Annotated in this window: 58 protein-coding genes and 2 tRNA genes (2 of these 60 only partly in view); 32 read left to right on the forward strand and 28 right to left on the reverse strand. The window is 60.2% G+C overall.

From position 1 onward, the window contains the following. A protein-coding gene (gene gap / locus GSQ80_RS10810) for a type I glyceraldehyde-3-phosphate dehydrogenase (RefSeq protein WP_158787655.1) crosses the window boundary here: on the reverse strand, positions 1-720 show its 5' portion. It extends 285 nt beyond the left edge of the window; the window shows 720 of its 1,005 coding nt (coding positions 1-720); its start codon is at positions 718-720; its stop codon lies off the left edge, out of view. Between the two features lie 231 nt (positions 721-951). On the opposite strand from gap, the gene GSQ80_RS10815 reads away from it, so the two are divergent. Continuing rightward, positions 952-1,779: an ATP-binding protein gene (locus GSQ80_RS10815; RefSeq protein WP_158787656.1), complete on the forward strand. Its 828-nt coding sequence runs from the start codon at positions 952-954 to the stop codon at positions 1,777-1,779. A gap of 9 nt (positions 1,780-1,788) precedes the next feature. Here the strand turns inward: GSQ80_RS10815 and GSQ80_RS10820 are convergent, their stop codons facing one another. Further along, complete coding sequence (locus tag GSQ80_RS10820) at positions 1,789-2,160, reverse strand: hypothetical protein (RefSeq protein WP_158787657.1); 372 nt, start codon at positions 2,158-2,160, stop codon at positions 1,789-1,791. A gap of 148 nt (positions 2,161-2,308) precedes the next feature. Between GSQ80_RS10820 and GSQ80_RS23640 the strand changes: the two genes are divergently transcribed. The 6 genes from GSQ80_RS23640 to GSQ80_RS10850 all read left to right on the forward strand — a co-directional run bounded on the left by GSQ80_RS23640 (position 2,309) and on the right by GSQ80_RS10850 (position 6,337). Continuing rightward, on the forward strand, positions 2,309-3,250 hold the full coding sequence (locus GSQ80_RS23640) for an ATP-binding cassette domain-containing protein (RefSeq protein WP_158787658.1): 942 nt from the start codon (positions 2,309-2,311) through the stop codon (positions 3,248-3,250). Then, positions 3,250-3,483 (forward strand): hypothetical protein, encoded by a 234-nt coding sequence (locus GSQ80_RS10830; RefSeq protein WP_158787659.1) that lies wholly within the window; start codon positions 3,250-3,252, stop codon positions 3,481-3,483. The genes GSQ80_RS23640 and GSQ80_RS10830 overlap by 1 nt, the downstream gene beginning before the upstream one ends. Further along, on the forward strand, positions 3,480-4,109 hold the full coding sequence (locus GSQ80_RS10835) for an ABC transporter permease (protein ID WP_158787660.1): 630 nt from the start codon (positions 3,480-3,482) through the stop codon (positions 4,107-4,109). The genes GSQ80_RS10830 and GSQ80_RS10835 overlap by 4 nt, the downstream gene beginning before the upstream one ends. A gap of 35 nt (positions 4,110-4,144) precedes the next feature. Beyond that, positions 4,145-5,098 carry a glycine betaine ABC transporter substrate-binding protein gene (locus GSQ80_RS10840; protein WP_371315705.1) on the forward strand — a complete coding sequence of 318 codons (954 nt, stop codon included), beginning with the start codon at positions 4,145-4,147 and terminating at the stop codon, positions 5,096-5,098. 233 nt (positions 5,099-5,331) lie between these two features. Further along, complete coding sequence (locus GSQ80_RS10845) at positions 5,332-5,796, forward strand: DUF1203 domain-containing protein (RefSeq protein ID WP_158787662.1); 465 nt, start codon at positions 5,332-5,334, stop codon at positions 5,794-5,796. Between the two features lie 19 nt (positions 5,797-5,815). Then, on the forward strand, positions 5,816-6,337 hold the full coding sequence (locus GSQ80_RS10850) for a DinB family protein (RefSeq protein ID WP_158787663.1): 522 nt from the start codon (positions 5,816-5,818) through the stop codon (positions 6,335-6,337). A gap of 105 nt (positions 6,338-6,442) precedes the next feature. On the opposite strand, the gene GSQ80_RS10855 is transcribed toward GSQ80_RS10850, so the two are convergent. The 4 genes from GSQ80_RS10855 to GSQ80_RS10870 form a co-directional block, all read right to left on the reverse strand. After that, the gene (locus GSQ80_RS10855) at positions 6,443-7,051 is read right to left on the reverse strand and encodes a nitroreductase family protein (RefSeq protein WP_158787664.1); all 609 of its coding nucleotides are present in this window, start codon (positions 7,049-7,051) and stop codon (positions 6,443-6,445) included. A gap of 58 nt (positions 7,052-7,109) precedes the next feature. Further along, a complete protein-coding gene (gene ribA / locus GSQ80_RS10860) occupies positions 7,110-7,727 on the reverse strand; it encodes a GTP cyclohydrolase II (RefSeq protein ID WP_158787665.1) in 618 nt (205 codons plus the stop codon). 90 nt (positions 7,728-7,817) lie between these two features. Beyond that, complete coding sequence (locus GSQ80_RS10865) at positions 7,818-8,258, reverse strand: MarR family winged helix-turn-helix transcriptional regulator (protein WP_158787666.1); 441 nt, start codon at positions 8,256-8,258, stop codon at positions 7,818-7,820. Continuing rightward, positions 8,255-8,965 carry a nitroreductase family protein gene (locus tag GSQ80_RS10870; protein WP_158787667.1) on the reverse strand — a complete coding sequence of 237 codons (711 nt, stop codon included), beginning with the start codon at positions 8,963-8,965 and terminating at the stop codon, positions 8,255-8,257. Before GSQ80_RS10870 ends, GSQ80_RS10865 begins: the two co-directional genes overlap by 4 nt. 185 nt (positions 8,966-9,150) lie before the next feature. Between GSQ80_RS10870 and GSQ80_RS10875 the strand changes: the two genes are divergently transcribed. Together GSQ80_RS10875 and GSQ80_RS10880 are read left to right on the forward strand one after the other, a co-directional pair. Then, positions 9,151-9,729, forward strand: coding sequence for an isoprenylcysteine carboxylmethyltransferase family protein (locus GSQ80_RS10875; RefSeq protein ID WP_158787668.1), 579 nt, complete (start codon positions 9,151-9,153; stop codon positions 9,727-9,729). A 93-nt stretch (positions 9,730-9,822) separates the two neighbouring features. Further along, entirely contained in the window at positions 9,823-10,218 is a 396-nt protein-coding gene (locus GSQ80_RS10880) for a nuclear transport factor 2 family protein (RefSeq protein ID WP_158787669.1), read from the forward strand. A gap of 49 nt (positions 10,219-10,267) precedes the next feature. Here GSQ80_RS10880 and GSQ80_RS10885 read toward each other — a convergent pair whose 3' ends face one another. Beyond that, on the reverse strand, positions 10,268-13,060 hold the full coding sequence (locus GSQ80_RS10885; protein WP_158787670.1) for a protein kinase: 2,793 nt from the start codon (positions 13,058-13,060) through the stop codon (positions 10,268-10,270). Positions 13,061-13,219: 159 nt separating this feature from the next. On the opposite strand from GSQ80_RS10885, the gene GSQ80_RS10890 reads away from it, so the two are divergent. From GSQ80_RS10890 to GSQ80_RS10905, 4 genes are all read left to right on the forward strand, one after another. Next, the gene (locus tag GSQ80_RS10890) at positions 13,220-14,647 is read left to right on the forward strand and encodes a sensor histidine kinase (RefSeq protein ID WP_158787671.1); all 1,428 of its coding nucleotides are present in this window, start codon (positions 13,220-13,222) and stop codon (positions 14,645-14,647) included. Positions 14,648-14,827: 180 nt separating this feature from the next. Continuing rightward, positions 14,828-16,120 (forward strand): phosphopyruvate hydratase, encoded by a 1,293-nt coding sequence (gene eno / locus GSQ80_RS10895; RefSeq protein WP_158788657.1) that lies wholly within the window; start codon positions 14,828-14,830, stop codon positions 16,118-16,120. A gap of 165 nt (positions 16,121-16,285) precedes the next feature. After that, a complete protein-coding gene (locus GSQ80_RS23740; protein WP_158787672.1) occupies positions 16,286-16,753 on the forward strand; it encodes a response regulator transcription factor in 468 nt (155 codons plus the stop codon). Between the two features lie 117 nt (positions 16,754-16,870). Continuing rightward, on the forward strand, positions 16,871-17,410 hold the full coding sequence (locus GSQ80_RS10905; protein ID WP_158787673.1) for a DUF4199 domain-containing protein: 540 nt from the start codon (positions 16,871-16,873) through the stop codon (positions 17,408-17,410). 103 nt (positions 17,411-17,513) lie between these two features. On the opposite strand, the gene GSQ80_RS23050 is transcribed toward GSQ80_RS10905, so the two are convergent. After that, a complete protein-coding gene (locus GSQ80_RS23050; protein ID WP_216850274.1) occupies positions 17,514-18,146 on the reverse strand; it encodes a hypothetical protein in 633 nt (210 codons plus the stop codon). Between the two features lie 355 nt (positions 18,147-18,501). Here GSQ80_RS23050 and GSQ80_RS10915 point away from each other — a divergent pair, with 355 nt between their 5' ends. Continuing rightward, positions 18,502-19,110, forward strand: a complete 609-nt coding sequence (locus tag GSQ80_RS10915; protein WP_158787674.1) for a PEP-CTERM sorting domain-containing protein — start codon at positions 18,502-18,504, stop codon at positions 19,108-19,110. Here GSQ80_RS10915 and GSQ80_RS10920 read toward each other — a convergent pair. Together GSQ80_RS10920 and GSQ80_RS10925 are read right to left on the reverse strand one after the other, a co-directional pair. Next, entirely contained in the window at positions 19,064-19,942 is an 879-nt protein-coding gene (locus tag GSQ80_RS10920) for a class I SAM-dependent methyltransferase (RefSeq protein ID WP_216850276.1), read from the reverse strand. The two genes, GSQ80_RS10915 and GSQ80_RS10920, sit on opposite strands and share 47 nt — an antisense overlap. Positions 19,943-20,186: 244 nt before the next feature. Further along, on the reverse strand, positions 20,187-20,615 hold the full coding sequence (locus GSQ80_RS10925; protein WP_158787675.1) for an SRPBCC family protein: 429 nt from the start codon (positions 20,613-20,615) through the stop codon (positions 20,187-20,189). A 720-nt stretch (positions 20,616-21,335) separates the two neighbouring features. Between GSQ80_RS10925 and gpmI the strand changes: the two genes are divergently transcribed. After that, positions 21,336-22,949, forward strand: coding sequence for a 2,3-bisphosphoglycerate-independent phosphoglycerate mutase (gpmI, locus tag GSQ80_RS10930; protein WP_158787676.1), 1,614 nt, complete (start codon positions 21,336-21,338; stop codon positions 22,947-22,949). A gap of 306 nt (positions 22,950-23,255) precedes the next feature. Here the strand turns inward: gpmI and recR are convergent, their stop codons facing one another. The 3 genes from recR to dnaX form a co-directional block, all read right to left on the reverse strand. Beyond that, positions 23,256-23,858 carry a recombination mediator RecR gene (recR, locus tag GSQ80_RS10935; RefSeq protein WP_158787677.1) on the reverse strand — a complete coding sequence of 201 codons (603 nt, stop codon included), beginning with the start codon at positions 23,856-23,858 and terminating at the stop codon, positions 23,256-23,258. A 3-nt stretch (positions 23,859-23,861) separates the two neighbouring features. Then, on the reverse strand, positions 23,862-24,179 hold the full coding sequence (locus GSQ80_RS10940) for a YbaB/EbfC family nucleoid-associated protein (RefSeq protein WP_158787678.1): 318 nt from the start codon (positions 24,177-24,179) through the stop codon (positions 23,862-23,864). 75 nt (positions 24,180-24,254) lie between these two features. Then, a complete protein-coding gene (gene dnaX, locus GSQ80_RS10945; RefSeq protein WP_158787679.1) occupies positions 24,255-26,237 on the reverse strand; it encodes a DNA polymerase III subunit gamma/tau in 1,983 nt (660 codons plus the stop codon). A 188-nt stretch (positions 26,238-26,425) separates the two neighbouring features. Here dnaX and GSQ80_RS10950 point away from each other — a divergent pair, with 188 nt between their 5' ends. Further along, complete coding sequence (locus GSQ80_RS10950) at positions 26,426-26,575, forward strand: hypothetical protein (RefSeq protein WP_158787680.1); 150 nt, start codon at positions 26,426-26,428, stop codon at positions 26,573-26,575. Between the two features lie 121 nt (positions 26,576-26,696). After that, the gene (locus tag GSQ80_RS23650) at positions 26,697-26,831 is read left to right on the forward strand and encodes a hypothetical protein (RefSeq protein WP_256369891.1); all 135 of its coding nucleotides are present in this window, start codon (positions 26,697-26,699) and stop codon (positions 26,829-26,831) included. A 78-nt stretch (positions 26,832-26,909) separates the two neighbouring features. Here the strand turns inward: GSQ80_RS23650 and GSQ80_RS10955 are convergent, their stop codons facing one another. Continuing rightward, positions 26,910-27,104 carry a hypothetical protein gene (locus GSQ80_RS10955; protein ID WP_158787681.1) on the reverse strand — a complete coding sequence of 65 codons (195 nt, stop codon included), beginning with the start codon at positions 27,102-27,104 and terminating at the stop codon, positions 26,910-26,912. Between the two features lie 117 nt (positions 27,105-27,221). After that, positions 27,222-27,701 carry an SET domain-containing protein gene (locus GSQ80_RS10960; protein WP_158787682.1) on the reverse strand — a complete coding sequence of 160 codons (480 nt, stop codon included), beginning with the start codon at positions 27,699-27,701 and terminating at the stop codon, positions 27,222-27,224. Between the two features lie 82 nt (positions 27,702-27,783). Here GSQ80_RS10960 and GSQ80_RS10965 point away from each other — a divergent pair, with 82 nt between their 5' ends. After that, complete coding sequence (locus tag GSQ80_RS10965) at positions 27,784-28,695, forward strand: tetratricopeptide repeat protein (RefSeq protein WP_158787683.1); 912 nt, start codon at positions 27,784-27,786, stop codon at positions 28,693-28,695. Between the two features lie 32 nt (positions 28,696-28,727). Here GSQ80_RS10965 and GSQ80_RS10970 read toward each other — a convergent pair whose 3' ends face one another. The 4 genes from GSQ80_RS10970 to GSQ80_RS10985 all read right to left on the reverse strand — a co-directional run bounded on the left by GSQ80_RS10970 (position 28,728) and on the right by GSQ80_RS10985 (position 32,578). After that, positions 28,728-29,303, reverse strand: a complete 576-nt coding sequence (locus GSQ80_RS10970; protein WP_216850278.1) for a hypothetical protein — start codon at positions 29,301-29,303, stop codon at positions 28,728-28,730. Positions 29,304-29,360: 57 nt separating this feature from the next. Further along, positions 29,361-29,831, reverse strand: a complete 471-nt coding sequence (locus GSQ80_RS10975; protein WP_158787684.1) for a cytochrome c-type biogenesis protein CcmH — start codon at positions 29,829-29,831, stop codon at positions 29,361-29,363. Then, the gene (locus tag GSQ80_RS10980) at positions 29,824-32,007 is read right to left on the reverse strand and encodes a heme lyase CcmF/NrfE family subunit (RefSeq protein ID WP_254059581.1); all 2,184 of its coding nucleotides are present in this window, start codon (positions 32,005-32,007) and stop codon (positions 29,824-29,826) included. Before GSQ80_RS10980 ends, GSQ80_RS10975 begins: the two co-directional genes overlap by 8 nt. A gap of 187 nt (positions 32,008-32,194) precedes the next feature. Further along, a complete protein-coding gene (locus GSQ80_RS10985) occupies positions 32,195-32,578 on the reverse strand; it encodes a response regulator (protein ID WP_158787685.1) in 384 nt (127 codons plus the stop codon). Positions 32,579-32,816: 238 nt separating this feature from the next. Here GSQ80_RS10985 and GSQ80_RS10990 point away from each other — a divergent pair, with 238 nt between their 5' ends. Beyond that, the gene (locus tag GSQ80_RS10990; protein ID WP_158787686.1) at positions 32,817-35,291 is read left to right on the forward strand and encodes a serine/threonine-protein kinase; all 2,475 of its coding nucleotides are present in this window, start codon (positions 32,817-32,819) and stop codon (positions 35,289-35,291) included. A gap of 87 nt (positions 35,292-35,378) precedes the next feature. Here the strand turns inward: GSQ80_RS10990 and GSQ80_RS10995 are convergent, their stop codons facing one another. The 4 genes from GSQ80_RS10995 to GSQ80_RS11010 all read right to left on the reverse strand — a co-directional run bounded on the left by GSQ80_RS10995 (position 35,379) and on the right by GSQ80_RS11010 (position 38,687). Beyond that, a complete protein-coding gene (locus GSQ80_RS10995) occupies positions 35,379-36,260 on the reverse strand; it encodes a hypothetical protein (protein WP_158787687.1) in 882 nt (293 codons plus the stop codon). Between the two features lie 170 nt (positions 36,261-36,430). Next, positions 36,431-37,573, reverse strand: coding sequence for an N-acetyl-alpha-D-glucosaminyl L-malate synthase BshA (gene bshA / locus GSQ80_RS11000; RefSeq protein ID WP_158787688.1), 1,143 nt, complete (start codon positions 37,571-37,573; stop codon positions 36,431-36,433). Positions 37,574-37,613: 40 nt separating this feature from the next. Continuing rightward, the gene (locus GSQ80_RS11005; RefSeq protein ID WP_158787689.1) at positions 37,614-38,516 is read right to left on the reverse strand and encodes a ChbG/HpnK family deacetylase; all 903 of its coding nucleotides are present in this window, start codon (positions 38,514-38,516) and stop codon (positions 37,614-37,616) included. A gap of 94 nt (positions 38,517-38,610) precedes the next feature. Further along, positions 38,611-38,687, reverse strand: a tRNA-Val gene (locus GSQ80_RS11010). A 118-nt stretch (positions 38,688-38,805) separates the two neighbouring features. Here GSQ80_RS11010 and tdh point away from each other — a divergent pair. After that, on the forward strand, positions 38,806-39,843 hold the full coding sequence (gene tdh, locus GSQ80_RS11015) for an L-threonine 3-dehydrogenase (RefSeq protein WP_158787690.1): 1,038 nt from the start codon (positions 38,806-38,808) through the stop codon (positions 39,841-39,843). Positions 39,844-39,849: 6 nt separating this feature from the next. Here tdh and GSQ80_RS11020 read toward each other — a convergent pair whose 3' ends face one another. Beyond that, complete coding sequence (locus tag GSQ80_RS11020) at positions 39,850-40,212, reverse strand: STAS domain-containing protein (protein ID WP_158787691.1); 363 nt, start codon at positions 40,210-40,212, stop codon at positions 39,850-39,852. Between the two features lie 49 nt (positions 40,213-40,261). Continuing rightward, positions 40,262-40,747, reverse strand: coding sequence for an ATP-binding protein (locus GSQ80_RS11025; protein ID WP_254059582.1), 486 nt, complete (start codon positions 40,745-40,747; stop codon positions 40,262-40,264). 224 nt (positions 40,748-40,971) lie between these two features. Between GSQ80_RS11025 and GSQ80_RS11030 the strand changes: the two genes are divergently transcribed. Beyond that, positions 40,972-41,316 carry an STAS domain-containing protein gene (locus GSQ80_RS11030; RefSeq protein ID WP_158787692.1) on the forward strand — a complete coding sequence of 115 codons (345 nt, stop codon included), beginning with the start codon at positions 40,972-40,974 and terminating at the stop codon, positions 41,314-41,316. Between the two features lie 39 nt (positions 41,317-41,355). Here GSQ80_RS11030 and GSQ80_RS11035 read toward each other — a convergent pair whose 3' ends face one another. After that, a complete protein-coding gene (locus GSQ80_RS11035; RefSeq protein WP_158787693.1) occupies positions 41,356-43,404 on the reverse strand; it encodes a PP2C family protein-serine/threonine phosphatase in 2,049 nt (682 codons plus the stop codon). Positions 43,405-43,606: 202 nt separating this feature from the next. Further along, positions 43,607-44,173, reverse strand: coding sequence for a PEP-CTERM sorting domain-containing protein (locus GSQ80_RS11040; RefSeq protein ID WP_158787694.1), 567 nt, complete (start codon positions 44,171-44,173; stop codon positions 43,607-43,609). 555 nt (positions 44,174-44,728) lie between these two features. Between GSQ80_RS11040 and GSQ80_RS11045 the strand changes: the two genes are divergently transcribed. The 8 genes from GSQ80_RS11045 (at position 44,729) to GSQ80_RS11080 (ending at position 52,480) form a co-directional block, all read left to right on the forward strand. Next, a complete protein-coding gene (locus GSQ80_RS11045) occupies positions 44,729-45,400 on the forward strand; it encodes an RraA family protein (RefSeq protein ID WP_158787695.1) in 672 nt (223 codons plus the stop codon). 273 nt (positions 45,401-45,673) lie between these two features. Continuing rightward, positions 45,674-46,687: an ADP-glyceromanno-heptose 6-epimerase gene (gene rfaD, locus GSQ80_RS11050; protein WP_158787696.1), complete on the forward strand. Its 1,014-nt coding sequence runs from the start codon at positions 45,674-45,676 to the stop codon at positions 46,685-46,687. Between the two features lie 46 nt (positions 46,688-46,733). Then, positions 46,734-47,249 (forward strand): pantetheine-phosphate adenylyltransferase, encoded by a 516-nt coding sequence (gene coaD, locus GSQ80_RS11055; RefSeq protein WP_158787697.1) that lies wholly within the window; start codon positions 46,734-46,736, stop codon positions 47,247-47,249. Beyond that, positions 47,246-47,887, forward strand: a complete 642-nt coding sequence (locus GSQ80_RS11060) for a bifunctional 2-polyprenyl-6-hydroxyphenol methylase/3-demethylubiquinol 3-O-methyltransferase UbiG (RefSeq protein ID WP_254059583.1) — start codon at positions 47,246-47,248, stop codon at positions 47,885-47,887. The genes coaD and GSQ80_RS11060 overlap by 4 nt, the downstream gene beginning before the upstream one ends. A 72-nt stretch (positions 47,888-47,959) precedes the next feature. Next, positions 47,960-49,153, forward strand: coding sequence for a pyridoxal phosphate-dependent aminotransferase (locus tag GSQ80_RS11065; protein WP_158787698.1), 1,194 nt, complete (start codon positions 47,960-47,962; stop codon positions 49,151-49,153). A gap of 68 nt (positions 49,154-49,221) precedes the next feature. After that, the gene (locus GSQ80_RS11070; protein ID WP_158787699.1) at positions 49,222-50,358 is read left to right on the forward strand and encodes a mannose-1-phosphate guanylyltransferase; all 1,137 of its coding nucleotides are present in this window, start codon (positions 49,222-49,224) and stop codon (positions 50,356-50,358) included. A gap of 26 nt (positions 50,359-50,384) precedes the next feature. Next, positions 50,385-51,815, forward strand: coding sequence for a phosphoglucomutase/phosphomannomutase family protein (locus tag GSQ80_RS11075; RefSeq protein WP_158787700.1), 1,431 nt, complete (start codon positions 50,385-50,387; stop codon positions 51,813-51,815). Next, positions 51,812-52,480 carry an HAD-IA family hydrolase gene (locus GSQ80_RS11080; protein ID WP_254059584.1) on the forward strand — a complete coding sequence of 223 codons (669 nt, stop codon included), beginning with the start codon at positions 51,812-51,814 and terminating at the stop codon, positions 52,478-52,480. Before GSQ80_RS11075 ends, GSQ80_RS11080 begins: the two co-directional genes overlap by 4 nt. Positions 52,481-52,486: 6 nt before the next feature. On the opposite strand, the gene kdsB is transcribed toward GSQ80_RS11080, so the two are convergent. Then, a complete protein-coding gene (gene kdsB / locus GSQ80_RS11085; protein WP_158787701.1) occupies positions 52,487-53,239 on the reverse strand; it encodes a 3-deoxy-manno-octulosonate cytidylyltransferase in 753 nt (250 codons plus the stop codon). Between the two features lie 252 nt (positions 53,240-53,491). Here kdsB and GSQ80_RS23655 point away from each other — a divergent pair, with 252 nt between their 5' ends. The 3 genes from GSQ80_RS23655 to GSQ80_RS11095 all read left to right on the forward strand — a co-directional run. Continuing rightward, a complete protein-coding gene (locus GSQ80_RS23655) occupies positions 53,492-53,626 on the forward strand; it encodes a hypothetical protein (RefSeq protein WP_256369892.1) in 135 nt (44 codons plus the stop codon). Further along, positions 53,617-53,693 (forward strand) — tRNA-Met (locus GSQ80_RS11090). Before GSQ80_RS23655 ends, GSQ80_RS11090 begins: the two co-directional genes overlap by 10 nt. Positions 53,694-53,840: 147 nt before the next feature. Continuing rightward, a protein-coding gene (locus GSQ80_RS11095) for a S41 family peptidase (protein WP_158787702.1) crosses the window boundary here: on the forward strand, positions 53,841-54,702 show its 5' portion. It continues 413 nt past the right edge of the window; only the first 862 of its 1,275 coding nucleotides appear in the window; the start codon lies at positions 53,841-53,843; its stop codon lies off the right edge, out of view.

The raw sequence follows: 54,702 nt of genomic DNA on the forward strand, positions 1-54,702 counted from the left end.
CGACACATTCGGAGTCGGCACGCGAATCGCAAATCCATCCAACTTCCCATCCATCGCAGGAATCACCAGCTTCAGCGCCTTAGCCGCTCCCGTCGAGCTAGGAATCATGCTCAACCCAGCCGCCCGCGCCCGCCGCAAATCCTTATGCGGCGTATCCAGAATCACCTGGTCATTTGTATAGCTATGGATCGTCGTCATAATCCCCGACGCAATCCCGAACGTATCATTCAGCACCTTCACCACCGGCGCCAAACAGTTCGTAGTGCAGCTAGCATTCGAAATCACGTTGTGCTTCGACGCGTCATACTTGTCATCATTCACGCCAAGCACGACAGTCAAATCCTCATGCGTAGCCGGCGCCGAAATAATCACCTTCTTCACTGTCGAACCAAGATGCGCCTTGGCCTTCGTCGCGTCCGTAAAGAAGCCAGTCGACTCCACCACAATTTCCGCGCCCACCGACGCCCAATCCAGTTTGCTCGGATCCCGTTCCGCAAACACCTTGATTTTCTTGCCATCCACCACAATCGAGTCCTCGGTAGCCGAGATCTCGTTCTTCAAATTCCCCAAAATCGAGTCATACTTCAGCAGGTGAGCCAGCGTCGCCGGCGTCGTCAAATCATTGACCGCCACAAACTCAATGTCAGGGTTTCCCAATGCGGTACGAAATACGTTGCGCCCGATCCGTCCAAAGCCGTTAATCCCTACCTTGACTGCCATGATGCCTCATTTCTCTCGATTACTCTGAGGCTACCAAAGCAGTCCGATCACCGCAAACCCTTCACCGAACACCGAACACAGCCACAAATCCGGGTGCCCCATGTCTCGATTTTGAGACCTGGGTTTCCAGAGAACTTCCCTCCGAAACTCAACACTTCTGCACCATATTTGTGGCAGAGAGTAGCCTTGTGTTACAAACCAGCTATGCGCGATTGGTTGCGCGGGACACTCATGAGAAGACGTTCTAAGCGTGGTCCGAACGAGTCGGAGTCCACGGGCAAGATTGGGCAGGAGATACCTGCGAACCAACCCGCACCCTTGCGGCCCTCGTATCCAGAGCCCCTCCCCCCGTCGGCCCAAACGCCACCCGCCGAGGCCAAAGTACCCCCGCCGCCGCCCTGCCCTAAACCTGCCGAGCCCGTGGCCCAGCCACCGGCAGCCGAGCCCCACCCGGAACCGCAGCTAGTCCACGAAACCCAGCCCGAATCCCTCGGCACCCCGCCCGCCGGCCCCGAAGCCGTCCCCAACAAATCCCCGCGCGGCTACGTCGTCCTCACCATCGGCCTCCCCGGCTCCGGCAAGACCACCTGGTACAAGCGCCGCGGCGTCACCCCGCTCTCCAGCGACATGCTGCGCAACATCCTCTTCGACGACATCACCGAGCAGCGCTATCAGGGCCTCGTCTTCAGCACCCTCCGCAGCCTCCTCCGCGCCCGCCTGATCGCCAAGATGCCCTGGAACTACGTCGACGCGACGAATCTGAGCCCCCACGAACGCCGCCAGTGGATCAAGATGGCGAAGTCCTTCGGCTACGAAGTCCAGGCCGTCTTCTTCGACGTCCCCCTAGCCGTCTGCCTAGAGCGCAACTCCAAGCGCGACCGCCAGGTCACCGACGAAGTCATGCACAAGATGGCCGAGCGTCTCCGCCCCCCAGTCTTCAAAGAAGGCTTCGACAAGATCACGGTAGTCCGCGTAAAAGGCTCAGCCCCGACCGCAGACGCAGCCGCCGAACCCGAAGCCTCCACGGAATCCGCCCCCGAGGCCGCCGTAGAGGGGTAGAGTAATCTTTCAACCGCCGACGCCGTGGCTGTTATTCTGACTCGCGCGGTCGTAGCTGTCCTTGCCTTTCTTTCTGTCATTCCCTTTGGGAATCTGCTTCTTGTCTCGCCGTTCCAGCTGCACTCGGTCGGTTCCAGCTGCACTCGGTCGCACGACCAATAATCCCGTCATCCTGAGCGCAGCGAACGGACCCCTGTATTTGCATTTGCCGTTGCTTTTGCCGTTGCATTTGCTTTTGCCGTTGCATTTGCTTTTGCCGTTGCATTTGCTTTTGCCGTTGCCTTTGCCTTTTGCCGTTGCCTTTGCTTTTGCCGTTGCATTTGCTTTTGCCGTTGCATTTGCTTTTTGCCGTTGCCTTTGCTTTTGCCGTTGCCTTTGCACTTGCTTTTCTGGCTGTCATCCCGCAGGGATCTGCTTCTTCTTTTGCCGTTGCCTTTGCCTCTGAGATAGGTCCGGGCTTCAGCCCGGACAATAAGCCCGCCACAACCGCGGGGCTTTAGCCCCTGGGACGTTCCTCACGGAGACCCAAATGTCCACTCAAGGCGTCGAGTTCGAATCCCTCAACGTCTCGGTCCCGGCCTCCAAAAGCCAAGCCCACCGCCAGCTCCTCCACGACATCACCCTCCGCATCGAACCCAACACCACCACCGCCCTCCTCGGCCGCAGCGGCTCAGGCAAAACCACCCTCCTCCGCACCATCAACGCCCTCGTCCACCCCACCTCCGGCCGCGTCCTGGTCGGCGGTCAAGACGTCGCCACCGCCGACCCCATCCACCTCCGCCGCTCCATCGGCTACGTCATCCAGGACACCGGCCTCTTCCCCCGCATGACCATCGCCCGCAACATTGGCATGGCCCTCGAGCTGGCCGGCCTCCCCGAATTCGAGATCAGGCGTCGCGCCGCCATCATGCTCCACCATGTAGGCCTCCCCAATGACCTTCTTCCGCGCTACCCCTGGCAACTCAGCGGAGGCCAGCGTCAGCGCGTCGGCCTGGCCCGCGCCATCGCCAACGAGCCCTCCGTCCTCCTCATGGACGAACCCTTCGGCGCCCTCGACCCCCTCACCCGCTCCGAAATGCAAACCATGCTCCGCGACCTCCTCGTTCAAGCCGAAAGCACCACCATCGTCATCACCCACGACTTAGAGGAAGCCCTCTATCTAGCTGACCGTGTGATCTTTATAGATGAAGGCCGCGTCGTAGCCGATCTCCCCTTCAACGAGGTCCGCACCTCCGAAAACCCCGACGTCCAAGCCTACATAGCCGCCACCCACCGCATCCCCGTCACACCTCTGACCCTCGGTACGACCACCCCCGCCCACACCGCCCACTCGACCACCCCCACCACCGCTTCCGTTCCCACCTCGGTCCCCGACCCAGATCTCCCAGCCCAGCTCCCCGACACCCAACCCTCGGACGCTGAACAACCCGCCCCGTCCGACCAACCAAAGCAGAACTGGTGGGAGATCTGATGACCTACTTGATCCCCCAATACCCCGTCCATCTTGTACGCAACGACTCTGCCGTCGCCGTTGCTTTTCTGGCTGTCATCCCGCAGGGATCTGCTTCTTCTTTTGCCCTTGCCGTTGCTTCTGCTTTTGCCTTTGCTCCTGAGATAGGTCCGGGCTTCAGCCCGGACATTCCGCAGCTCTTGAAAGCTTGGGCTTTAGCCCCTGGGACTCTCTCTTGGGGGCTCGCCGTATGAACTTCCTCCACCAATACGGCCCTCAAATCGCTCGCCTCACCTTCGAGCACCTCTGGCTCACCCTCTCCGCCATGCTCTTCGCGACCCTCATTGCGATCCCCACCGGCATCTGGCTCACTCGTCACGAAGCCTTCGCCCGCCCCATCCTAGGCATCGCGAACATCCTGCAAACCATCCCCAGCCTGGCGCTCTTCGGCCTCCTCCTCCCCGTCCCATTCCTCGGCGACCGCGCCGCCCGCCTGGCCATCGTGGCCCTCACCGGCTACGCACTTCTCCCCATCCTGCGCAACACCTACACCGGCATCCGCTCCGTCGACCCCGCGCTCATCGACGTAGCCAACGCCCTAGGCATGACCTCCCGCCAACGCCTCACCAAGCTCGAACTCCCCATGTCCGCCAGCGTGATCCTCGCCGGCCTCCGCACCGCAACCGTCACCTGCGTAGGAGTAGCCACCATCGCGGCAGCCATAGGCGCCGGCGGTCTAGGCGAGCTAATCTTCCGCGGCGTAGCCTCCGTAGACAACTCGCTAGTCCTGGCCGGAGCGATCCCCGCCGCCCTCTTAGCCCTCCTCGCCGACGGCTTCTTAGGCCTTCTCGAGAAACGCCTCCAGGTCCGTCAGCAATGAAGCCCCAACCCAAACCCTGTCATCCTGAGCGAAGGTTGGCACGCATTTGTGCCAACCGCAGCCGAAGGACCTGCCAGACCGGTGACGCAGGCACGCCCTCTCGCCCCTTCCGCCACCCAATCCAAGCTCTCCTTACCCTCGCGCTCCTCACCCTCACCGCCTGCGCCCCGCCGCGCTCCTCCCACATCGTCATCGGCGCCAAAAACTTCACCGAGCAAGTAATCCTGGGCGAGCTCCTAGCCCAGGAGATCGAAGCCTCCGGAGGCGGCCCCGTCGAGCGCCGCTTCTGGCTAGCCGGCTCCTACCTCTGCCAGCAAGCCCTCCTCTCCAACCGCATCGACGCCTACGTCGAATACACCGGCACTGCTCTAACCGCCATCCTCAAGCAGCCCGTCATGCGCGACCCCACCCTAGTCAACGCCACCATCGGAGCCCTCTACGATCACCTCTACCAAGTCCGCGTCTTCCCCAGCCTCGGCTTCCAGGACACCTTCGCCATGGTCATCCGCGGCGCCGACGCCCGCACCCTCCACCTAAAAACCATCTCCGACATCACCCCGCTAGCCCCCCACTGGCGTCTAGGCGTAGGCTACGAATTCGCCGAACGCCCCGACGGCCTCCGAGGCCTCAGTTCCGCATATCACTTAAAGTTTCCCGGCGATCCCCGCACCATGGAGCTAGGCCTCCTCTACCGCTCCCTCGCCGCCCACCAGGTCGACATCGTAGCCGGCAACTCCACCGACGGAGCCATCCGCGCCTTAGACTTCGTGGCCCTCGAAGACAACCTCCATTATTTCCCCCCGTACGAAGCGGTCCCCCTGGTCCGCGAAGACAGCCTCCGCCGCTGGCCTCAGATCGCCATAGCCCTCAACCGCCTCGCAGGCAAAGTAACCGCCGACGACATGCGCGCCATGAACCTGGCCGTAGACGCCCAACACCGCGACCCCGCCCAGGTAGTCCGCGACTTCCGCACCCACCACAACCTTTAGCCCATCCCAACTCACGTCATCCTGAACGCAGTGAAGGACCCCTGTATTTGCCGTTGCTCTTGCCTTTCTGGCTGTCATTCCGAGCGCAGCGAGGAACCTGCTTCTCGCGCGATGCGCGCCCGTTCTTCTAGCTCCAAAGCCACCAACTTCGCCCGCAATCCCCAGAGTGTCGCGCCACCAGCATTCCAGCAAACTACCTCCATCGCCAGCCAACGGCCGCGACAGGAGACACCATGAACATCCGCGTCATCGCCCTCCGCACCGCCACCGTCCAACGAGTTCTCACCACCCAAAAATCCCCCGGCTACGGCCATCCCGCCCACACCGAGCTCGCCACCGGACACGGCCCCTGCCGCCACTGCCTCAAGCCCTTTCGCATCGGCGAAGAACACCGCACCCTCTTCACCTGCAACCCCTTCCACAACCTCGCCGAGATCCCTCAACCCGGCCCGGTCTTCATTCATTCCACTCCCTGCGAACGCTACAACGAAGACGCTGGCTACCCAACTGACCTGCTGGACTACCCCGCCGTCATGAACGCCTATGACGCCAACCAGAATCTCATCCTGCAGCGCAGAGCAACCAACCGCAACCACCCCGCCATCCTCGACGAGCTACTCTCCGACAAAGCAGTACGCTATGTATTAGTCCGCGACCTCGAAGCCGGCTGCTACGACTTCCGCGTAGAAAGAAAGTAGAAAGGGAATTCAAGCCCCGATGACGCAGCAATCCATCCCTCACGAAGCTCCCGAGCCCTGGCTCCGCAACACCCTCACCGACATCGATCCCATCCGCCGCCAGATCCTCCACGCCCTCGAGCTCTCCGCCGAAGACGCCGCCCGCTGGCTCGACCCCCTCACCGACGCCCAACTCCTCGCCCGCCCCTCCAACCTCGCCCCGATCGCCTTCCACCTCCGCCACATCGCCCGCTCCCTCGACCGCCTGCTCACCTACGCAGAAGGGAATCAGCTCACCCCCGACCAACTCTCCGCCCTCAAGTCCGAACTAACCGAAGGCACCGCCGCCGAAGCCCGCGCCGAATTTCGCACCGCCCTCGAAACCTCCGCCGCCCGCATCCGGGCCATCCACCCCGACCGCTTCGCCGAACCCCGAGGCGTAGGCCGCAAGCAACTCCCCACCACCGTCGGCGCCCTGCTTGTCCACTGCGCCGACCACACCCAACGCCACACCGGCCAATTCGTCACCACCGCCAAAGTCGTCTCGGCATCCACCGCATAAAAAATCCTCCACTTCGTCAAGGATGAGAATTGTCATCGCTTGATGAAGTGAAGGATCTAATAGCTCTATTGTTGGCGAACGAAACTCTCGCCGTACGAGCAGGACCTACAGCTCCGCCGGTTTCTCCCACGCACTAAACACAAATTCATTCAGCGCCTTCCGCGTCCTCGGGGCCTTCTCCATCGTCTGATACGACTCCGGCAGCGCATTCGGCTCGCCCAGATACCCCAGCGCCCAAGCCGCACCCACCTCAAACTCCTCGGGAATCTCGAAGTTCTTCCGCGCCTTGTCCTTATCCACGCCGCCCATGCCATGCGTATGCAGTCCCAGCGCGGTCGCCTGCAGGCTCATCGTCGCCGACGCAGCACCGGTATCATGCAGTGCGTAAGGGTTCGGATTTTCATTCTTCGTGAACGTCTTCTTCGCCACCGACAGCATCAGCACGGGAGCCGTAGCCGCCCACGTCTTATTAAAATCCACCAGCGCATCCAGAATCTTCGCGTACGTCGCATCGCCCTTCTTACCCACCAGGAAACGCCACGGCTGCTCATTCGTACTCGACGCAGCCCATGACGCCGCAGTAAGAATCTTCGTCAGTTCTGCACTCGGCACCGGCTTATCGGCATACGACCGCGGGCTCCAGCGCTTCAAAATAATATCCAGAACCCCAGACTCCGCAGGGCCAGCTTTCACTTCATCCAAATCAATCGGCATAGTTTCTCCTGCGAAGTTGGATGCGCGCACTTCCCACCGGATGCATCTGGAATTTCTACTACCCGACCAGATGCCCCATCTTGTCCCGCTTCGTCTCGAGGTACCGCTCAAACGTAGGCTCCGACGGAATCGTAGCCGGCACCCGCTCCACCACGCGAATCCCCGCAGCCTCCATCGCCGACACCTTCTCCGGATTGTTCGTAATCAACCGCACCGCCGGAATATTCAGTGCCTTCAAAATCTCCGCCGGCAGCTCAAACCCGCGATAATCCACACGAAACCCCAGCTCCAGATTCGCCTCAATCGTATCGCGTCCCTTGTCCTGCAATTCATACGCGCGCAGCTTGGCCATCAACCCAATCCCGCGACCTTCCTGCTCCTCATACAGCAGAATCCCCGCACCCTCTTTGGCAATCATCCCCAACGCTAAATGCAGTTGGTCATGGCAATCGCAGCGCAGCGAATGAAACACATCGCCCGTCAAACACATCGAGTGGATCCTCACCAAAGGAGGAGCCGCCGACAAATCCCCCATCGTCAGCGCAACCGCATTATCCACGCGCTTCAGCGACGCGGAACCCGGCTCCGCCACGCCCTCAAACCCAAGAATGCGGAAATGCCCCCACCGAGTAGGGAAGTCTGCACCGGCCACCTTGCGAACGCTGCTATACGGCATACCCCATTATAGATTCCCAACCCCCACCCCACGATTCATCGCCATCATCGTGCAACAACTTCCCCCATGGATACTTCCAGCGAAGGGCCTTCAGAACTTGCATTCCGCAACCACCTTCAACAGCCGAATCAGTGTTTCACGCTCATCCGACGTCATCTGCTGCCGGACACTTTCATCGGCGGTCTCCCGAGCCTCGATCAGCCGTCTACGGTACTTTTCCCCTTTGGCCGTCAGCTCCACTCGAATGGCTCTGCTCGTTTTCGTCCTGTGCTCTGACACGAGCCCTTCCTGCGCCAATGCCTTAATAGCTCGGTGCACAACCGTCCTATCCAAGCCCAGGAGTGTTGCAATCTGATTCTGATTCAGCGCCGCTCCGCCACGCAACGTCGAAAGAATAAAGCCGCGCGTCGCTGAGCACTGCGTCTTTCTCTCCAGCCTCTTTCCCACCGAGAAATACGCTGCCGCAACCTGGGCGAGTACCGAGCTCTTCAGAATCTCATCCGGAATCTGCTCCTCAGGAAGTATGTTCACAGATCAACCACCGTTGCCCCGAGAGGTCTGCGCCACTGTGGTGGCTCACGGTACTCGCTCGATTTCTTCCCCATCGCGATCACCATCACAATCTCGTGCTGCCGGCCTGACAAGCCAAGATATTCACGCAGCCTCCGGCCATCAAAACCCTCCATCGGGCACGTGCTCATCCCCAGCGCTTCGGCAGCAATCATCATATTCTGGCATGCCAACGCGGTGCTCCTTGTCGCCCATTTAAACAATTCCTGCCGCGACAGCGGCGGCATCCCTACGACCATCCGCAGATTGAGCATCCAGAAGATGACTCGCTTGATCGCAGCAAACAATCCGAACGGTCCAGGCATGAACAGGATCCGGCCGATCTTTGCTTTCCGCTCGTAGTCGCGAATCTCTTCCTCGGCGAAGTTGCTCCCGCGCATCCACTCCGCCTGGCACCGCGAAGTGGCAGCCAGCGCCCCAATATCTGCGACGGCCACGACCAATGCAGAGGCGGTCGCCGCCGGCTTTTGTCCCATGCACAGTCTCGCCACGGCGACCCTCTTCGCGTCCGATCGCACCCAGTAAAACTTGTAAGGCTGGAGGTTGAAGCTTGAGGGAGCATGCCGAGCGGCGTCGAGAATTTGCTCACGCAGCCCATCGGGAATCTCTACAGGTTCAAAGACCTTCACCGCCCGCCGTTGAAAGATTGCATCCAGAATCTCGGCCATCGCTCATCACCTCGATGTTGCAATTACAACATAAAGATGTTGTTGCTGCAACATCGTTCGAGAGCCCGACGAAACTGATTTTTGCGCAGGCCAATCGCCGTCCACGCCTCACCTCCATCCCTCAAACGAGTAAATTAAAGGCGTGCAAGCAACGGGCCCAGTCTCATATCGCCAGGAGGATCTGAATGCTCTGGTTCTACGAATGGTTCTTTCCCGTGGTCTGGATTATCTTTTTTATCTACTGGCGGATCAGAGCCTTCAACACCAAAACCACCCAGCGCATCGAGCCGCTTGCCTCGCGCATCCTGCGCATCTTCATTTGCCTGATCGCAGTCGCCCTCCTCATCATCACGCCAAAGTACGTGCCGCTGCCCTGGCTCTACCACCAACTCTGGCCGACTGGCTTATTGCCCTTCTGGCTGGGAGCCGCCATCACCATCGCCGGACTCCTCTTCGCCGTCTGGGCGCGCCAGTATCTCGGTCGCAACTGGAGCAGCTCCGTCACCATTAAGCAGGGCCACGAGCTCATCACCACCGGCCCCTACGCCGTAGTCCGCCACCCCATCTACACCGGAATCCTAACCGGCTTCCTGGGCGTGGCGATCGCTATGTCCCAGGTACGCGGGTTCATCGTTCCCGCTCTTTTCTTCCTCGCGTTCTGGCTAAAGCTCCGCAGGGAAGAGCAGTTCATGCGTTCCCAGTTCGGCGACGTGTATACCACCTACGCTCACCACACATCTGCCCTGGTTCCATACCTCTTCTGATCGCCGCGCCCCCCCTTTTGCGAGCCTCGAGAGTGTTGATAGCGACTGTCCGTATAACGATAACCAACTGCACGGCAATCTCCAGGAGGACCAATGGCAGACACCAGGATCATCATTGAGCAGGCGTACTCTGCATTCAACCACCGCAACATCGATGCAGCCTTAGCGCTCATGACCGAGGACGTAAGCTGGCCCAGGGCTTCGGAGGGCGGCAAGGTCATCGGCAAAGAAGAGATCCGTGCCTACTGGACTCGACAATGGGCCGAGTTCGATCCCCACGTAGAACCGCTCGCAATCACCGAGGACGCCGTAGGCAAGGTCCGCGTCCGAGTGCACCAGCTAGTCAAGAGCCTTCAAGGCGACATACTTGCCGACAGCGAAGTCCTCCACGTATTCACCATGAACCGCGGTCTCATCGCAGCCATGGACCTCGGCGATGAAGCCGATGCAACCGCAGGTCCGTCCGCCGCATTCGCCCATCGATCCTAAGTGCCTATCCCTCGTGGAGCGTGCGACCAAGACGAACAGCAGGCCGCATTCACTTCCATTGCAGGGAGTACACCTGCGCAGCTCCGGAATTTGCCATGACCGCAGGCTGTCCATCCGCCGTCACGCTCACGAGCTGGGCGTTCAGGTTCCCTACATCCGGAACGTCCGAAACCCGCTCCCGCACCCCGTCAGGCACCGACACTCGATACAACCCCGCATGGGTTTGATTCTGTGTGAAGTAGATGAAGCGGCTGTCCGGCGACCATGCATAGAATCCTTCGCGCGCATCGAAATGCATCAACGTTCGCCACTGTTTCGTGGCTGGGGAGTAGATCACGAAGCTCAGCGGCTCTCGCAGCATGGCCAACAGATACCGGCCGTCCGGCGACCATGCAGGAATGTAATACTTCTCCGCGCCCGGCATAGGCACCGCCTTCCCGCTCGCCACGTCCGCAATGTACAAGCCATCCGGCTTATGCAACCCGTCGAACCGGTTAAAGTAGATTGACTTGCCGTCCGGCGACCAGGTAGGAATGACCTCGAAGTCGCCTTCCGGCATCACCTTCTCCGGAACACCGCCATCGGCCGAGATGCGGTAGATTTTGCGCCAGTCGGAATACGCGATCCATTTTCCGTCCGGCGACCACTCTTCCATGTAGGCAGGCACCTTCGTAAGCTGTACCGCGTCGCTGCCATCCAACCGGCTCTTCCATAGATGCAAGCTCGGATAATCCGTATACGCCATCCATTGCTGGTCCGGAGACACCACAAACTCCAGCGCTGGCAGTCCTCCAAGAAACGGCACCAGCTTTCCAGCCCGTGGATCGAAGACCTGCATCGTTCCGGTGTCCACCCGGCCCAGCACAAACAGGCTCTTGCTGTCCCGCGCCGGCACCGCATCCGTGATGTTCAGCTGGTTTCCGGTCAGACGGATCGCCCACGGTTTCTTCCAGAATTCGAACCAGCGCGGTTTGATCAACTCATAGACATTTCCGCGTCCTTCGCGCCCAGAATTGAAAACAAAATGCCTTCCGTCCGGGGTCCACTGCCCATCGAACTCACCGACATCGCTCGGCCAATCCAGATCCAATGGATGTGGGTTTTTTCCGTCACTACCCACCAGCCATATACGAGCCCAGGAGAGGGTCACCGAAAGCTGCGTACCATCAGGGGAGACTGCCAGATGGGTCGGAGGCTCCGGCGACTTCCAAAGAACCCGCGCATGATCGCCATCCTCATCCATTACCCATACCTGCTCATCCTGGACAAAGTAGATCGATTTGCCGTCTGACGACCAGCGCGCCCCAGGATTGGCCTCCTGCACCGTCCCAATCCTCCGAAACGCACCGCCCAGACTCGATCCCACCATGAACCAACCGCCGTTGGACTCGTTGTTCAAGCTCTGGGCCCACGCCAGCACCTTTGACCCGTCTGCCGATACATCCACCAGGTACATGCCGCTGCTCAGCCCGGGAATTGGCGCGATGATGCCCCCGCTCACCGACATCGCCGACGGAATAATGTGGTTCTCGAAATAAAGTCGCGCTCCGTCGGTCCGCAGCGGGCCGAGCTTATCTTCGTTGGAAAATGAAATCTGCGTCGAAGCGAGTTCTCCGGTTGCCGAAGCCGGAGCTTGCAGAAACAGGACGATCCCGACCACAACCAGCACCGCCGCCAGAAACGCGATCCAGCGAAGCCATAGGCGACGCGCGGGCGCGGCACTAACCCCGACGCCTGCCACCGGCTCAGCCGGCGTCACCGATCCGATCCGGCGTCCCGGCTCAAGATCCCGCAGCACCCTCTGCAGATCCGTAGCGAAATCGCCAGCGCGCTGGTATCGCAACTCCGCGTCCTTCTCCAGCGCCCGCGCCACAACCTGCTCGGCCAGCGCAGGCGTTTGCGGGGATACCTCCCGCAAGGGCCGTACCGTCTCATCCGTGATCGCTCGCAGAATCGCCAGCGTGGTCGACCGGCGAAACGGCTCGATCCCTGTCAACGACTCGTAGTACGTCACGCCCAGGCTCCAGAGGTCACTCCGCGCATCCGCCGTCTGTCCCATGGCCTGCTCCGGCGACATATACAGCGGCGTGCCCAAAACCCCAACTGTCTCTCCCCCCGCCTGTGTCACATCCGCCGGCCCCAACAGCAGCCTGGCGAGGCCGAAGTCGAGAACCTTCGCTCGCCCTTTGGACGTGATCATGACATTGCCCGGTTTCAGATCGCGATGGATCACGCCCTGCTCATGCGCCTCGACGAGGGCCTCGGCAACCTGAAGCGCGACGATCGTCGCCTCTTTCACCGGCAACGCTCCGCGGCTCAACTTCGCTGCCAGCGACTCGCCCTCCACCAGTTCCATCACGATGCAATCTGCGCCGTCCTGCTCGATGACGTCATACACGGCAGCAATGTGCGCGTGGTTTAGTTTGGCCAGCGCCTGTGCCTCGCGCCGGAACCGTGCTCGTGCTTCATCGCTCGTCAACAGGCCGCGCTGCAGCATCTTGATGGCGACATCGCGGTCCAGCTTTTCGTCGCGCGCCCGATACACCACCCCCATGCCGCCCGCGCCCAGTCTGCCGCTGATCACATACCGTTCCATCAGCCGCACACCGGAGGGCAGCACAACGGTCTGTGACGCCATCCCCACTTCGCCCGCCCCCTGCACGTAAGCAGGCTCGCTAAGAAAGCCGCTGAGCCGGTCATTCCGATCCAGCAAATCTTCCACAACGCGGCGCAGCGCGGGCTCGCCGGCACAAACGCCGTCCAGGAAAGCCGATCGCCGATCGCGCGGCAACTCGACAGCTTTCCCAAACAATCGCTCTGCGGCTTCGTCCTGCATGTCCATGTGCGTGTCCTGAGGTGGTTAGACGATTCTGACCCTGGAAACTGGCTTCCACAGTACCACGCAAAGTCCGCCGTGGGCGCTTCTTTCCGCGGTTCAGCCGCACCCACCCCTCACCCTCCCGTTCATCCTCCCTCCAACTCAAACGAGTAAAGTAAAAGTGTGTACGCAAGCGACTCCAAACTAATCTGGATCACGCTCCTCGTCGAGCTAGGCGTTGCCGCGGCGGTCGCCAGCTCGCTCGCCCGCTCCATAGCCTTCAAACGGCTGCTTCTCCTCAAGCACCGCAACACTCGCGAGACCCTTCATCTCCTCGCCTGGATCTGCACCCCCCTGATGCTCGGCGTACTCGTCCGCGTACGTGTCCCCAACTTCCTCGCAGCCGATCTCTCCTTCGAGGCGGTCGCGATCCTCGGCCTCCTTCTCGGCCCCTGGCCTGCCATGATCGGCGGTGCCGCCCTCTCGCTCCCCGCGCTCGCCCACCACGAGTACTTCACCCTCCCCATCAACCTCCTCGTCGCCGCCATCTTTGGAGCCTACCGCCGCTTTGCCGGCGAAGAAAATATCTGGTCCTTCTCCCCGCTCATCGACCTCAGCCTCTACCGCTGGATCCGCCGCACGGTCACCTGGCCTTACCTCGACCGCCAGATGTTTCTCCTCGTCCTCATCATGGCGACGCAATACGCCACCAGCCTCTTCTCGCATCTCTACCCGCATCGCTACTTCGAGCTCTACTCCAGCTCCTGGCTCATGGAGCTCGCCATCTGCGCCTGCGCGCCCGTGGTCGTCGGCATCCCGCTAAAAATCTGGAACGCTGTCCGCATCGAGCACAAGCTCGAAGAGCAATCCCGCCTCCTCCTCGAAGCCCGCCTCGACGCCCTGCAGCGTCAGATCAATCCGCACTTCCTCTTCAACACCCTCAACTCCATCGCCTCGCTCATCCGCTCCAAGCCCGACCTCGCCCGCGAGATGATCGTCAAGCTCTCGCACATCCTCCGCGTCCTCCTCCGCGACCGCGACGCCTTCGTCCCCCTAAGCGAAGAGCTCGACTTCACCGACGACTACCTCGACATCGAAGTCGTTCGCTTCGGTGAAAAGCTGCACGTAGTAAAAGAAATCTCCCCCGACACCCTCGACATCATCGTCCCCTCGATGCTCCTCCAGCCCCTCATCGAAAACAGCATCAAGCACGGCCTCGAGCCCCGCATCTCCGGCGGCACCATCACCCTCCGCTCCCGCGTCGACAACGGTCGTCTGCTCCTCGAAATTGAAGATGACGGCGTCGGCATCGAACCCGGCGGCCCCATCACAGCACCCGACAGCGGTATCGTCCGCGAGGGCTCCGGCATCGGCATGCGCAACGTCCGCGAACGCATCCAGGTCCTCTACGGCGACGAAGCTCACGTCGACATCGTCAGCCGCCCCGGCCGCGGCACCCGCGTCTCCCTCCGCATGCCGTTAGCAACCCGCGAAGAGGGCGACGAACTCCTCACCATGCTCGCCGAAACTGTGCGGCAATCGCTCAACGCCGTAGAGGTCCAACGCCAGCGCTTTGCTAAAATGAGGCCGGTGGGTCGCCGCAATGATTAATAAAGAGTCTGATTAAATGACAGATAGAGAGTCAGACCAATGACGGAAATTGTCGCCATGATCTCCAGCGCCTCCGGCAACCCTATCGCCGTAGACCGCCGCCCCTCCCTCAACGACCGCCTCCAACACCGCATCTCCCGCTCAACCCAACGCAACGCCCAGAAAAAACCGAGGAAAGAAATGACCGAAATTGTCTCCATCCACGCCCGTGAAATTCTCGACAGCCGAGGGAACCCCACCGTAGAAGCCGACGTCATCCTCTCCGACGGCATTCGCGGCCGCGCGGCCGTTCCCTCCGGCGCCTCCACTGGCGAGCACGAGGCCGTCGAGCTCCGCGATGACGACAAGTCCCACTACCTCGGCAAGGGCGTCCTCAAGGCCGTCGACAATATCGAGTCCGCCATCGCCCCCGAACTCACCGGCATGGACGCCAGCAATCAAAAACTCATCGACGCCACCATGATGGCCATCGACGGCACCGACAACAAGGGCAACCTGGGCGCCAACGCCATCCTCGCCGTCTCCATGGCCTGCGCCCGCGCGTCCGCCGAAGCTCTCGGCCTCCCGCTCTACCGCTACCTCGGCGGCGTCAACGCCTGCACCCTCCCCACCCCCATGATGAACATCCTCAACGGTGGAGCCCACGCCGACAACAACGTCGACTTTCAGGAGTTCATGGTCATGCCCGTCGGCGCCGAAACCTTCGCCGACGCCCTCCGCTGGGGCGCCGAAGTCTTCCACACCCTCAAAGGCGTACTCAAGAAGAAGGGCTACAACACCGCCGTAGGCGACGAAGGCGGCTTTGCTCCCTCGCTCAAATCCAACGTAGAAGCCATCGAAGTAATCCTCGAAGCCATCACCCTCGCCGGCTACAAGCCAGGCGAAGACATCGCCATCGCCCTCGACCCCGCCGCCAGCGAATTCTTCAACAAAACTACCGGCAAGTACGTCTTCAAGAAGTCCGACAAGTCCGAAAAAACTTCCGAAGAGATGGTCGACTTCTGGGCCAACTGGGCAAGCCAATATCCCATCATCAGCATCGAAGACGGCCTCGACGAAAACGATTGGGAAGGTTGGGAGACCCTCACCGACAAGCTCGGCGACAAGCTTCAGCTAGTCGGCGACGACCTCTTCGTCACCAACACCAGCATCCTCGAGCGCGGCATCGAAGAGGGAATTGCTAACTCCATCCTCATCAAGCTCAACCAGATCGGCACCGTCTCCGAAACCCTCGACGCCATCGAGCTCGCCCGCCGCAGCGGCTACACCGCCATCATCTCCCACCGCTCCGGCGAGACTGAAGACACCTTCATCGCGGACCTCGCGGTAGCCACCAACGCCGGCCAGATCAAGACCGGCTCTGCCTCCCGCACCGACCGCATCGCCAAGTACAACCAGCTCCTCCGCATCGAAGAAGAGCTAGGCCAAACCGCCCGCTACCTCGGCCGAGCCAGCATCAACCGCGCCGGCTAGATATAACCACAACCTTGCCGGATGATCCTGGAAAAGCTTGTCATCCTGAGCGAAGGTGGACGCGCACTTGCGTCCACCGCAGCCGAAGTACCCCCAGGTTGCTCATGACGCCCATGCTCTTGATTGCTTTCTAACGGCTGCGCGAACCCCGGTAAAATCATCCCCATGAACCGCCGCGCCCTCAGCCACGTGCTCCTCCTCGGTCTCGTCGGCGGCGTTCTCATCGCCATCCTCCGCTACTCCGAGTACCAGTTCCTCGTCATCCAACACTCCTTCGAAATCTACGCCGCCATCGTTGCCATCCTCTTCGCGGCTTTCGGAATCTGGCTCGGGATCAAGCTCACCAAGCCCCGCGAGAAAATCATCCTCCGGGAAGTCCTGGTCCCCACCGAAACACCGGCCACCCCCTTTACCCTCAACCAGCCCCAGCTCGACGCCCTCGGCATCACCCCCCGCGAGCTGGAAATCCTCTCGCTCATAGCGCAAGGCCTCAGCAACCGCGAAATCGCCGCCCGCCTCTTCGTCTCCGAGAACACCGTTAAAACCCACTGCAGCCGTGCCTTCGACAAGCTAGGAGCCCGCCGCCGCACCCAGGCCGTCCAGCTAGGCAAGCAACTCGGCATCCTCCCCTAGAGACGTCACCCCAAAGCATGATTTCCTCCTTGCCACGCTAAAATCACCCGAAAGCATGACGACAAATCACACCCCGGCCCCGCAAAGTGTCTCCAGTTCATCCCCCAGGAGCCTCCTATGAAAAAGACCATCCTCACCTTCGGCCTAATCTCCGGCGCTCTCGCCGCCGTCCTCATGTGCACCACCGTCCCGCTCCTCCGCACCGACCATGGCAACAAAGCCCTGGTCATCGGCTATGCCACCATCGTCCTCGCCGGCCTCCTGATCTTCTTCGGCATCCGTTCCTACCGCGACAACGTCGCCGGCGGCGCCATCACCTTCGGCCGCGCCTTCACCATCGGCATCGGCATCACGCTCATCTCCTGCGCCATCTACGTCCTCGCCTGGGAGATCATCTACTTCACATTCCTCCCCCACTTCATGGACTCGTACTTCGCCGCCCAGATCCAGAATGCCCAATCCAGCCCCGGCACCCCCGAAGCCATCCAGGCCAAAGTAGCCGCCATCCGCCAATCCCAAATCTCCTACCAGAACCCCCTCATCAACGCTCTCTACACCTTCATCGAACCCTTCCCAGTCGATCTCCTCATCACCCTGGTCTCGGCCGCCATCCTCCGCCGCAAGCCCCAACCCCAACCGCTCCCCGCGACAGCCTAGACAGTTCCGCATCACGCTTCAGGCCGCTCACCAAAGTGGGGAGCGGCCTGCAGAGTCCGAGTTCATACGTTTCGGGACAACCCTCAATTCGTGCGCTCGGCAGTTAATTCGTGCGCTCAGCAGTCCATGGAGCTGTCTGGCCATGAAATCCATACATGCCGGACATCCCGGTTGCCGTGATCTGTCCCCGGAAGGTCAGCACATCGTTGGTATCGGTGCTGAACTCCACGTGGTTGCCGCTGACCCAACCCTGCAACTTGCCGTGTTGATGCGGCCCATGAAAGGTTCCCGAGATGATGTTGCCGATCTGAGAGATCTGGATCTGTTTAAGCGAACTTCCGGGTTGATTCGTGTTGTAGGCGTAGATGGTCCAGTTGCCAGAGAGGTTAGGCGGCGGGGGTGGGGGCGCCGCGGGAGCGGGAGCAGCCGAGTTTGGAGGAGGCCCGCCGATCCCACCGTCCTGGTGACTATCCGCAACCGCGGCCGCTGCACTAATCTCATCGTTCGCCTGGCGGAGAAGGTCTTTCGCCCTACCGGCATGGCCACCCAGTTGATCATTGTTCGCCTGCTGTGCGGAGCTGATGAAATTGAATGCTTCGATGATCGATTGCTGCGCCGAGGCCAGATTGCCATGAGCCTGGGGATCAACGGTGGCGACCGGTGCCTGTGCGCCTGCCAGGGTCACCATCATGGTTGCGCTCGCGAGCAGCGTCAGGAGCTTGATTCGGAGTTTCATCTTAGTTCTACCTCGTAGTGGATTCTGAGATCTCGTAGTCGTAGCCTCTGCCACCGTCCACAGTCGATCGGAGGACGCAGTCTCGATTGGCATGCTTGAAGAGTAAGGGAGCAGCCAAGCCATTGAAATAGACGTCGCTACACAGAAAGGGAGTGTGGTTCCACACATAAGCTGACCAGGCGCAACTTCCTGAAAGTCGCGTCTGCTTCATCAGATCTCTTACGGTGTAGTCGAGTGGTAGGCGGTAACCCCTGCCTCAACGCTTAAGTAACACGCACGTCTTTTAACATGATGAGCTCCCAGCGTCGGCTATAAATCAGCAAGTAGAGTAGTCAATCCACCCCGGAGTATCATCTTGCGAATTGCTCGCGTTGTATTAGGTAGCCTTCTCCTGTCCTCTCTCGCTTTCGCGGCCCACGCTGAGCCCATCACTTTCACCGAAACCCTCACCGGCAGCAGCTATTATGGTCCGTCAGCCGGCGTCACCGAACCCATCACCATCACCGGCTATGGCGACACCAGCAACGTCGTCTACTCCAGCGCCGAGGACGAATACACCCTCCTTCTCTCCTCCGCCACCGTCCAGATGGGATCGGGCCCCGTCGAGACATTTACCGGCGGCGTGGAAGCGTTCGAAGCCGACGGTTTTATCGCAGGCTTCGAGCAATTGAGCCCACTTGACGTCAACATCGCCGCCGTCGACGGCTTCGATGATCCCTTCACCAACTATGCCCTCAATTCTTCAATCAGCGTAACCGACGGCACCCAGGTTCCCGCCTCCTACACCCTCTTCAACACCACCGGCGGCAGCTTCGATTTCGCCACCTTCAGCACCACCGCCACCTTCAGCTCAACCGTTCCGCCCGCGGTTCCGGAGCCATCCTCCCTCGTTCTTCTAGCCACCGGTATGCTCGGCATCACCGAAGGCATGCGTCGCAAGTTGCGAAATTCCAGGGCATTCTGAACTCGGACCATAACCTGTGCCGTCGACTCACCCGCAACCAGATATCGTTACCTATCGTCTTGAACCCTACCAACAACAAGCCGTAGCGATCCCTCAAAAAGGGGAGGTTGCGAAGCGCGCCGTGCTTTTGGTCCCAAACACCCGCTCTAAGATCAGCATCTAGCTTGTGAGCGAAGCGAGCTTCAGCCGCTGCATCTACAAAGCTCCACGCGGAGTTCGCGCGTCTCGCTCCAGGGTCGAGAAGGCATTCCGGACGGCCGTAATAAGCTTCGCTGAAGCCGTCTGTGCAGTTCAACGGAATAGGCACGGGCAGTATGGATACGTTTGAGCCCAGGGCGCTACTAATCCTGCCCACGGAGGGATATCGCCTCACTTCTACGTCGATCATTTCCGGCGCATACTCAAACAGCCAGGTATCACGCAGCACGGCAGGATCGCAGGTAAGAATGGGCACCGGCCCTTTCGTGACTCGCCGCATCTCTGCAAGACCACCTTCCAGGTCGGACCACTGATGGACCGAGAACGTGGCCATGCTGGCGTCGAAGAAGTCACTCTCAAAAGGCAAAGCCTCTGCCCTTGCATCAATCGCTTTGCTAAGATAGGCGGCCCGCTGCTCTCGCATGGAAGCTGACGGCTCGACTGCGGTCACGTGACGATGCAGAGGTTCATACGACCCTGTACCAGCGCCGACATTGAGCACTGTGTCCACGTCACCAAAAGCCTTCTCGATGAAGGAGGCGATGGCAGGGTCCGGCTTACGGTACGCCGTATACCCCTGCCCAATCCGTCCGTAATTTGCATCTCCAGCGCTTCCATCGTCGTGTCTATTCACAAGCAGCGTCCTCACAATGAGTCTCGCTATCATTCTATGAACCTGATGGGTCTTGGTAAACGCGCTTCTCGTCAGTTGTGATTTCGATGAGTGCGAAATCGCCAATGCACTCATCGACATAGGTAAAGCGGTCAGGCGAACCTCCCGAGAAGTCGGGTTCCCAGCAACTTCGAGCGTAGTTCCGAAGACGCCGTTTTGCGGGAACTGGGTGATTCCTCATGACTGGCAAGCTTCCGGGTACGAATCAACCGGCCGATGAGTGTTCGGCCTTCTCTTTCAGACTGCGAGCTTCAATGGACACAAGTTTACGGATCTTGCTGGAAAAGAGCGTGGAAGCGGCAGCAGCCAGCAGACCTTGAGAGAAGAAGGAAAGCTCAACGTTGGTCGATCCATCGTTCACACGTATGGTGTGGCTGGCGAGTAGTTTCCCTCCCGGTATCTTTTGGGCCCAGGTGAAGCCCTCGTTCGGAACACAAGCCGTGACTTCGTAAATCGCTGGCTGAACCCCGGGCTGAGATACGCGATAACGACCACCGACTTGAAGGTTCTGCCCGTTGAGGGGAGTAATATCCAGGACGGTTGGTGTCCAGTCTTTCCAATGAGAGACGTCTGCAAGGATCTGCCAAATGGCTTCCGGCTTCGCTGCTGTTGAGAATGTCTCGACGACGTGCATGTTGTACCCTCCCACTCCAAGTATCGTCCACTACTCAGGTGAACAGGAAGGTGAGGATAATCGCTGTGTGTTGGATCATCATGGTTGCTTGCCGCAGTTCCTTGAAAGCCACGTTACCGGCAACTACGTGGGTCACGGATAGCCGGACGGGACGTGATTTCCGAAAACCCCGTTTTGCGGGAACGTTGGACTCTTAGCCAGGGACCTCGATTGTCGAAGGCCGCCTATCAAATCGCTAGTGCCCATTGGAAAGCATGGCAACGCAACTCAGCAGGAACAACCCGACACTACCGACCACAAGGAGCGTCCGCGCTTTCGCGGAAACTACCGCGAACAGTAGCGCTAGAAGCGAAAAGCCGAGAGCTGCAGTCATGGCGTAGAAGTTACGTGCATCCGAATACCCACCCTGCCCGTCCGAAATGAGAGGAAACGGATGAGTCCAAGCCAAAATGACCGCTGTTGACGCTACCGTAATAGCGACTAGTGCGAGCCGGAAACACCACACTCTGACATTAGATAGCACAGTGCCTCCCACTCTCGCAGTCTAGGCCATTTCAAGGGTCCAGTTCGACCCGTCCCCTGAAGCTCCTTCATGTGATTCTCACTTCTGGCGCAACTAGGTCCTCGAAAGTCGGGTTTTCGGCAACTTCGAGAACACAGCGCGCACCCGCTGTGTTCTCAAACACATCCATCCAACCCCAACCAGATAAACTAGCCATCATGAGAACCACACCACCGGTCATCCTCACCATTCTCGACGGCTGGGGCTACCGCGCCGAAACTCACGGCAACGCCATCGCCCTCGCCCACAAGCCCACCTACGACCGGCTCCTCCGCGAGTACCCCAACACCCTCATCCAGGCCAGCAACCACTTCGTCGGCCTCCCCGACGGCCAGATGGGCAACAGCGAAGTCGGCCACCTCAACCTCGGTGCCGGCCGCATCGTCCGCATGGACATCACCCGCATCGACCACGCCATCGACACCGGCGAATTCTTCTTAGACCCAACCCTCCTCAAGGCCATCCACGTAGCCAACAGCAACAAGGCCCTCCACCTCATCGGCCTCGTATCCGACGGCGGCGTCCACTCCCAGCAGCGCCACCTCTACGCGCTCCTCCGCCTAGCCGCGCAGAACAATGTGGCCCGCGTCTACGTCCACGCCTTCCTCGACGGCCGCGACACCATGCCCACCAGCGGCGCCGGCTACATCGAAGAGCTCCAGCAAAAATTCAAGGAGTACGGCGTCGGCCAGCTAGCCTCCGTCTCCGGCCGCTACTTCGCCATGGACCGCGACTACCGCTGGGAGAAGGAGCACAAAGCCTTCCGCGCCATAGTCACTGGCGACCCAGAAGCAGGGAAGCATCGCGACCCTCACGCCCGCATTCTCGAAAGCTACAACAACGGCATCACCGACGAATTCGTCGAGCCCTTCGTCTGCGTAGACGCCAGCAACAATCCCATCGGCCTCATCGCCGAGGGCGACGCCGTCATCTGTTTCAACTACCGCGCCGACCGCGTCCGCCAGATCACCCGCGTCCTCACCCGCAACAGCGGCCTCACCCCCGACGCCGGCATCAACCTCCCGAAAGCAGCAGAGCTAAACGACGAGATCCCCCTCCACACCGTCCCCGCCGATCTGCACTACGTGATGATGACCCAGTACGACCCCAAGTTCACCCTCCCCATGGTCATCCCGCCCGAGAGCATGGACAATCTGCTCGCGAACGTCATGGCCGTAGCCGACCTTCGCAACCTCCGCATAGCCGAGACGGAGAAGTACGCCCACGTCACCTACTTCTTCAACGGCGGCATCGAGAAGTCGTTTCCGGGCGAAGAACGCGAGCTAGTCCAATCCAAAAAAGTAGCCACCTACGACCTGGCCCCCGAGATGTCCGCCGAAGGCATCGCTGACGTAGTCATCCGCTCCATCACCGACACCGCCTTCGACGTCATCATCGTCAACTTCGCCAACGCCGACATGGTAGGCCACTCCGGCAAAATCGAACCCACCGTCAAAGCAGTAGAAACGGTAGACGCCCAGCTAGGCCGAATCTACCAGGCAGTAAAACAGCACAACGCCAACTGGATCATCACCGCCGACCACGGCAATGCCGAGCTCTTAATCGACCCCCTCACCGGAGGTCCCCACACCGCCCACACCACCAACCCTGTCCCTTTCCTCCTAGTCACCGACCAGGGCAAAAAGATCGGCGTCCGCGAAGGAGGCTCCCTCCGCGACATCTCCCCCACCATCCTCAGCCTCCTCAACCTCGAGCTCCCCATCCAAATGACCGGCGGCGACCTCCGCCTCTCCCTCCCAAAGCAGCCCTGATCTCAGGTGGGCGTCCGGGACTTGGGATAGGTCCGGGCTTTAGCCCGGACATTCACGGCCCGCTACAATCCGGGCTTTAGCCCCTGGGACTCTCTCCAATATTGCAGAAGAGGGGTGCCCCCATCCGTACGCGCACTTGTGGACGGTTGGGTGGCGATGATCTTCGCCTCCGGACCGATAAACGAATGGCCTGCGTCATTTGACCCACCTATCTAGCGGATAGATCGAAAACAACGCAAACGAGCGTCCCGAAACAGGGCTATGCTGCAGCCGCGTAACCCGAAACAGGGCTAAAACGCATCGAAATCACACATCCCGCCGGCCCTCGAGGGCGCGGGTCATGGTCACTTCATCGGCATATTCGATATCACTTCCTGCCGGAACCCCTGTCGCGATCCTGCTGATTCGCAAGGAGTTATACATGCGGTGAACTTCATCGGCGAGATAGCGCGCCGTGGCTTCACCCTCAACTGTTGGGGAAGTAGCCAAAATCACCTCTTCCGCCCCCTCTAAACGCGGCCAAAGGTTAGCTAACCTCAACTGTTCCGGACCGATACCGTTCACTGGTGAAATCGTTCCATGGAGTACATGGTACAAACCATTGAAACTACTAGTCTTCTCGATAGCGTTGATGTTGGTGGGCTCTTCCACGATGCACAAAACGTGCGCATTTCGTACCGGGTTCGAGCAGTAGATGCAGGGGTCTATGTCAGTGATATTGTTGCAGTTAGAGCATAAACGGAGCTGTTCGCGTAAGCGCAGGATTGCCGCCGAGAGCGCCGCCGCATCCCCCTGCGAAGCCCTAAGTATATGAAACGCAAAGCGTTGCGCCGACTTAGTCCCCACCCCGGGAAGCTTCCGAAGCTCGTCAATGAGCCGCTCCATTGGCTCCGCAAAACGCGTCGCCATAGGCTAAAATCCAGGGAGGCCGAGGCCTCCTAACATGCTGGCAGCGTTGGACTTGCTGGCCTCATCGGCCTTGCGTCCAGCGCTGTTTACGGCAGCTACAATGAGGTCTTCGAGCAGGGTAATGTCGCCAGCGGCCGCAGCAGCTGCAGATGGTGCAATGGTTATACTTAGCAGCTCCTTCTTGCCGTTCATCCGAGCCTTCACCGCGCCCCCGCCAGCGTCGGCTTCGATGACCGTCTCTGACAGGCGTAAGTCCATTGCCTGCTGCATTTCCTGCGCCTGAGCCAGCATCTCCTGCATCTTGTTCATGTCCAAATCCATAAAATCTCCGTTGCTTTTACGACATACTTAGCCCGGTTTCGGGTTACGCAGAGGCCTACACAGCCTGGTTTCGGGTCACTCTTTTTCCCGCAGGTCGATCACATTACTAATCTCAGCCGAAAACAGCCGCCGAGCCTCCTGCACCATCGGATGTTTTTCCGCCATCTCCGCCACCGACCCATTAGCGGCCACGCGAGGCTTCTTCGGCCAAGCATTGGCCACTGGAGCTCCGTGTATCAGCTTCAATGTCAGTGCGCTTGCTTGATCGCGAAGGACGGTCTTCATCGTCCGCTCGGCGTCGGCGTTGAGGACGACCGGGAGCATGGTCTTGGAGAGGGTGGTATGGATCTCGAGCGTGGTGCCGTTGAGCTTGAGGGTCGATTCCTCGATCTGCTCTGAGGCTGACTGCTGGCCTTTGACTGCTGCGAGCGCGGAGACCAAGGCCGATTGGAGGAGTTCAAGATCTAAGTCCGAGGGGGCCGAATCTGTCGCGGCTGCTGCGATTGACGGTACGAGTTGCGGTCCGCTCGGTGCTTCGGGAACGGGAGCCGGAGCGAGGGCCATGGAGCCGGCGGTCGGTGTGGGCTCGGGGCGCGTTGATTCTGCCTGCGGAGCGATGCTGGCGGTGGGGACTTTGCGGGAGCGGTCGGTCTCGAAGGGCGAGGGGGGTGGGGTGGGACGAGGAGTGGCTGCGGTGGCTGGGGCAGTGGTAGCCGTTGCCACCTTAGGCGCCGATGAAGCCGTCGCCGAAGATGGGGCACCCAATGTTTTCGAAGCACCCAATGTGTTGGCCGAAGCTGCGGTGAGCGTGGTGTTGGGGCGCGTGGCTGGCTTGGCGCCTATCTGGCTTAGGAGGTCTTCGATCGGGATTAGGCGCTGGACGTGGACCAGCTTGAGTAGGCCTAGCTCCAGGTGGAAGCGTTGCTCCTGGCGGTAGCCCAGCTCGTCGAAGGTGCGGAGCATGATGGCGAGGAAGCGCGAGAGGTCTTCTTCGGTGAAGAGTGCGGCGGAGCGGGCAGCGCGGTTGCGCTCCTCGGGAGATATTTGGAGGAGGTCTGCGGCTATGCCGGTTGCGTCGGCATCAGGAGACAGGCCGGTGACCTTGGCGACGATGGTGTTGCGAAGGTAGCGGACGAATTGGCGCGCGAGCTGCGGCGCTCCATTGCCGGCGTCGAGCAGGCGGCCGACTACGGAGAGGACGTCGGCAGAGTTGTTGGCGTGGACGGCCTGGAGGATCTGTTCGTAGACGATGTTCGAGACCGAGCCCATGAGCTCGCGGACTTGCGAGATTTCGAGATGAGGGCGGCCGTCGACCAGAGGAGCAGAGGCGATGGCCTGATCCATGATGGAGAGGGCATCGCGCATGGAGCCGTCACCGGCTTCGGCGAGCAGCGTAAGGGTGGCATCGTCGACGTCCAGCTCTTCCTTGGTGGCGATCGTGCGGAGCTGGCCGACGATGTCGTCAAGCTTGACGGCGTGAAAGCTGAAGTGCTGGCAGCGCGAGCGGATGGTCTGTGGAATGTCTTCAGGCTGCGTGGTCGCGAACATGAAGATGGCCCAGTCGGGCGGCTCTTCGAGGGTCTTGAGCAGGGCATTCCAGGCGGCGTCGGTGATCTGGTGCGCCTCGTCGAGGATGATGATCTTGTACTTGCTCTTGTTGGTGGGGCGAGTCTGAATCTTCGAGGTGAGAAGGCGGGCGTCGTCGATGCCGCGGTTGGTGGCGGCGTCAATCTCTTCAACATCGAAGGAGGATGACTCTTCGAAGATTGAGTTTTCCTGGCGGGAGGCCGAGGAGATCTCGCGGCAGTTCACGCAGATGCGGCAGGGCTCTTCTGTGGGACGTTCAGGGGAGCCGACGGGGGTGCTGCAGTTGAGTGCAGCGGCGAGGATGCGCGCGATGGTGGTCTTGCCGATGCCGCGATGGCCGGAGAAAATGTAGCCGTGGGCGATACGATTTTGCGCGAGCGCGTTGAGTAGCGTGCGGGTGACATGGTCCTGTCCGATGACATCGGAGAAGAGCTGGGGGCGATACTTGCGGGCTAAGACTTGATAGGCCATCGGCGAGGTATGTTGACGAAATTGATTGTAGCGCCCGAGGGTGTGGAGCGGTTTGCAGAGATGTTTGTCGGCGGCGTTCGAGGGGTTGCCTTGCCGATCTTATTTTTTGTGATCTGTCTTGCACACACATAAATAATTGAGCAGCGTGGCACCACAACCTGACACACCCATTGGGCATCCGAGTAGTTATGAAGAAACTTAGTCTTGGATTTCTCGCTCTGATGTTCCTCGCTCCGCTGGTACCTGCGGCGAGCGCCCAGGTTGTCGTTGCCGTTGGTCATCCGTATCACCACCATCATCATTGCTGGTACAGCCATCACCATCGTCATTGCAACTAGTTGGGCTGCTCCGGCTGTGTAATTCTGACCCAATTCAAGGCGACTTGAGTTGGGTTGATTGTTGAATCAGGATGGTTGATTTTGCATTTGTTAAGACTCACAGAAGGAGAGGTCTGATCTCATGAAGAAGCTTGCGCTTGGAGTTCTTGCTCTTTCGTTCCTCGCAACGATGGTTCCGTCAGCGAGCGCGCAGTATGACCACCACCATCATCACCATCACTGCTGGTACAGCCACCATCATCGTCATTGCAACTAATCGGTGATTGCCGGGTTAGAACTTCTAGATCGAACCAGTGACGATTCGTTTGATACCTGATCTGGTACAAGCGGAGAATTACGATTCGGTTTGCACAATAGTAGGAAGAAAGAAGGGTATCCTGCCATTATGAAGAAGCTCGCGCTTGGAATTTTCGGTTTCGTTTGCCTGGTATCGCCCCTCGTTCCTGTAGCGAGTGCGCAGGCTGTGGTCGTGGTCGGACATCCGCACCACTATCATCACCACCGGGTCTGCACGTACCATCACGGTCATCGTCACTGCTACTACCGCTAGGCTGTTGCGGTAGTGCGAGACTCTAACGTTATGCGAACGACCCAACGCGAGGGGACTCGGGTTGGGTCGTTTGCTTTTTCGCACAAAGCTGCTGGCTTATAGTGAGGCTCGAGCCAGCTTGCGAGCTTTTCTGCGCGCCTGGCGTTTGACTTCTTCTTCAGAGAACATGGTGCCGCGGCACTGGGGGGCGCCGCAGTAGCAGTCGGCGTTGTCCTCGTCGGAGTCGTAGAGGTTGTACTCGTAGACGAGTTCCTCGTTGGCGGCGATGTCGCGAATGGCGCGGATGTAGACGCGGCCGCCCGACTCTTCGGTCTGGCAGTTGGGGGCGCAGGAGTGGTTGAGGAACATGGCGGTGCCAAAGCCGTCGATGACGTCGCCTTTGTCGCCGAAGCCGAAGAGGTAGGTGACCGGGCGGTCGGCGTAGCGCTCGTCGGCGAGGTCTTTGGAGATGCGTGCGCCACCGTACTCGAGAACGCGGCGGCCGCGTGGGATGGGGTCGAGGGTGTAGCAGCCGGCAGCGTGGATGGACGAGGAACGGATGAGCAGGCGGGGAGTGGTGGCGGAGCGAGGCGGCATGGGGTGGAGTATAGCAAGAAGGGCAGGGGATAAAGGATAGAGGTAGTGGTTAGGGGAGATGGGGCTATCGCGGCGGGGCTGGGTGTCGTCTAATAGGGGTATGGAGTGGATGCGCGGGTTGAGGAAATTGGGGTTGGTGAGCGTCGGCGTTGGCGTGATGCTGGCGGCGCAGGGATTGCACGCGCAGCAGCAGGGTGGATGCACGTTTACGGACGAGAGTGGGAAGACAGTGTTCTGGCCGAACTGCCAGGATCCAGCGGATAAGAAGGCTCCGACAACGCCTGCGAATGGGCAGACACAGACGCAGGCTCCGGGACAGACTCCGGCTGCAGGCGATGCGAACCCGGCGAAGAGTTTCCCGTTCCCGGGTGATAGCTCGGCGGCGCCGGGGAATGCGCCGACGGCTCCGGGCACGCAGCAGGGTGGGACTGGGAGTTCGAGTACGGGAAGTCCGGCTGCGGGGACGCCGGGAGGTGGGGCGGCCTCGAAGTTTCCGTTTCCGGGAGAGGATTCTGCGGGGGCTCCGGGGAGTGGGCCGTTGAAGGATTCGGGGAGTTCGGGGAATAGCTCCAGCAGCAGTTCGGGTTCGAGCAGCAGTGGTCCGCCTGAGCGTGATCCGACGGCGGGGCCGTTAGGGGATGATGCCGATACGGATCCGGCAGCAAAGGCTGCGGAGGCTCGGCGAGCGGCGCGGGCGAAGAAGGGGATTGATTTTCATCAGACGACGGATCAGCGCGAGGCTGAGGACCTGAGGGTGGCGTCGTTCTATCGCGATGATGGCAACTTCCGAGGAATGTACGAGCGCGCGACAGATGCAGTTGCGCTGGCGGACGATGATGCCGAGGCTCATTTGGCGCTGGCAGACGCGGCTCGGCGGCTGGGGAAGCTGGATGAGGCGATGATGCACTACAAGAAGTGCCTCACGCTGGATCCGGTGCCGAAGACGAAGAAGGCTGCGGAGAAGGCGCTCAAGGAGATGACTTCGGGCGGCTGAGGTTGCGCTTGCTCAGCTGAGATTCGGCCGGCTTATTTGAAGGGGCGGTTTAGGAAGGCCGGGATTCCTGTGGGGAGTGGGCGGGGGAGCGGCTTGGTACGGCCGTGCTTTGCCGGTGCGGGTGGAGCGGGTGGTTTCGGGGCCCTGGTGCGGCGAGGCTTGGGGGCGATTGGGGCTTCGTCGTCGGCGGTGGCGGCGGCGAGGTCGTCGGTGAGGTCTTCTTCTACGTTGAGATATTTGCGTAGGTAGCGGAGCGGCTCTTCGGCCAGCGCCATCTCGCGCAGATGATACTTCCAGGCGTCGCGGCGGGCCGAACGGCGCATGAAGCCCTTGCGCTGGACGGTCTTGAGGGAGCCGTCGGGCATGGGGCGCTGGAAACTTTGGGAGGGAACGCTGAAGGTGATCTCTTCGCCGGCCTTCCAGAAGGCGTTGGCGAACTCATGGGAGAAAAGGAGCGCGTAGTAGCGGCGCTGCTGGTCGAGCAACTTCAGGGCAGCCTCGGCGCTGATCCAGGGGATGCCCAGGCGGCTGGTGTACCAGCGGCGGAACTCGAAGCCGTTGCCGCGCGCACGGCCTACAACGATCGTGAGTAGTTCGAGGCGGGTCATACAGCAAGAGTGTAGAGGATAGAGGGTAGAGTGTAGGGGAAAAGTTACTCGGCGCCTCTATTCGCCATAGTTGGTTTCGTCGCGGATGCGGTTGCGGAGGGCGTCGGCGTCCGGGGTTGCGGGCAAGGCGACGGGCGTGAGGCGGTCGTGGCGCTTTTTCCAGAGACGCAGCAGCAACAGGATCAGGATGATGCCGAACAGAAGGAAGGCGAATGGGCCGATCCAGGCTACCGTGTCGAAGCCGCCGCGCACGGGTTCGGCGAGGGCTATCGGGCCGTACTTGACGGTGAAGAACTTGAAGACCTGCGCGTCGGTGCCGCCGGCGTCGAGTTGGGCGTGCAGGTCGGCGATCTCGCCGGTGGAGTTGGGGCAGCCTACGTGGTTGCACTCGAGCAGGATCTGGCTGCAGCCGCAGGTGCACATGAGGTCGTGGCCTAGGCGGCCGAAGCGTGCCGAGGGAGAGCTTGCGCCGAGCATGGTGAAGGCTACGAAGACGATGAGAACAAGTTGCAGGGCGCGCTTATACATGGGGAGCTCCAGGGCTGGCTGGCGCCGACGATCCCGAGCGGAATACAGGGGTCTCTCCACTGCGCTGCGCTCCGGTCGAGATGACGGATCCTAAGGGTGGTGCGGCCGGAGAGAGAAAGTTTGCGGGGACTTCTACGCGGCGCGTGGAGGGTTTGAGCGGAGGAACCAGCGCGATGAAGGTGCCGAAGATCACGATGACGACGCCTACCCAGATCCAGTTGACCAGCGGATTGATGAAGAACTTGATGATGGGCTTTTGGTTGTCGGGGTTGGTGCCTTCGAAGACTACGTAGAGGTCGTTCTCAAGGGACGAATGGATAGCGACGATGGTGGAGGGCTGGGCGTGGTCGGTGTTGACGAAGTACACGCGACGCTCGGGCGCGAGGCGCGTGATCAGCTTGCCGTTGTGATAGACGTCGAGCAGCGCAAACTGCGAATCGTAGTTCGCGTTGGAGTCTTCGGAGTAGCTCTGGCATACGACTTTGTAGCCGCCCACGTTCATGGAGTCGCCAAAGCTCATCTCGGCTTCGCGGGACTGGTTGAAGGCGGAGCCGGCCAGGCCGATGAACATGACGACCACGCCGAAGTGAATCAGGTAGCCGCCGTAGCGGCGGGTGTTGCGGCGGGTAAGAAGGATGGTGGATTCGAACAGGTTCTTGCCGGTCTGGGTGTGGACGACGTTGGCGCCGCGGAGAAACTCCGCAGCGATCGCAGTGATGACGCCGACGCCGAGCGCGATGCAGACCAGCGCATAGATGCTGGAGCCGACATCGCCGGCTGCCTGGGTATCCGCAGACCAGGGACGTACGCCTGCGATGATCAGCACGAGCGTCGTGACAATGATCGCGATGCAGGGAAGCACGAAGTTGCGGCGGATAGCGCGCAGCGAGGTGGAGCGCCAGGCGAGCAGCGGACCGACGCCGGTGAGGAAGAGAAGGAAAATGCCGATGGGCACGGCGACGCGGTTGTAGAAGGGCGCGCCCATGGTGACCTTCGAACCCTGAACGAACTCGGAGAGCACGGGGAAGAGTGTTCCCCACAGAACGGTGAAGCAGGCGGCGAGCAGGACGAGGTTGTTGAAGAGGAACGAGCTCTCGCGCGAGACGAGGGACTCGAGGTGATTCTCGTTCTTCAGGTGATCCCGGTTGTACAGATAGGTGAAGAGGCAGACGCCGAGCACGAGCACGAGGAACCAGACAAACCAGGTACCGATATCGCTCTCCGCAAAGGCGTGCACGGAGGCGACCAGACCGGAGCGGGTAAGCAAGGTTCCGAGGATGGTGAGGATGAAGGTGGTGAAGATGAGCCAGACGTTCCAGCCCTTCATCATGCCGCGTTTCTCCTGCATCATGACCGAGTGAAGGAAGGCCGTGCCGGTAAGCCAGGGCATGAGCGAGGCGTTCTCGACCGGGTCCCAACCCCAGTAGCCGCCCCAGCCGAGCACGGCATAGGCCCAGTGCATGCCGAGGATGATGCCGCAGGTGAGGAATAGCCACGCAACCATGGTCCAGCGGCGGGTGATGGCGATCCACTTCTCACCCGGGTAGCGCATCATCAGGGCACCTAGAGCAAATGCAAATGGAACCGAGAAGCCTACGTAGCCGAGGTACAGCATCGGCGGATGGATCATCATCTCCGCATACTGAAGCAGCGGATTGAGACCGAAGCCATCCGCGGGGCCAATGCCTCCGGGAACGATGGCGAAGGGCAGAGCGACGAAGTTGATCAGCAGCAGGAAAAAGATCTGCACGCCGGCGAGGATGGTGGAGGCGTAGGCGTGGAGCGTGATGTCGCTCTTGTGGCGGATGCGAAGGACGAAGCCGTAGCCGGCGAGCAGCCATGCCCAAAGTAGCAGCGAGCCTTCCTGCCCGGCCCAGATGGAGGAAAACTTCCAGTACCAGGGGAGTGCGATGCTGCTGTGGTGGAGGACGTAGTCGACTGAAAAGTCGTTCGTGGCAAAGGCCCAGATCAGGGCGAAGGCGGCGGCGGTTACGGCGATGAAGCTGGCGATGCCGGCGCGGCGGGCGGTCTCACGGATGCGTTCCGGAGCGACGGCCAGGGCTCGTCCGTGAGCGATGGCCCAGAGCGAGAGCGTTCCGGCAAGAAGGGTATACACCGCTAGCCCGAGTGCCAGGAGGAGGGAGACGCTGCCAAAGAATGGCATGGGATGGGGCATGTTTGTGCACTTCCTTCAATAACTATTCTCTCAGAACTTCCCGCAGAGATGGGCCACGCGCGTAGCAGGTGCAGGGTCAGGACGCGCAGGTCCAGAGACAGGATAGGGGTCGACGGAAAGAAAGTTCGTGACTGACGTCACAAACTGGAGGTGGGGGTGCAGGGAGCCGTGCGGGCCGGCGGCAGATTCAAATTCGCGCGGAGGTGCGGGATTCGATCAGCGTTTGCACTGTGGCGATGAGGTTCTGAGGAAGGAGGGGTTTCATACGGAAGTCGACGCCCAGGGCGGAGTACTCGTCCTCGGCTTCTGCGAGGCCGCTGATGACGAGGACTGGGACCTCGGGGGCAAACTCGCGCAGGCGAGTGACGAACTCGGCGCCGTTCATGCCGGGCATGATGTGGTCGGTGATTACGAGCTCGATGGTGTCCGGGTAGTCGTTGTGTCGGAGCTGCTCGAGGGCGCGCTCGGGGCTGAGGACGGCGATGACGAAGTAGCCGGCTCGCTTGAGAATGGTCTGACGGGTCGCGGCCTGGATGGCGTTATCGTCGATGAGCAGCAGAGTGTGTGGCATGTGTTTCTTAGGCCTTGTTGTCCGGGTTAGTGGAGCGGTAGTTTTCAGCCTTTGCCGCAGGTTCTCGGCGTCTTTCAGTGCATAACCGAATTCTGATGCAAGATCGTGAGAAAAGGCTGCCCAAAGAATAAAAGGGGATTAATCAGGCAGATGCGCGATTCAGTCAGAGAGAACGGGTAATGCGTCGAAACGTTTTCTTAACAGGGGGTGGCCAATGGGTAGCTGAGATAATGGACGAATGGCTCGCCGCGTCATTCGACAATATGAGTTTTTGCGCAAGATCGGCTCAGGTGGAAGCGGCGTGGTGTTTCTGGCCAACGACACGCTGCTGCAGCGGCCGGTGGTGCTCAAGCTGCTCAAGCGGGGCTCGCAAACGCCAGAACAGGTGCGGGCGACGCAGCTGCGCGAGGCGCGGCTGGCCAGCGCCATCGACCACCCTAACGTCTGCGCTATCTATGAAGTAGGCGAAGAGGACGACGAGGCGTACATCGTCATGCAATATGTTCCGGGGAAGAGCCTGGACAAGGTGATTGCGGAGGGGCCGGCGAGCGTGCAGCTGGTGCTTTCGAGCGGCATGCAGATGGCCGATGGTCTGTCGGCCGCGCATACGCTGGGGATCTTTCACCGGGATTTGAAGCCGGCGAACGTTATGCTCACCGACGGCGGGCTGATCAAGATTCTGGACTTCGGTTTGGCGCGGCAGTTGAAGCGCGACAACGTGGACTTCGATCCGTCGCAGACCACGCAGCCGGTGACACCTGCGTTTGCTGGAGCGACCTACACAGCGCGCGGAGGAACGATTGCGTACATGGCTCCCGAGCAGTTTGTCACCGGGCAGTCGAGCGTACAGAGTGACATTTTTGCGCTGGGGCTGATCTTGTACGAGATGGTCAGCGGGCGGCATCCATTCCATCGGCCGGACGCGCTCGAGGTGCACAGCATTCGGGCGATTCAGTATGCGGAGCCGCCGGCGCTGCGGGAGATTGTGCCGGACCTTCCGGTGGAGCTGGAGAGCGTGATTCTGCGCTGCCTGGAGAAGCAGCCGTCGGAGCGGTATGCGTCGGCTGCGGAGCTGCGCGAGGGGTTGAAGACGATTGTGAAGTCGCTGCAGCTGGACTCGATGCTGATGCCGGGCGAAGGCGCCATTAATATGGCGATGCAGCAACGGCTGGATATGGATCGGCCGGAAGAGGAGAAGCGGACTACGGGCATTCTGTCGATGCTGGCGGAGCGGTTTCGGGACAGTACGGCGAGCACCGTGTCGAAGGGGCCGAATATCGTGGTGCTGCCGTTTGTGAATTTGGAGTCGAGCGACTCGCGGCAGTTTTATGGATACGCCCTCGCCGATGCTTTGGCGGCGCGGCTGGCTAAGGTGCCTTCGCTGGTGGTGCGGCCGTCGAGCGCGCTAATGGATGTGCCGACGCGGCAGCTGGATCCGCTGAGCGTGGGGCGGAAGCTGATGGTGGACTTCGTGCTGGCTGGAAGCTTTCTGCGCTCGGACAAGGGGTTTGATCTGAACTGGCAGCTGCTGGATGTGGGTGGACAGAGCGTGCGTACCGGCGGTGCGATCAGCGTGGCGAGTTTTGATTTGATTGCGGTGCAGACCGAGATCTGCGATGAGGTGTTTGCCGAGCTGCATGGATTTGGCGGGCTGCAGATGGGCGCGCCTGGGCCGACGAGTGTGGCGTCGTTGGGCGCGGCGGTGTCGGAGGAGTATCTGCAGGCGAGGGCGCTGCTGAGTTCGTTCATGTCGCGGACGGGGAGCAGGGATGAATTGGATCGTGCGCGTGAGCTGTTTGAGCGCGTGGTGAAGCGAGATCCCGATTACTCGCCGGGATGGTCGGGACTGGGGATTACGCAGCTGCAATATGCACGGCATGGGCTGGGTGGACAGATGCATGTGCTGGAGGCGCGGCGATCGTTTGATAAGGCGCTGGAGCGCGATCCGTCTTCGGTGGAAGCGAATTTGTATCGCGTGTACATGCTGCTGAGTCGTGGTGAAAAAGAGAGCGCGCGGCATGGGATTGAGCGGCTGCTGCAGACCGCGGGCAATGACTGGAATGTGCACCTGGTAGCCGGACTCACACTGCGGATCGATGGTTTGTATGAGGAGGCGCTGAACCAGTTCAATATGTCGCTGCGGCTGAACCCGTCGAATGCTGCGATGATCTATAACCATCGCGCGCGGGTGTATCAGTACCAGAACCAGCTGGAGCTGGCGGGCGATGAGATTGAGAAGGGCCTGACGCTGGAGCCGAAGCAGCCGCTGCTGAGGATCTCGAAGGGCTATCAGCAGATGCGAGAGGGGCAGTTGGAGAAGGCGATTGAGACGCTGGAGCAAGTGACGCGCGACGATTCAACGCTGCGGATTGTGTTTCCGACGATTGCGATGTGCTATGTGCAGCTCGGCGATCGCAAGCGGGCTGCGGAGTTTGTGTTGGAAGAGACGCTCGCTGCGGCCGAGGCCGATAGTGAGATGGCGTACCGTCTGGCCACGTACTTCGCGGTGGAAGGCGACTCGTCCGAAGCGCTGCATTGGCTGCGACGCGCGATCTACCTGGGGAATGAAAACTATCCGTGGTTCAGCATCAATCCGGCGTGGAGAGGTATGCTCGAGAATCCTGATTTTCAGCGAATCCTCGAAGACCTGAAGAAGAGCTTTAAACGGAACCAGAAGAACTGGAAGCGATTGCTCTCGCAGGTGATGGGGTGAAGACACGGAATAAGGTGTAGGGAAAGATAAGGCAAAGGCCCTCGGTGTTCCGAGGGCCTTCAGTTTTGAGGTGGAGGGGGAGGGGAACTAGTGTGCAGTTGGAGCTAGTTGCAGAGGGGTGTTGAGGGTGAAAACAATCGATGTGCCGATGGGCAGTTCCTGCTGGCGGTCGTGCCTGAGCCACCAGACGGTTGCGGCTCCGGCGCCTACGCCCAGGCCAACCACGGCTCCTACACCTCCACCGACTACGGCTCCTACAACGACGGCTGAGGCGGTGGTGAGGCCGATGGCAGCAGCCGTTTGGCCGGGATGCGAGTTGCCGACGATCGTGCCTTCATTGTTGACGTGGGAGTTGGCGTAGTGATCGAGGTCTGTGACTTCGGCGAGGATGGGATAGACGGTGCCGTCGGGCAGGCTGACGGAATCAGGCCGGAGGCGAATGGCGGAGGGGCCGCTGATGCGACGGCCGCCGTGAATGCGTGTGATGCGGCCGTAGACAATGCTGCCTGCAGGTAGAAGAACGACGCCGTTCCGGCTGACTTCGGCGGTGAGGGTCGCGGTGAATCGCGAGCCTTGCTGCGTGGTCTTGGTGGAGATTGGTTGCTGCAACGTGCCATTCAAACGGGTGCCGATGGGCAGCTCGTTGGGACCAACGGGAACTTCAGTGACGATCCGGCCGTCGGGATCGCTAACCGCGGCCATGGTGGTGACTGAGGCAGTCTGCACAGGCGGATTGCGCTGGATGAGGACCGGCGTCGCGGGTGCAGTGGTCGTTACGGTGACGGTCGCTGTAGGGGTTGCGTGCGACGGTGCAACGTAGTGTGATTCCGATGCGTCCGGTGCGAGTTGGTGGGTGTCGTCCATCTCTTCGGGATGCGAGGTGCCGGTCGTCTGAGCCATCAGCGGAGCGCCCGTAACTATCAGGACGGAGGCGGCGAGGGGAAGGGAGAACTTCATCTTCAACTTCATTGAGGATCTTCTCCTGGAGAGCTGCGGTGCCGATCCAACCTCTTTAAAAAGGGCAGATGCACCTAGTTAAAAAGAGTAGGCGCGGCGCGAGGGATGTGGTGAGGAACTTGCGGCAACGCATCCCTGCAGTTAACCCGGATGTTAATAGATAACCTTGGGGTCGGCTTGGATTAGCGAGGATCCTGGGCGAGGATGCGCTCGTAGTATTGCTCGTATAGCGGGATGATGCGGGAGGCGCAGAAGTGGTCCTGCGCGGTGCGGCGGGAGGCGGTGGACAACCGCTCTAGCAGCGCCGGGTCGCTGAGGATCGAGATCGCGCCAGCGGCCATGCCTTCGACATCACCAATTTCGTAGAGAAGGCCGTTGACGCCATCTTCGATTAACTCGGGCACGCCGCCTACGCGCGTTGCGATGGCGGGCACGCGGCAGGCCATGGCTTCGAGCGCGGCCAGCCCGAAGGACTCCATCTCGGAGGGCATCAGCATGAGGTCGGAGAGCGCGAGGAGCTCGTTGACGTTCTCCTGCTTGCCGACGAAGTCGACGCGGTCGCCGATGCCGAGGCGCATGGCCAGGAACTCGGCTGCAGAGCGCTCAGGGCCGTCGCCGATCATGAGCAGTCGGGCGGGCAGGGCGCGGGAGACGCGGGCAAAGGTTTCGATGACGTCGAGCACGCGTTTCACGGGACGGAAATTCGAGAGGTGCACGAGGAGGCTTTCGCCGGGCTTGGCGAAGCGCGGACGCTGCTGCGCGACCAGTTCGGGATTGCGAACGTAGAAGTCGCAGTTGACGAAGTTGCGGATGACTTCGATCTCGCGCGTGATGCCGAGGTTTTCGCGGGTGCGCTCGCGCAGGTGGGAGGAGATGGCGGTGACGCCGTCGGACTCGTTGATCCCAAATTTTGTGATGGGAAGGTAAGAACGGTCGAGGCCGACGAGGGTGATGTCGGTGCCGTGGAGTGTGGTAATGAAGGGGAGGTGACGACCGCGGGTGGCCAGCATCTGGCGGGCGAGCAGTGCGCTCACCGAGTGCGGGATTGCGTAGTGGACGTGAAGCAGGTCGAGCGAGTGAAGCTCAGCGACCTCGGCCATGCGAGTGGCGAGGGCGAGGTCGTAGGGAGGGTACTCGAATAGCGGATAGTTGGAGACCGGGACCTCGTGGTAGCGGATATTGGCTTCGCGGCCGGCGAGGCGGAAGGGCTGCGAGTAGGTGATGAAGTGGATCTCATGGCCGCGCGCGGCGAGCTCGATCCCGAGCTCGGTGGCGACAACGCCGGAGCCGCCGTACGTTGGATAACACGTGATGCCAATCTTCATATGATTCCGCTATAACCTTTTCCGAGCCAATCTTCGTGGGCTACCTGTTCGCTGCCGTGAGCTGTGCTGCGTCTCTGTAGTTGATGAGTTGCGGGAGCGGAGGATTCGGAGGATGCGATTGTTGTTGTGAAGTTTGAAAGAATGCGACGAGCAGGGCGGCGCGTTCGATGTCGCGGGTGGCGCGGAGGCGGGTGGTGACCGCGTCGAGGTCGCGATCGTTGTAGCCGGGATGGCAGACTAGCTCCCAAATGCCGCTGGGCATGGCGTCGAGGATTGCGCGGAGCGTGATGGAGTTGAGATGGCCGGTGGCTGAAATCCCGAGCGTGCCGTTGGTGGTGACGACGCGGCCGCTGCGAATCTGGGGCAGAGCGAGGAAGCGCGGCTGCAGAAAGCGGAGGCTGCGCAGTTGGAGGCGGCGTAGGATTCGGCTCTTGCCCAGAGCGATGCTCCAGCGAGGTTCGAAGGGGTTGCGGATGGCGGGGATACCGGCTCGCTCAGCAACGTCGAGGAGTGGGCGAGCGACGCGCGGGAGGATGTGGGTGTGTTTGTGGGTGTCGACGTGAGTGAGGGAGATGCCCTGCTGCTGGATGCGGGTAATTTGCGCGAGAGCTTCGCGCGCGATGTCGGCTGCCGAAACTTTTCCGATCAGGACGGCCGCGAAGAAGTCGGTTAGGGATGCGCGGAAGGATCGGCGGTCGTGGCCGAGGAGTGTGGGGATGGTTTCGGGAGGCGAGAGCGGGATGCCGTCGGTGAGGACGATGTGGCAGCCGATGCCGAGCGTGGGCTGCGCATGGGCGATGCGGATGGCGTCGTCGAATGCCGGGCCATTGGCCATGAGGGTGGCGGAGGTGAGAGCGCCGGCGGAGTGCAGCTCGGCGATGGCGCGATTGATGCCGAGGGTGAGGCCGAAGTCGTCTGCGTTGAGGATTAGGCGCGCGGGCATCGTATGAGCTTCGATGGGAGTTGTGGGGAGGTGCGAAACGCGGGGGCAGAGATGATGCCGAGCGTTGTTCGTAAATTCGTGATGACCAAGTAAGTGGTGGGCAGAGAGGGACTCGAACCCCCGACATCCTGCTTGTAAGGCAGGCGCTCTAACCAACTGAGCTATCCGCCCACTTTTGGGCACGATCTTCAGTGTAGGCGATTGGGGGATTCGGGGCAATGCACTGGGCAGCGGGATATCATGGACGTCGCGATGTGTGCGGGCGCATGCACGAGAAAAGGTAGAGACGATGAAGGCATTGGTGAAGAGCAAAGCGGAGCAGGGGTTGTGGCTGGAGGATGTTCCTGTTCCGGAGATCGGGATCAACGATGTGCTGATTCGCGTGCGCTATACCGGCATCTGTGGGACTGACGTGCATATCTATCAGTGGGACGAGTGGGCGCAAAAAACCATCCCGGTGCCGATGGCGATTGGGCATGAGTTTGTTGGCGAGATTGTTGCAGTGGGATCGAATGTAAATGATTTTTATCCCGGCGACATTGTGAGCGGCGAGGGGCATGTGACTTGCGGGCGCTGCCGGAATTGCCTTGCAGGCCGGCGCCATCTGTGCGCGCATACGCTGGGCGTTGGGGTGAATCGGCCGGGCGCGTTCGCGGAGTTTATCTCGCTGCCGATGACCAATATCTGGCGGCATGATCCGAAGATCAACCAGGAGGTGGCCGCGATCTTCGATCCCTTTGGCAATGCCGTGCATACGGCGCTCTCGTTCCCGCTGCTCGGTGAGGATGTCCTGATCACTGGTGCGGGGCCGATCGGGATCATGGCCATTCCTGTGGCAAAACATGCGGGGGCGCGGCACATTGTGATTACGGATATGAATCCGTATCGGCTTGAGTTGGCCAAGAAGATGGGCGCGACCCTGGCTGTGAATGCTGCGGAGACTTCGCTTGCCGAAGTGCAGAAACAGCTTGGCATGCAGGAAGGTTTCGATGTGGGATTGGAGATGTCGGGGAACGCGCAGGCGCTGCGCGACATGATCGCGAACATGGCGCATGGCGGGAAGATTGCGATCCTCGGAATTCCTGCGAAGGAGGCGCCGATGAACTGGCGCGATGTGATCTTCAACATGCTCACGATCAAGGGTATCTATGGCCGTGAGATGTACGAGACCTGGTACAAGATGTCGGTAATGCTGGAGAGTGGCGTCGACATTGAGCCGGTGATTACGCACCGGTTCGCGTACAGCGACTTTCAGAAAGGGTTCGACGCGATGATCTCGGGCCAGACAGGCAAGGTCGTGCTGGACTGGACGAGCCTGATCAAGTAGACGGGCTTATTCAAACGCGGCGCAGGCGGTGGCCTCATCTTCATGCAGGGTGGTGTACTTGGTGATGCCGACCATGGTGAAGACTTTTTTGAAGTGAGGGCTGAGGCCGAAGGAGTGGATCTTCTGGCCTTTCTTGCTGGCGGCGATCATCATCTGGATGACCAGCGCGATGCCGCTCGAGTTCAGGTATTCCACCTTTGAAAAATCTAAAAGGATGCGTTTCACGGTGTCGGGCAGACCTTCGTAGGTGCCCATCACGGCCGGTTGCGAAGCGCTGGTAATGTCGCCCGAGAAGCGCAGTACGGTGATGGGGTCGCCGGTAGCGGCAGGGAGTTCTTCGACGGTAACGCGGGTAACCAATTCCGGCATGCTGTCTCCACTATCTAGATCGTTGTCCAGATCATTCTAGAGGGTAATGCTAGACCTGCGGGTTGCTGAGATGAATGACCATGCGGGCGTAGCTGCCAGCGGGCGGGGAACTGACCCACTCGGCCTCGTCCACCAGGGCCTGAATGAGGAACATCCCCATGCCGCGAGCGTCTTCTTCACCCAGCATCTTTTTGTCGATATCAGGGGCGTCGGTCTTGCTCTGCGGACCTTTGCCATTGTCGGTAACTTTGACCTCGAGCGAGTTGGCGTCCATCGACAGAATCACGCCAACGCTGAGCGCCTCATCCAGCTTATTGCCATGCTCCATGGCGTTGATGCAGGCCTCGGCCACGGCAGTCTTGAGGTCGTCGACGCGCTCTTCACTAAAGCCCATCAGGCGCGCCACGCTGGCCGCGGTATTCATCGCTACCTTCTCGTAGCCCAGACGCGAGGGAAGTCGCAGCTCGATACTGCTGCTGCTGGCTCGCCCGCTGCCTGTCGTTTTTTCGCCGCTTCCGGTCGCTTTATTGCTCAACGCCACCCTCCCTCATCGCCTTGCGATACATGGCGTTGAGAAGACTCTTTGGCCCGTCTGCCAGAGTAGAGTAGCAGTCCGGCAACGTCCAGCAACGAAAATCTTGAGGGATGAGCCTTGTGGTGAACGATGCGGGCGGTTATAGATGAGGTACACTTTCACCAGTTAGACCCCGACACTGAGCCAGAGATGACCAAATATCGAGCGAAGAAGGAGTTAGAGGCATGAGCATGACGTTAGCGACCCGGAATGTGAGCGGGGTAACCATTGTTGATTTGAGCGGGAAGATCACCCTGGGTGAAGGTGGAGTCACCCTGCGTGAGGAAGTTCGGAAGCTGCTGGCCGATGGGTCCAAGAAGATTGTGCTGAACCTGGGCGAGGTCAATTACATCGACAGCTCCGGGCTCGGCGAGCTGGTAAGCGCGTATACGGCAGTGAAGAATGCCGGAGGCGAGCTGAAACTGCTCAACCTGACCAGCAAGGTTCGCGATCTGCTTGTGATTACCAAGCTGGTCACGGTGTTTGACGTCAGGGATGACGAGGCTTCAGCCGTGTCGTCGTTCGCGTAAGAGATCCAGACGGTTGCGGCGCAAGGCAGCGGGTTGGAATTACGCTGCGTTGCGCCGCACCTGAAGCACTAGAATGTCATCTTCCTGCCCGAAGTTCTGAGCCGCCGTGGCGATATCTTCTGCGGTCGTTGTCTTTTGCAGGAGTGCGCTGATTCGGTCGAAGCCGAAGAGGTTGCCGTGGACGTCCTGCGCCTCGACGATACCGTCGGACATGAGGATGAGTGAGTCGCCCGGATGCAGGGTGAAGGTTGTGACCGAGTGCTCTGCGTCGGGAATTGTACCGAGCGGTAGAGCGCCCTCCATCTCCATCTCTTCGCCGTTGAGGTAGGGCGGGAGCTGGCCGGCGTTGGCGAGTGTGGCGTTGCCAAGCGGATCGATGTAAACAATCTGGCAGGTGGCGCTGGAATGCTGGCGCTCACATAGCTGAACGTTGACATCATGCATCATCTGCACAGGATCCTGAGTGTGCAGGGCTGCGCCGCGCAGGGCGCCGACAATCGTGGCCACCAGCATGCCGGCCTGCATTCCTTTGCCTGTAACGTCGCCCACAATGATGATTGCCGATCCTGGCACGTCGCCGGGATGTACCTGGAAGAAGTCGCCACCGACTTCACGAGCGGGACGATACGCACTGTCGATGGTTAGACCAGGAATTTGCGGCAGCTTGTTGGGGATAAGGATCTGCTGGACCTGCTGGGCCTGCTGAATTTCGAGCTTCCATTGCTCCTTCAATTTCTGGGTATTGAAGTAGCGGATGAGCAGCAGGACAGTGATCATGAGCAGCGAGATCACGGTTGCGGCCGTGCCCAGAGATATCTCAAGACCCAAAACAGAGAAGACGGTAAAGGGCCTGAGGACGTGGATGAGCCGCATTTCGTGCTGATAGTTCGCGACGAATACGAGGATGACTGCCGTCGCGGCCATCCAGCCGCCTGTTTTTTGCCGGGTGAGACCGCGGTAGGTGATGAAAAAGAGCAATACACCGAGGTAAAGCTTCGCAATCAGCAGGACGGGATTGATGACGCTCGCATAGTGCGTGGGGACATGCAGCCCATAAAGCGGCGGCCGGAGCATCGCCGTGCCGATGACCAGAATTCCGACCACCGACCACACCAGCCATTGCAGCCGGGCAGTCCTCCACAAGCGGAACCAATAGCCCCAGAAGATGACCCACAGGCCGATGCGCAGGGGCGCGAGGATGACATCCCTCAGGATGACGGCAAGGTCCTGTCCAATCCACGCTGCAAAGTTCGCCGAAATCACAATGGTATTGGAGACGAGCGTGACCAGGCATACCAGCGCCAGCCAGAAGTATGATTTTTCCTCGCGATCAAGCCAGAAGAGACTGAGGGTCAGGAGGAGTGCCATGAACAGGATCATCGATTCGACAAAGCCGGTGATGAGGGTACGGGCGTTCTCGTCGTAATCGAATTGTGTGAGCACTTCTATAACCGACGCGTACCCCAGTACCGGCGGTCCATGCAGACCGCCCGCATCCGGAAAACTGAAGATCGTGGCGCTGTCCATCCAGACGCGGATGGCGATGGTAATGGTGCCGCCGCGAATGCCTTTGGGCAGGAGGAACTCCTCTGGCAGGGTGCTGTAGGCGGTCACGTGGCCGGTATTGAACGAGCCGAAGGAACCGATTTCCTGGCCATTGACGAAGACCTGGTAGGCGTCGTCGACTTGGTCGGGCATCTTCAATGCGAGACGTCGGCTGGCGCCCTCGACGTTCACCCGCAGACGATACCAGGCGTAGCCGGAGTACTTGGGATAGCCTGTGGCCGTCCAGCCGGGCAGATCCCCGCTGACGCCGATGCTCTCGTCCGCTGAGCCGGGCGGGGGAGTGAGATCCATGGAGCCCCAGTTGGAGTCGTCGAAGTCAGTCTGCGCCCACGCCATGTCGTCGCCGGTGCGAAACTTCCAGGGGCCGGCGAGTTCGGCGGAGGACAGGCCCAGCGTTACGCTGGATGTGCCCGCTGCCGGGAGCGAGCTGGCGCCGACAGGCTGGCCTGCAGCCGGGGCAGTCTGCGCGCCCGCTGAGACGGATCCCAACAAGATCAACAACGCCCAGGCCCCACGGCACATAGCGACTCCCTGTCAAAGAATTCAAAGGTTCAGGATAGGGCCCGCCAGCGACTGCACATCCTCTATAGCGTTCGCCATCTCCCGGTGAGGAATTGTATCGCCCGACAGGGGATTGCTGCAGCAAAAGAAGAAGGGACCTTACGCTAGGTAAGGTCCCTTCATTCTCGCACGGTTATCGATGCAGAGACGCTGCCCGACCGGTTTAGAGGCCCAGACTGGATGCGCCCATGCGACTGCGGTAGACGAATCCCGCGAACAGGAAGAATCCTGTAGCGAGAAGCAGGAGGCTACCCGGCTCCGGGGTTACCGACGATACCGTGGCATCAGGGAAGTTCTTGGGATTGATGCCCTGTTCCTCGATTGTGAACGTGTCGGTTGTGCACCATTCGCTATACGTCGGAATGTCCAGGTTGGTGAAGATGAACTGGTACACGGTGATGCCGTTGATGTCGAGGGGGGTATAACTGCAGTCGATGCCCTTTTGCGACAGGCAACCGCCGTCTCCATCCGCAACCGTAAACTTGTTTGCCGTGATATCGATCATCAGGCTCGTGAGCGTTTTGCCTGTGTCGTTCTCAATCGTTAGGCAGCCGTAATCCTGTGGCGTGCCCTTGCCGCAGGAGCTGAACCCTTCGGTCAGAGGGCTGCCCGTGTATTTGAACGGTGTGGGCGGGGCGTCGAGTACGCCAAGCTTGAAGTCGTCTGCCTTCGCCATACCGCTCAGGGCGCAGACAAACACTAGCGCAGATAGACAACGTAAAGATTTCATCTCTTATGTTCTCCTTGGGAGCATCCTTTGATTTCGTTCCTGACTGCACGTCTTTGCTACACCGTTTCGGGCCGGGGTTTCATCGAACGTGAGGTGATTCCTTGATGTCGTCTACTGCCTGGCAGCGGCCTTGATCAAAGCACCGCATCGAAAAAAATCACAACTGCAACTGTGTTACCCGTGCCGTGAGTCGCGCCTGGAGTTGCTGTCGTTCCAGGGAGTGCTCCTTCGACGGAAAATCCAAAGCTCAGAGATTGCAACAAGAGCCTCAGCGGATGCTCTTGTAATGCCTCGTCTTGCCGACCCACGAGATGCTCTGGTGGGAAATTGGGCCCGAACGCGGCTTGCCAAATCTTTGCGTACTTGAGGAAGAAGCAAACAGCGTGCCAAACCGCAGTTGGCTAAAACTCCCCAATTTGCTGATTCAGCTGTGGATATCTTCCGGAGTTTGCACTTTCTTGCATGGTTTGGGGGGAAGAATCTTCCGCTCGTCACGCACGCCGAGCAAGAATTACCATCAAGCCGTACTCTGTTGTCGAAAGATAGAGGAGCCCTATGCACAACAACACGATGGAAAGCAGCCTGGAAGCGTTGAAGACGGCAGGTACCGCCGTGATCGCGGATGTATTCGACAGCCTGCACAGAACGCCGCCGGTGGTCGATACCTGCCTGCGGTCGATTGGCCCGGCGACCGTGTTTGCGGGGCCTGCGTACACCGTGACGGGCGAGTCGGTGAGGTTTACGGGTGGGGACCGGGCGAAGTTGGAGGCGATCGACAATATGCCGGCAGGCGTGGTGGCGGTGTGGGCGAGCAGGTGTGCCAAGGGCGTTTGTTGCTTTGGCGACTTGCTGGCCAGTGCGATGCGGGCGCGCGGATGTGTGGCAGCGGTGGTGGATGGCGGGGTGAGGGATACGGCGTACCTGGCGGACTTTGGGATGCCGGTCGTGGCACGCTACCGAACGCCGGTGCAGGGAGTGGGACGGTGGCGGGTGACAGGATCGCAGGTGAAGGTGTGGGTGCGGGGGACGCTGGAGGAGTGGCTATGCGTGTCTCCGGGCGACATTGTCGTGGGCGATTCCGACGGGGAGATCGTGATTCCGCACGACATGCTTGAGGAGGTGACGGCAAAGGTCATCGAGTGGTCGCGGATCGAATCAGGATCGCGCGCGGATATTGTTGCAGGGATGCCGCTGCTCGAGGCGTTGGAGAAGTACGGGCACCTGTAGCTGCCGATGGCCTCGAAACGCGTGCCGCGTAGAGCGCGAAGTGCTGATTGCGGCCACCGACGCTGGAGGCAGTCAGGCGCTTGTTGGGAATCGTAAAGTACAGCGAAGTTCCAACGCGCCTTCAAGAAATTCTTCTTTGTGCCGATACTGGTATCGTACCGTCTCTTTACGTCGCACAATACGCCAGGCGCGGTAGGACGGGCGGGTAGTGGCTGTGTCCCGCAGGTAGTATCGAAGAGAAGCATCTGAAGGTGCAGGGGAGAGATTCTGTCGATGGCAAGGCCAATTATTGTTACGGGCGCCGCGGGATTCATTGGACGCAATACGGTTGCAGAGCTCAACGCTCGGGGCGAAAACGAGATCATCCTGGTCGATGAGCTGGGTAAGGATGAGAAGTGGAAAGATCTCGTCGGCCTGCGCTATGAGGACATCGTCACGCCGGAGGAGTTTCTCGGGTTGATCGAAGACGGGGCGTTCGTGAATGCGCGGTCGGTAATTCATCTTGGCGCGTGCAGCGCGACGACCGAGAAGGATGCCGACTTTTTGGTGCGCAACAACTATCAGTACACGCGCGTTCTGTGCAACTGGGCACTGTCGAATGAGATTCGATTTGTGTACGCATCGAGTGCGGCTACTTATGGCGATGGCGCAGAGGGCTACGATGACGCGGACGCCGTTACGCCGACGCTGAAGCCGTTGAACATGTATGGCTACTCCAAGCAGATGTTCGATCTGTGGGCGCTCAAGCACCACCTGTTCAATTCAGCGCCGGACCGTTCGCACGAGACGAGTGGCTCGAACATTGTGGGGCTTAAGTACTTCAACGTCTTTGGGCCGTACGAGGATCACAAGGGCGACATGCGCTCGGTGGTGTCGAAGAGCTACGAGCAGATTCGCGGGACGGGCGAGGTGAAGCTCTTCAAGAGCTATCGGCCGGAGTATAAGGACGGCGAGCAGATGCGCGACTTTATTTATGTGAAGGACGCGGTGGATGTCACGCTGCACTTTGCGCTTCAGCCGGCAGACGCTCCCGGAGGCCTGTTGAACTGCGGGACAGGCAAGGCGCGTACGTGGATTGACCTCGCAACCGCGGTGTTCGACGCCATGGGCCTGCCACCGAAGATTGAGTTTATCGAGATGCCGGAGCAGTTGCAGGGGAAGTACCAATACTTTACCCAGGCCAACGACGCGAAGCTGCGCGCGGCCGGCTACACGAAGCCGTTTACAAGCCTGGAAGACGGTGTGCGTGAGTACATCCAGGAATACTATCTGCGGCGCGAGGGGTAAGTTTCCCCCCGAGTCCCAAGCTTGAACAGCGTATTCTGGCGGAGCTATGCAAAGAGCTAAGAAGACCAAGGTTATCTATCCGGGGACATTCGATCCGCTGACGAACGGGCACCTGGATTTGATTGCGCGCGCGTCGAAGATTGTGGATGAGCTGGTGGTTGCCGTCCATCGAAACTCGGAGCAGGGGGGCAAGGGCAAGCCACTGTTTACCTTTTTGGAGCGCGAGCAGATGCTGCGCGAGGCGACGTCGGAGATGCCGAATGTGTCGGTGACAACCTTTGACGGGTTGTTGGTGAACTTTGCGAAGAGCCAGAAAGCCAATGCGGTGTTGCGCGGAATTCGTGCAGTATCCGATTACGAATATGAGTTGCAGATGGCGATGATGAACCGCAAGCTTGATCCGGAGATTGAGACGCTGTTCATGATTCCCGGGGAGCGGTATACGTACGTGAGCTCGAGGCTGGTGAAGGGGGTGTTTATGCTGGGCGGCGATGTGACCAGCATGGTACCGCCGAATGTAATTGAGCGGCTGAAGCGCAAGTCGCTGGGCAAGATCTCGTGACTGAACCGCAGCCGGCGGGCGCGGCGATGAGCTTGCAAGAACAGTTTGGGCAGATCGACATCTATGTCTTCGACCAGATTCTGCGCGGGAATATTGCGCCCGATATGCGGGTGCTCGATGCCGGTTGCGGCTATGGCCGAAACCTGGTGTATCTGCTGCGCGAGGGCTGCGAGGTCTTTGCGCTGGATGCGAATCCAGAGGGCGTCGCGCACGTACGCGCACTGGCCCGGGAGCTGGCTCCGCAGCTGCAGTCAGAGAACTTCCGTGTAGGCATGGTCGAGGCGATGGACTTTCCGGATGCCTTCGCCGACGTGGTGATCTGCAACTCGGTTCTGCACTTTGCCCGCGATGAGCAGCATTTTCTGGCGATGGTCTCAGAGATGTGGAGAGTCCTGCGCCCTGGCGGGCTGCTGTTTTGCCGATTAGGGTCGCGGATTGGGATGGACTTCGAGCGGGTGCGGAAAAACATCTATCGCATTGGCGACGGCTCCGAATGGTTCCTGGTGGACGAAGCCACACTCCTCCGTATGACCGAGCAGATGAATGGCCTGCTTGTCGACCCGCTGAAGACCACCATTGTGCAGGATTTCCGCTGCATGACGACCTGGGTGGTGCGGAAACGGACCGAAGACCGATAGAGAAATAGGCCAGCTAAGGCTGAGGGACGCCAACCCTTTCACTCCACCGCAAAATCTGAAAGACTACTAGCTATGAGTACAGCGACAGCTACAAAGGTCTTGACAGACAGGATCAATCGGATCGAAGTTTCGGCCACCATGGCCATCACCGCCGAAGCGCTCAAGCTGAAGGCGCAGGGCATTGATCTGGCGGACTTTGGCGCGGGCGAGCCCCACTTCTCCACCCCGCAGCACATTAAGGATGCCGCGATCCAGGCCATCCAGCAGAACGTTACGCGCTACACCGCGGTGGCCGGAACGCCCGAGGTGCGCAAGGCGATCGTCGATCGTCACGCGGCAGACTTTGGAACCAACTACGCGGCCGACGAGTGCGTGTTCACGGCGGGCGGCAAGCTGGCGATCTTCAACTCCGTCGAGGTGCTGGTCGAGCACGGCGATGAGGTCATCGTGCCGGTGCCGTTCTGGGTCTCGTATAAGGACATCATCGAGTTCGCGGGCGGCACACCGGTGTTCCTTGAAACCGACGAGGCTCAGAACTTTCGCATTACCGTGGAGAGCGTCGAAGCCGCGATCACGGACAAGACCAAGGCAATCATCCTGAACACGCCGTCGAACCCGTCGGGCGCGGTGCTGGGGTCCGAAGACCTGTATGCGATTGTGCGGCTGGCGCACAGCAAGGGCATTTACGTTCTGCTGGACGAGTGCTATGTATACCTGACGTTTACCGGCGAGATTGTTTCGGGCGCGTCGTGCACGGAATGCAAGGAGCACGTGATCGTACTTGGGTCGCTCTCAAAGACGTACGCGATGACCGGCTGGCGCGCGGGCTTTGCGCTGGGACCGAAGCAGATCATCTCGGCGATGAGCAAGCTGCAGTCGCAGAGCACCTCGAACACGGCGAGCATGGTCCAGCGCGCGTCGATTGCGGCGCTGACGGGGTCGCAGGAGTGCGTGTCGGAGATGCGGGCGGACTATATCAAGCTGCGCGACCGCGTGCTCGAAGGCTTCAAGTCGATTCCTGGCCTGACCTGCACGGTTCCGCAGGGCGCGTTCTATGTGTATCCGAACATCAGCGCGTTCATCGGCAAGGGCGGGATCAAGTCCGCATCGGACCTTGCGGCCAAGCTGCTGAGTGAGGCACATGTGGTCGTGGTGCCGGGCGAGGCGTTCGGAACCGAGAACCACATCCGCCTGTCGTACGCGGTGTCGGGCGACGTGATCGACAAGGGCGTGCAGCGGATGCGCGACTTTTTCGCAAAGCTCTGAGCTGAAACCTATTCAGGATGAGCTGTTCCATTGGGGTGGCGTCCGAAAACAGAAGCAGGTACGTCTCGATGTCAGCAGGCAATGATTTGGCGCAACCGAAGTTTGTTCCAGTAATTTTGGCGGGAGGAAGTGGAACGCGGTTCTGGCCGCGCAGCCGCAGAGCGCGTGCCAAGCAGGTGCTCACACTGCAGGGCGAGGGGTCGATGATTCAACAGACGGTGGACCGGCTCGCTCCGCTGGCTGCGGATGAGCATTGCTGGGTGATCACGAATCACTGGTTGCGAGAGTTGATTGTCGATCAATTGCCCGGAGTGCTGGCGAAGCATGTGTTGGCTGAGCCAGCCGCGCGAAACACGGCGCCAGCGTGCGCGCTTCCGGCATTCCTCCTTGAAAAGACAGAGCCGGATACCGTGATCGGCATTTTCCCGTCGGACCACATTGTTGGGAAGAACGAAAGGTTTGTCGAGGTGCTGGCTGCCGGAATCAAGCTGGCGTCCGAGGGCGAGAATATTGTGGTCCTTGGAGTGCCGCCGACGCGCCCCGAGACGGGTTACGGCTACATTGAGCAGGGCGCGGAGCTCGAGCCCGTGAACGGAATCGCGGTGCGCCGCGTGAAGCGGTTTCGCGAGAAGCCGGACAAGCACACGGCGGAGCGCTTCCTGGCAGCGGGAAACTTTGCGTGGAATGGCGGAATTTTTCTATGGAGTGCGCGGACGTTAGCCAATGCTATACGCGAGCATGTGCCGGACATGGCGCCTCTGCTCGAGAAGATCGCAGCAGCCCATGGGACACCTGAGTTTGAGGAAGTATTTGCGGCTCTGTATCCGCAATGCGAAAACATTTCGGTGGACTACGCTGTGTTGGAGCGGCGGTCAGTTAAAGGTGAGGCGCGGTCTGGGATCTATTGTCTTCCGGCTGACTTTGCGTGGAACGACCTTGGATCCTGGGCGTCGCTTCATGAGCAGTTAGGCGACGATGAGCGTTCGAATGTCGTGGACGGCGAAAACAGCGAATTGGTAGCGATCCAATCGCATGGAAACTATGTTCATGCGCCGGGAAAGATGGTGGCTCTGCTTGGGGTACAAGGACTAGTGGTCGTGGAGACGGCGGATGCTCTCCTGATCACGACGCTGGAGCGATCACAGGACGTATCCAAGATCGTGCACACGCTGCATCGAGAGATGGGCAAGGAAGAGTTGATCTAGAGCACGGATTGAGAATTAGGTAGCGCATGAGTGCAGTTAAGTTTGGGACCGACGGTTGGCGCGGCATCATCGCCGACGACTTTACGTACGAGAATGTGCGCGTGGCGGCGCGGGCGATTGCGCACTACGTGATCGAGCACGAAGATGCGAAGGCCGGTGTGTGCATTGGCTACGACACACGGTTTGGATCGCCTTCGTTTGCGCGTGTGGTCGCCGAGGTTCTTGCTGGTGCGGGAATTCCTGTCGCGCTGGCCAGCAAGGTCACACCGACGCCAGAGCTTTCGTTTGCGGTGCGCGGGCGCAAGGCTGCGGGGGGCGTGATGATTACCTCCAGCCACAACCCCGCCGAGTGGAATGGTGTGAAGTACAAGGCGAGCTATGGCGGCTCGGGAAGCCCTGCGATTATTGCGTCGATCGAGAGCTACCTGGAGAAGCCGCTGCCGCTGGCCGCGACGCCTGCGCCGATCGAGGAGGTCGACTTCTCGCCGCCATACATCGCTGCCCTCGAGGCGTTTGTCGATCTGAAGGCGATCAAGGCCTCGGGCTATCGTTTCCTGATCGACACCATGTACGGCGCGGGCAAGGGATACATCGCGGGCATCTTCGAGCGCGCGGGCGTTCCGTATGTTGAGTTTCGCAGTGAGACGAATCCTGCCTTTCCTGGGATTAATCCGGAGCCAATCCTCCCGCATATTGCGGCGACGCAGAAAGCGGTCGTGGCGGAACACTGCGACGCGGGCCTCATTACGGATGGCGATGCAGACCGCATCGGCGCAGTCGACGAGCATGGAAATGTTGTCGATGCACACAAGATCTTTGCCGTGATATTGCAGTGGCTGTTGAAACGCAAGCAGTGGCCCGGCGATGTGACCCGAGCGTTCAATACGACCAAGATGCTTGATCGCATCGCAGCCAAGCACGGGCGCAAGTTGATCGAGCATGGGATTGGTTTCAAGTATGTTGTCGACCTAATGCTGGAGCGAGAGATCCTGATTGGTGGCGAGGAGTCTGGCGGCGTTGGCATCAGTCGGCACCTGCCGGAGCGCGATGGTTTGCTGAATAGCTTGCTGATTGCGAATGTGATGGCCGATGAGCATAAGACGCTCGGCGAGCTGGTTGCCGCGCTGCAGGACGAGTATGGGGAGCATCAGTATGGCCGCATCGACATGCATATCAGCGAGGAGCTGAAGCAGTCAGCGATTCGTCGTGCGAAGGAGGGCGTGAGCGAGATTGCGGGGCTCAAGGTGCTACGCGTGGAGACGCTCGACGGGATTAAATTCTTCCTCGAGAATCCTGCGTGCACCAGCAAGCCCAACGCAGCCGAGACCTGGTTGCTGCTGCGCGCGAGCGGCACCGAGCCACTGCTGCGCGTGTATTGCGAGAGCTGCAGCACGGAAAGTGTGCAAAGGGTGCTCGAGGCCGCGAGAGCATTTGTGTTGCAGGGAGATTCGGCGTGAGTGGGCTGGTGACGGTGGAGGTTGCCGGGATTCTCTTCGACATGGACGGGGTGCTGGTGAGCTCGATTGGCAGCGTGAATCGCTGCTGGCGCAAATGGGCGGAGCACTACGGTCTGCCCAATGCGGAGACCGTGCAGATTGAGCATGGCACGCGCGCGGTGGACATGATCGCGAGGCTGAAGCCGGACCTCGACGTCGCCGAGGGACTGAAGTTCATCGAGGATCTTGAGATCGACGACGTCGCTGATCTGAAGGTGCTGCCGGGTGCGCGTGCGCTCCTGGGGAGCCTCCCGCCAGAGCGCTGGGCGATTGTGACCTCGGCGACGTACCGGCTGCTGCTGGGACGGTTGAGGGCGGCGGAGCTTCCGGTGCCGGAGCGGATCATCAGCGGCGACATGGTGGAGCGCGGCAAGCCTGATCCTGAACCCTATCGCCGTGGTGCCGAGCTCATTCACTCGCCCGCGGCAGAGTGCCTGGTCGTCGAGGATGCGCCTAGCGGTGTTGGAGCGGGCATCGCTGCCGGATGTCGGGTGTTGGGCGTGCTTGGAACGCACAAGGAAGCTGAGCTGCGCGCGGCGGGAGCGACCTGGATCGTGCGGTCACTCGAAGATGTGAACGCGCAGACGAGGCCGAACGGTCTGACGCTCAGCCTCAACGTCCTTTAGCGGGAGCTAGACCTTCGCGTCTTGGCGTTTTAGCAGGATGGCCTCTACGCGCTGCAGGTCGGCCTCGGTATCCACGCCGATGGTGTCGTGCGCGGTTTCGGCTACGTAGATAGAGATGCCGTTCTCAAGCAGCCTCAGCTGTTCGAGGCGCTCCAAAAGCTCCAACTCGGTGGGGGCGAGCGCGGCAAAACGTTCCAGTGCCGCGCGACGGTATGCGTAGAGCCCGAGGTGTTTCCAGTAGGTGGCGTTGCCGCGATCGTCGCGGTCAAAGGGAATGGTCGATCGCGAAAAGTATAGTGCTCGACCATCCAGCGCCGTCACGACTTTTACGGCGTTGGGGTTGGCGACGTCTTCTGGTGCGCACCGCACCTTGGGGGTGGTGACGTCGACGTTGGCAGAGGTAAACAGCGCCAGGATCGCGGTGATGTGCTCGGGTAGCAGCAGCGGTTCGTCGCCCTGGATGTTGACGTAGATATCGGCGTCGACGACGCGAGAGACAGCGCAGAGACGGTCGGTGCCGCTGTGCAGGTCGGGCGAGGTCAGCAGGCAGCGCCAGCCACGCTGGTCGCAAAGCTGCTGAACCTCGACGGAGTCGGTGGCGACGATGACCTCGTCCAGCTGCGGGCAGGCCTGAGCCGCGCGATAGACCCACGCCAGCATGGGTTCCCCGGCTATGTCGCGGAGAACTTTGCGGGGAAGCCGTGTGGAGGCGAGGCGTGCGGGTATTACGCCAATGACCCGGGTGTGTGTGCTGCTCATGAGTCAACTTTCTCGTTTTTGTTCTTAAGATAACTCTTCACTGCAAGAAGAATGACGCCTGCCAAGACCACGCCGAGGATGATCGCGATCACCCGGAGAAATCGGAAGATCCCGGGAAGATAACACGTCCAGTCGCCTCCGGTGGCGCTGCAATCCGGTACTGCGGAGAGCACCGACGCTCGCGCAAGGGGGCTGGTAACGGCCATAATCGCAATGCCCGAAAGCAAGCGAAGTGGGCTGCGGAGCCGGATCATGGGAAAGGTTCGAGTTGGAAAGCGGTTGAACACGTTTGACCTGCGAAGTCGCGAAACTTATGATGGAAGAGCGGCTGTCGTCGCGGCCGGGTTTGTGTGGCCGCTGGATGCAGTCTCCCACCCGGCGGTGTAGCTCAGATGGTTAGAGCGACGGACTCATAACCCGTAGGTCAGAGGTTCGATTCCTCTCACCGCCACCATTCGTCTGCTGCGCCATGCCGCGGGCTGAATCGCAACTTCTGCACTAGAGAGTATCATTTGGCTAGCGAGCTGCGTCTAAGCTACAGCGCGACCAGAGCACGATTATCGCCGTTGTCCAAACCGATTCCGGAGTCCGTCACCGCACTATGCCCAAGAGCCTCAAGATCAGCCTGCTCGCCGTCTCGGTAGCCCTCATTCTTTGCATCTTTGTTGGCGTGAATACGCATAGCGTGTCCGCGGCTGGCGATCCCACGCCTCAGGACGCCTACAACCAGATCAACGTCTACGGCGAAGTTCTGCAGCATATTCAGTCCGACTACGTGGAAGTCCCCAACATCCCCAAGGTCACCAACGGCGCCCTGCGCGGCCTGCTCGAGTCGCTCGATGCGGATTCCAGCTACCTGACACCTGCTGACTACAAAATCTACAAGGAAAACCATGGCGGCAAGGCGCAGGTGGGTATTGTTGTCTCCAAGCGCTATGGCTATGCGACCGTAGTTTCGGTCGTTCCCGGCTCGCCCGCTGATAAGGCCGGACTTGTCGATGGCGACATCATCGAGGCCATCGGCATGGAGGACACCCGCAATCTATCGCTGGCCATGATCCAGCTTCTACTTCAGGGCGCGCCCGGTAGCCAGCTGCAAATGGCCGTCATCGGACCTCACAGCGCCAAGCCGCAGAAGATGACCCTCAATCGCGTGCTCGTCGTAGAACCGGCCGTGAAAGAGTCGCTGTACGAGGGAACGTCCATCCTGTACCTGAAGCCCATCATCATCGATCGCGAGCATGTTCAGCAGATCGAAACCTGGGTGAAGGACATGAACAAGGACGGCAATAAAAAGATTCTGCTGGACTTGCGCGACGCCTCCGCGGGCGATATGACCGAGGCCGTACGTCTCACCAACTTGTTCGTGAACACAGGAACGATTGCTACACTCGAAGGCCAGAAGTTCCCCAAACAGATCTTTTCGGCCGATCCGGCGAAGGCGATCAATACGACCGCGCCGC

Origin of the sequence: Granulicella sp. L46 (assembly GCF_009765785.1) — a bacterium.
GTDB lineage: Bacteria > Acidobacteriota > Terriglobia > Terriglobales > Acidobacteriaceae > Granulicella.

What these genes read in the sequence shown, in the direction of transcription:
- GSQ80_RS10815 (WP_158787656.1), top strand. Translation starts at nt 952, where the DNA reads ATGAGAAGACGTTCTAAGCGTGGTCCGAACGAGTCGGAGTCCACGGGC.
- GSQ80_RS23640 (WP_158787658.1), top strand. Translation starts at nt 2,309, where the DNA reads ATGTCCACTCAAGGCGTCGAGTTCGAATCCCTCAACGTCTCGGTCCCG.
- GSQ80_RS10830 (WP_158787659.1), top strand. Translation starts at nt 3,250, where the DNA reads ATGACCTACTTGATCCCCCAATACCCCGTCCATCTTGTACGCAACGAC.
- GSQ80_RS10835 (WP_158787660.1), top strand. Translation starts at nt 3,480, where the DNA reads ATGAACTTCCTCCACCAATACGGCCCTCAAATCGCTCGCCTCACCTTC.
- GSQ80_RS10845 (WP_158787662.1), top strand. Translation starts at nt 5,332, where the DNA reads ATGAACATCCGCGTCATCGCCCTCCGCACCGCCACCGTCCAACGAGTT.
- GSQ80_RS10850 (WP_158787663.1), top strand. Translation starts at nt 5,816, where the DNA reads ATGACGCAGCAATCCATCCCTCACGAAGCTCCCGAGCCCTGGCTCCGC.
- GSQ80_RS10855 (WP_158787664.1), bottom strand. Translation starts at nt 7,051, where the DNA reads ATGCCGATTGATTTGGATGAAGTGAAAGCTGGCCCTGCGGAGTCTGGG.
- ribA (WP_158787665.1), bottom strand. Translation starts at nt 7,727, where the DNA reads ATGCCGTATAGCAGCGTTCGCAAGGTGGCCGGTGCAGACTTCCCTACT.
- GSQ80_RS10870 (WP_158787667.1), bottom strand. Translation starts at nt 8,965, where the DNA reads ATGGCCGAGATTCTGGATGCAATCTTTCAACGGCGGGCGGTGAAGGTC.
- GSQ80_RS10875 (WP_158787668.1), top strand. Translation starts at nt 9,151, where the DNA reads ATGCTCTGGTTCTACGAATGGTTCTTTCCCGTGGTCTGGATTATCTTT.
- GSQ80_RS10880 (WP_158787669.1), top strand. Translation starts at nt 9,823, where the DNA reads ATGGCAGACACCAGGATCATCATTGAGCAGGCGTACTCTGCATTCAAC.
- GSQ80_RS10885 (WP_158787670.1), bottom strand. Translation starts at nt 13,060, where the DNA reads ATGGACATGCAGGACGAAGCCGCAGAGCGATTGTTTGGGAAAGCTGTC.
- eno (WP_158788657.1), top strand. Translation starts at nt 14,828, where the DNA reads ATGACCGAAATTGTCTCCATCCACGCCCGTGAAATTCTCGACAGCCGA.
- GSQ80_RS23740 (WP_158787672.1), top strand. Translation starts at nt 16,286, where the DNA reads ATGAACCGCCGCGCCCTCAGCCACGTGCTCCTCCTCGGTCTCGTCGGC.
- GSQ80_RS10905 (WP_158787673.1), top strand. Translation starts at nt 16,871, where the DNA reads ATGAAAAAGACCATCCTCACCTTCGGCCTAATCTCCGGCGCTCTCGCC.
- GSQ80_RS23050 (WP_216850274.1), bottom strand. Translation starts at nt 18,146, where the DNA reads ATGAAACTCCGAATCAAGCTCCTGACGCTGCTCGCGAGCGCAACCATG.
- GSQ80_RS10925 (WP_158787675.1), bottom strand. Translation starts at nt 20,615, where the DNA reads ATGCACGTCGTCGAGACATTCTCAACAGCAGCGAAGCCGGAAGCCATT.
- gpmI (WP_158787676.1), top strand. Translation starts at nt 21,336, where the DNA reads ATGAGAACCACACCACCGGTCATCCTCACCATTCTCGACGGCTGGGGC.
- recR (WP_158787677.1), bottom strand. Translation starts at nt 23,858, where the DNA reads ATGGCGACGCGTTTTGCGGAGCCAATGGAGCGGCTCATTGACGAGCTT.
- GSQ80_RS10940 (WP_158787678.1), bottom strand. Translation starts at nt 24,179, where the DNA reads ATGGATTTGGACATGAACAAGATGCAGGAGATGCTGGCTCAGGCGCAG.
- dnaX (WP_158787679.1), bottom strand. Translation starts at nt 26,237, where the DNA reads ATGGCCTATCAAGTCTTAGCCCGCAAGTATCGCCCCCAGCTCTTCTCC.
- GSQ80_RS10950 (WP_158787680.1), top strand. Translation starts at nt 26,426, where the DNA reads ATGAAGAAACTTAGTCTTGGATTTCTCGCTCTGATGTTCCTCGCTCCG.
- GSQ80_RS23650 (WP_256369891.1), top strand. Translation starts at nt 26,697, where the DNA reads ATGAAGAAGCTTGCGCTTGGAGTTCTTGCTCTTTCGTTCCTCGCAACG.
- GSQ80_RS10955 (WP_158787681.1), bottom strand. Translation starts at nt 27,104, where the DNA reads ATGACCGTGATGGTACGTGCAGACCCGGTGGTGATGATAGTGGTGCGG.
- GSQ80_RS10960 (WP_158787682.1), bottom strand. Translation starts at nt 27,701, where the DNA reads ATGCCGCCTCGCTCCGCCACCACTCCCCGCCTGCTCATCCGTTCCTCG.
- GSQ80_RS10970 (WP_216850278.1), bottom strand. Translation starts at nt 29,303, where the DNA reads ATGACCCGCCTCGAACTACTCACGATCGTTGTAGGCCGTGCGCGCGGC.
- GSQ80_RS10975 (WP_158787684.1), bottom strand. Translation starts at nt 29,831, where the DNA reads ATGTATAAGCGCGCCCTGCAACTTGTTCTCATCGTCTTCGTAGCCTTC.
- GSQ80_RS10980 (WP_254059581.1), bottom strand. Translation starts at nt 32,007, where the DNA reads ATGCCCCATCCCATGCCATTCTTTGGCAGCGTCTCCCTCCTCCTGGCA.
- GSQ80_RS10985 (WP_158787685.1), bottom strand. Translation starts at nt 32,578, where the DNA reads ATGCCACACACTCTGCTGCTCATCGACGATAACGCCATCCAGGCCGCG.
- GSQ80_RS10990 (WP_158787686.1), top strand. Translation starts at nt 32,817, where the DNA reads ATGGCTCGCCGCGTCATTCGACAATATGAGTTTTTGCGCAAGATCGGC.
- GSQ80_RS10995 (WP_158787687.1), bottom strand. Translation starts at nt 36,260, where the DNA reads ATGAAGTTGAAGATGAAGTTCTCCCTTCCCCTCGCCGCCTCCGTCCTG.
- bshA (WP_158787688.1), bottom strand. Translation starts at nt 37,573, where the DNA reads ATGAAGATTGGCATCACGTGTTATCCAACGTACGGCGGCTCCGGCGTT.
- GSQ80_RS11005 (WP_158787689.1), bottom strand. Translation starts at nt 38,516, where the DNA reads ATGCCCGCGCGCCTAATCCTCAACGCAGACGACTTCGGCCTCACCCTC.
- tdh (WP_158787690.1), top strand. Translation starts at nt 38,806, where the DNA reads ATGAAGGCATTGGTGAAGAGCAAAGCGGAGCAGGGGTTGTGGCTGGAG.
- GSQ80_RS11020 (WP_158787691.1), bottom strand. Translation starts at nt 40,212, where the DNA reads ATGCCGGAATTGGTTACCCGCGTTACCGTCGAAGAACTCCCTGCCGCT.
- GSQ80_RS11030 (WP_158787692.1), top strand. Translation starts at nt 40,972, where the DNA reads ATGAGCATGACGTTAGCGACCCGGAATGTGAGCGGGGTAACCATTGTT.
- GSQ80_RS11035 (WP_158787693.1), bottom strand. Translation starts at nt 43,404, where the DNA reads ATGTGCCGTGGGGCCTGGGCGTTGTTGATCTTGTTGGGATCCGTCTCA.
- GSQ80_RS11040 (WP_158787694.1), bottom strand. Translation starts at nt 44,173, where the DNA reads ATGAAATCTTTACGTTGTCTATCTGCGCTAGTGTTTGTCTGCGCCCTG.
- GSQ80_RS11045 (WP_158787695.1), top strand. Translation starts at nt 44,729, where the DNA reads ATGCACAACAACACGATGGAAAGCAGCCTGGAAGCGTTGAAGACGGCA.
- rfaD (WP_158787696.1), top strand. Translation starts at nt 45,674, where the DNA reads ATGGCAAGGCCAATTATTGTTACGGGCGCCGCGGGATTCATTGGACGC.
- coaD (WP_158787697.1), top strand. Translation starts at nt 46,734, where the DNA reads ATGCAAAGAGCTAAGAAGACCAAGGTTATCTATCCGGGGACATTCGAT.
- GSQ80_RS11065 (WP_158787698.1), top strand. Translation starts at nt 47,960, where the DNA reads ATGAGTACAGCGACAGCTACAAAGGTCTTGACAGACAGGATCAATCGG.
- GSQ80_RS11070 (WP_158787699.1), top strand. Translation starts at nt 49,222, where the DNA reads ATGTCAGCAGGCAATGATTTGGCGCAACCGAAGTTTGTTCCAGTAATT.
- GSQ80_RS11075 (WP_158787700.1), top strand. Translation starts at nt 50,385, where the DNA reads ATGAGTGCAGTTAAGTTTGGGACCGACGGTTGGCGCGGCATCATCGCC.
- kdsB (WP_158787701.1), bottom strand. Translation starts at nt 53,239, where the DNA reads ATGAGCAGCACACACACCCGGGTCATTGGCGTAATACCCGCACGCCTC.
- GSQ80_RS23655 (WP_256369892.1), top strand. Translation starts at nt 53,492, where the DNA reads ATGGGAAAGGTTCGAGTTGGAAAGCGGTTGAACACGTTTGACCTGCGA.